General features: G+C 46.1%; 60 protein-coding genes and 1 other RNA gene. 21 read left to right on the plus strand and 40 right to left on the minus strand.

Annotation, left to right across the window (positions count from 1 at the left end):
* The 20 genes from F453_RS15850 to F453_RS0107130 form a co-directional block, all read right to left on the minus strand.
* Nucleotides 1-439, minus strand: a 439-nt coding sequence (locus F453_RS15850) for a DUF7666 domain-containing protein (RefSeq protein WP_018967382.1), incomplete at its 3' end; no start/stop codon positions are given.
* A 29-nt stretch (nucleotides 440-468) separates the two neighbouring features.
* Nucleotides 469-789 (minus strand): hypothetical protein, encoded by a 321-nt coding sequence (locus F453_RS0107040; protein WP_018967383.1) that lies wholly within the window; start codon nucleotides 787-789, stop codon nucleotides 469-471.
* A 36-nt stretch (nucleotides 790-825) separates the two neighbouring features.
* Nucleotides 826-1,029 (minus strand): hypothetical protein, encoded by a 204-nt coding sequence (locus tag F453_RS0107045; protein ID WP_018967384.1) that lies wholly within the window; start codon nucleotides 1,027-1,029, stop codon nucleotides 826-828.
* Entirely contained in the window at nucleotides 1,022-1,492 is a 471-nt protein-coding gene (locus F453_RS0107050) for a DUF4494 domain-containing protein (RefSeq protein WP_018967385.1), read from the minus strand. Before F453_RS0107050 ends, F453_RS0107045 begins: the two co-directional genes overlap by 8 nt.
* A gap of 45 nt (nucleotides 1,493-1,537) precedes the next feature.
* A complete protein-coding gene (locus tag F453_RS14695) occupies nucleotides 1,538-1,945 on the minus strand; it encodes a YopX family protein (RefSeq protein WP_018967386.1) in 408 nt (135 codons plus the stop codon).
* The gene (locus F453_RS0107060) at nucleotides 1,929-2,198 is read right to left on the minus strand and encodes a hypothetical protein (RefSeq protein WP_018967387.1); all 270 of its coding nucleotides are present in this window, start codon (nucleotides 2,196-2,198) and stop codon (nucleotides 1,929-1,931) included. The genes F453_RS14695 and F453_RS0107060 overlap by 17 nt, the downstream gene beginning before the upstream one ends.
* Nucleotides 2,195-2,731, minus strand: coding sequence for a hypothetical protein (locus F453_RS0107065; protein ID WP_018967388.1), 537 nt, complete (start codon nucleotides 2,729-2,731; stop codon nucleotides 2,195-2,197). Before F453_RS0107065 ends, F453_RS0107060 begins: the two co-directional genes overlap by 4 nt.
* Before the next feature lie 93 nt (nucleotides 2,732-2,824).
* Nucleotides 2,825-3,160, minus strand: coding sequence for a hypothetical protein (locus F453_RS0107070; RefSeq protein WP_018967389.1), 336 nt, complete (start codon nucleotides 3,158-3,160; stop codon nucleotides 2,825-2,827).
* On the minus strand, nucleotides 3,157-3,507 hold the full coding sequence (locus F453_RS0107075) for a hypothetical protein (protein WP_018967390.1): 351 nt from the start codon (nucleotides 3,505-3,507) through the stop codon (nucleotides 3,157-3,159). The genes F453_RS0107070 and F453_RS0107075 overlap by 4 nt, the downstream gene beginning before the upstream one ends.
* Before the next feature lie 15 nt (nucleotides 3,508-3,522).
* Nucleotides 3,523-4,134 carry a DUF6633 family protein gene (locus tag F453_RS0107080; protein WP_018967391.1) on the minus strand — a complete coding sequence of 204 codons (612 nt, stop codon included), beginning with the start codon at nucleotides 4,132-4,134 and terminating at the stop codon, nucleotides 3,523-3,525.
* Complete coding sequence (locus tag F453_RS0107085; RefSeq protein ID WP_018967392.1) at nucleotides 4,112-4,981, minus strand: hypothetical protein; 870 nt, start codon at nucleotides 4,979-4,981, stop codon at nucleotides 4,112-4,114. The genes F453_RS0107080 and F453_RS0107085 overlap by 23 nt, the downstream gene beginning before the upstream one ends.
* A gap of 12 nt (nucleotides 4,982-4,993) precedes the next feature.
* A complete protein-coding gene (locus F453_RS0107090) occupies nucleotides 4,994-5,581 on the minus strand; it encodes a hypothetical protein (protein ID WP_018967393.1) in 588 nt (195 codons plus the stop codon).
* Between the two features lie 14 nt (nucleotides 5,582-5,595).
* Complete coding sequence (locus F453_RS0107095; RefSeq protein WP_018967394.1) at nucleotides 5,596-6,336, minus strand: MBL fold metallo-hydrolase; 741 nt, start codon at nucleotides 6,334-6,336, stop codon at nucleotides 5,596-5,598.
* A 23-nt stretch (nucleotides 6,337-6,359) separates the two neighbouring features.
* Nucleotides 6,360-7,283 (minus strand): recombinase RecT, encoded by a 924-nt coding sequence (locus F453_RS0107100; protein WP_018967395.1) that lies wholly within the window; start codon nucleotides 7,281-7,283, stop codon nucleotides 6,360-6,362.
* Between the two features lie 29 nt (nucleotides 7,284-7,312).
* Nucleotides 7,313-9,289 carry an AAA family ATPase gene (locus F453_RS0107105; RefSeq protein WP_018967396.1) on the minus strand — a complete coding sequence of 659 codons (1,977 nt, stop codon included), beginning with the start codon at nucleotides 9,287-9,289 and terminating at the stop codon, nucleotides 7,313-7,315.
* Between the two features lie 19 nt (nucleotides 9,290-9,308).
* Complete coding sequence (locus F453_RS0107110) at nucleotides 9,309-9,584, minus strand: helix-turn-helix domain-containing protein (RefSeq protein WP_018967397.1); 276 nt, start codon at nucleotides 9,582-9,584, stop codon at nucleotides 9,309-9,311.
* A 3-nt stretch (nucleotides 9,585-9,587) separates the two neighbouring features.
* Nucleotides 9,588-9,818, minus strand: coding sequence for a hypothetical protein (locus tag F453_RS0107115; RefSeq protein ID WP_018967398.1), 231 nt, complete (start codon nucleotides 9,816-9,818; stop codon nucleotides 9,588-9,590).
* The gene (locus F453_RS0107120; RefSeq protein ID WP_026292500.1) at nucleotides 9,815-10,630 is read right to left on the minus strand and encodes a phage antirepressor; all 816 of its coding nucleotides are present in this window, start codon (nucleotides 10,628-10,630) and stop codon (nucleotides 9,815-9,817) included. The genes F453_RS0107115 and F453_RS0107120 overlap by 4 nt, the downstream gene beginning before the upstream one ends.
* A gap of 4 nt (nucleotides 10,631-10,634) precedes the next feature.
* Entirely contained in the window at nucleotides 10,635-10,856 is a 222-nt protein-coding gene (locus tag F453_RS0107125; protein ID WP_018967400.1) for a hypothetical protein, read from the minus strand.
* A gap of 22 nt (nucleotides 10,857-10,878) precedes the next feature.
* Nucleotides 10,879-11,094 carry a hypothetical protein gene (locus F453_RS0107130; protein ID WP_018967401.1) on the minus strand — a complete coding sequence of 72 codons (216 nt, stop codon included), beginning with the start codon at nucleotides 11,092-11,094 and terminating at the stop codon, nucleotides 10,879-10,881.
* A gap of 184 nt (nucleotides 11,095-11,278) precedes the next feature.
* Between F453_RS0107130 and F453_RS0107135 the strand changes: the two genes are divergently transcribed.
* From F453_RS0107135 to F453_RS0107155, 5 genes are all read left to right on the plus strand, one after another.
* A complete protein-coding gene (locus F453_RS0107135; RefSeq protein ID WP_018967402.1) occupies nucleotides 11,279-11,920 on the plus strand; it encodes an XRE family transcriptional regulator in 642 nt (213 codons plus the stop codon).
* A gap of 52 nt (nucleotides 11,921-11,972) precedes the next feature.
* The gene (locus F453_RS0107140; protein ID WP_018967403.1) at nucleotides 11,973-12,410 is read left to right on the plus strand and encodes a hypothetical protein; all 438 of its coding nucleotides are present in this window, start codon (nucleotides 11,973-11,975) and stop codon (nucleotides 12,408-12,410) included.
* Between the two features lie 96 nt (nucleotides 12,411-12,506).
* On the plus strand, nucleotides 12,507-12,974 hold the full coding sequence (locus tag F453_RS0107145; protein WP_148295861.1) for a hypothetical protein: 468 nt from the start codon (nucleotides 12,507-12,509) through the stop codon (nucleotides 12,972-12,974).
* Nucleotides 12,975-12,981: 7 nt separating this feature from the next.
* Nucleotides 12,982-13,251 carry a helix-turn-helix domain-containing protein gene (locus F453_RS0107150; RefSeq protein WP_018967405.1) on the plus strand — a complete coding sequence of 90 codons (270 nt, stop codon included), beginning with the start codon at nucleotides 12,982-12,984 and terminating at the stop codon, nucleotides 13,249-13,251.
* A 16-nt stretch (nucleotides 13,252-13,267) separates the two neighbouring features.
* The gene (locus F453_RS0107155) at nucleotides 13,268-13,666 is read left to right on the plus strand and encodes a hypothetical protein (RefSeq protein ID WP_018967406.1); all 399 of its coding nucleotides are present in this window, start codon (nucleotides 13,268-13,270) and stop codon (nucleotides 13,664-13,666) included.
* Nucleotides 13,667-13,720: 54 nt separating this feature from the next.
* On the opposite strand, the gene F453_RS0107160 is transcribed toward F453_RS0107155, so the two are convergent.
* The 12 genes from F453_RS0107160 to serS form a co-directional block, all read right to left on the minus strand.
* Nucleotides 13,721-13,927 (minus strand): helix-turn-helix domain-containing protein, encoded by a 207-nt coding sequence (locus tag F453_RS0107160; protein WP_018967407.1) that lies wholly within the window; start codon nucleotides 13,925-13,927, stop codon nucleotides 13,721-13,723.
* An 11-nt stretch (nucleotides 13,928-13,938) separates the two neighbouring features.
* Entirely contained in the window at nucleotides 13,939-14,439 is a 501-nt protein-coding gene (locus F453_RS0107165; protein ID WP_018967408.1) for an IbrB-like domain-containing protein, read from the minus strand.
* A 2-nt stretch (nucleotides 14,440-14,441) separates the two neighbouring features.
* Nucleotides 14,442-15,698, minus strand: a complete 1,257-nt coding sequence (locus tag F453_RS0107170; protein ID WP_018967409.1) for a DUF3440 domain-containing protein — start codon at nucleotides 15,696-15,698, stop codon at nucleotides 14,442-14,444.
* Nucleotides 15,695-15,901 (minus strand): HP1-YO09 family phage-derived protein, encoded by a 207-nt coding sequence (locus tag F453_RS0107175; protein ID WP_018967410.1) that lies wholly within the window; start codon nucleotides 15,899-15,901, stop codon nucleotides 15,695-15,697. Before F453_RS0107175 ends, F453_RS0107170 begins: the two co-directional genes overlap by 4 nt.
* Complete coding sequence (locus tag F453_RS0107180) at nucleotides 15,898-17,049, minus strand: SNF2-related protein (protein WP_234398612.1); 1,152 nt, start codon at nucleotides 17,047-17,049, stop codon at nucleotides 15,898-15,900. Before F453_RS0107180 ends, F453_RS0107175 begins: the two co-directional genes overlap by 4 nt.
* A gap of 44 nt (nucleotides 17,050-17,093) precedes the next feature.
* Nucleotides 17,094-17,417, minus strand: coding sequence for a hypothetical protein (locus F453_RS0107185; RefSeq protein WP_018967412.1), 324 nt, complete (start codon nucleotides 17,415-17,417; stop codon nucleotides 17,094-17,096).
* Nucleotides 17,418-17,541: 124 nt separating this feature from the next.
* Entirely contained in the window at nucleotides 17,542-18,708 is a 1,167-nt protein-coding gene (locus F453_RS0107190) for a site-specific integrase (protein WP_018967413.1), read from the minus strand.
* Nucleotides 18,709-18,924: 216 nt separating this feature from the next.
* On the minus strand, nucleotides 18,925-20,307 hold the full coding sequence (gene mnmE / locus F453_RS0107195; RefSeq protein WP_018967414.1) for a tRNA uridine-5-carboxymethylaminomethyl(34) synthesis GTPase MnmE: 1,383 nt from the start codon (nucleotides 20,305-20,307) through the stop codon (nucleotides 18,925-18,927).
* A 4-nt stretch (nucleotides 20,308-20,311) separates the two neighbouring features.
* Complete coding sequence (locus F453_RS0107200; RefSeq protein WP_018967415.1) at nucleotides 20,312-21,184, minus strand: nucleoside phosphorylase; 873 nt, start codon at nucleotides 21,182-21,184, stop codon at nucleotides 20,312-20,314.
* 220 nt (nucleotides 21,185-21,404) lie between these two features.
* Nucleotides 21,405-22,544 carry a hypothetical protein gene (locus F453_RS0107205; RefSeq protein ID WP_018967416.1) on the minus strand — a complete coding sequence of 380 codons (1,140 nt, stop codon included), beginning with the start codon at nucleotides 22,542-22,544 and terminating at the stop codon, nucleotides 21,405-21,407.
* A 570-nt stretch (nucleotides 22,545-23,114) separates the two neighbouring features.
* The gene (locus F453_RS0107210) at nucleotides 23,115-25,478 is read right to left on the minus strand and encodes a bifunctional dihydroorotate dehydrogenase B NAD binding subunit/NADPH-dependent glutamate synthase (RefSeq protein ID WP_018967417.1); all 2,364 of its coding nucleotides are present in this window, start codon (nucleotides 25,476-25,478) and stop codon (nucleotides 23,115-23,117) included.
* A 217-nt stretch (nucleotides 25,479-25,695) separates the two neighbouring features.
* On the minus strand, nucleotides 25,696-26,985 hold the full coding sequence (gene serS / locus F453_RS0107220; protein WP_018967419.1) for a serine--tRNA ligase: 1,290 nt from the start codon (nucleotides 26,983-26,985) through the stop codon (nucleotides 25,696-25,698).
* A 480-nt stretch (nucleotides 26,986-27,465) separates the two neighbouring features.
* On the opposite strand from serS, the gene rnpB reads away from it, so the two are divergent.
* From rnpB to F453_RS16170, 5 genes are all read left to right on the plus strand, one after another.
* Nucleotides 27,466-27,866: RNase P RNA component class A (gene rnpB / locus F453_RS14700), an RNA gene on the plus strand.
* 24 nt (nucleotides 27,867-27,890) lie between these two features.
* The gene (locus F453_RS0107225; RefSeq protein ID WP_009235721.1) at nucleotides 27,891-29,213 is read left to right on the plus strand and encodes a YihY/virulence factor BrkB family protein; all 1,323 of its coding nucleotides are present in this window, start codon (nucleotides 27,891-27,893) and stop codon (nucleotides 29,211-29,213) included.
* A 39-nt stretch (nucleotides 29,214-29,252) separates the two neighbouring features.
* Entirely contained in the window at nucleotides 29,253-29,657 is a 405-nt protein-coding gene (locus tag F453_RS0107230; protein ID WP_009235720.1) for a cytochrome C oxidase subunit IV family protein, read from the plus strand.
* Nucleotides 29,658-29,734: 77 nt separating this feature from the next.
* The gene (locus tag F453_RS0107235) at nucleotides 29,735-30,133 is read left to right on the plus strand and encodes a YkvA family protein (protein ID WP_025790062.1); all 399 of its coding nucleotides are present in this window, start codon (nucleotides 29,735-29,737) and stop codon (nucleotides 30,131-30,133) included.
* Between the two features lie 759 nt (nucleotides 30,134-30,892).
* Nucleotides 30,893-31,108: a hypothetical protein gene (locus F453_RS16170; RefSeq protein ID WP_081619138.1), complete on the plus strand. Its 216-nt coding sequence runs from the start codon at nucleotides 30,893-30,895 to the stop codon at nucleotides 31,106-31,108.
* A 107-nt stretch (nucleotides 31,109-31,215) separates the two neighbouring features.
* On the opposite strand, the gene F453_RS0107240 is transcribed toward F453_RS16170, so the two are convergent.
* A complete protein-coding gene (locus F453_RS0107240; protein ID WP_044121759.1) occupies nucleotides 31,216-35,652 on the minus strand; it encodes a translocation/assembly module TamB domain-containing protein in 4,437 nt (1,478 codons plus the stop codon).
* Between the two features lie 271 nt (nucleotides 35,653-35,923).
* Between F453_RS0107240 and F453_RS0107245 the strand changes: the two genes are divergently transcribed.
* From F453_RS0107245 to F453_RS0107285, 9 genes are all read left to right on the plus strand, one after another.
* Nucleotides 35,924-37,273, plus strand: a complete 1,350-nt coding sequence (locus F453_RS0107245) for a Na(+)-translocating NADH-quinone reductase subunit A (RefSeq protein WP_018967423.1) — start codon at nucleotides 35,924-35,926, stop codon at nucleotides 37,271-37,273.
* Nucleotides 37,274-37,279: 6 nt separating this feature from the next.
* Complete coding sequence (locus F453_RS0107250; protein ID WP_018967424.1) at nucleotides 37,280-38,446, plus strand: NADH:ubiquinone reductase (Na(+)-transporting) subunit B; 1,167 nt, start codon at nucleotides 37,280-37,282, stop codon at nucleotides 38,444-38,446.
* Nucleotides 38,447-38,450: 4 nt separating this feature from the next.
* A complete protein-coding gene (gene nqrC, locus F453_RS0107255) occupies nucleotides 38,451-39,173 on the plus strand; it encodes an NADH:ubiquinone reductase (Na(+)-transporting) subunit C (protein ID WP_018967425.1) in 723 nt (240 codons plus the stop codon).
* A 15-nt stretch (nucleotides 39,174-39,188) separates the two neighbouring features.
* Entirely contained in the window at nucleotides 39,189-39,818 is a 630-nt protein-coding gene (locus F453_RS0107260; RefSeq protein ID WP_018967426.1) for an NADH:ubiquinone reductase (Na(+)-transporting) subunit D, read from the plus strand.
* A gap of 9 nt (nucleotides 39,819-39,827) precedes the next feature.
* Nucleotides 39,828-40,454: an NADH:ubiquinone reductase (Na(+)-transporting) subunit E gene (gene nqrE / locus F453_RS0107265; RefSeq protein ID WP_009235713.1), complete on the plus strand. Its 627-nt coding sequence runs from the start codon at nucleotides 39,828-39,830 to the stop codon at nucleotides 40,452-40,454.
* A gap of 11 nt (nucleotides 40,455-40,465) precedes the next feature.
* On the plus strand, nucleotides 40,466-41,734 hold the full coding sequence (gene nqrF, locus F453_RS0107270) for an NADH:ubiquinone reductase (Na(+)-transporting) subunit F (protein WP_018967428.1): 1,269 nt from the start codon (nucleotides 40,466-40,468) through the stop codon (nucleotides 41,732-41,734).
* A gap of 402 nt (nucleotides 41,735-42,136) precedes the next feature.
* Complete coding sequence (locus F453_RS0107275) at nucleotides 42,137-42,919, plus strand: Cof-type HAD-IIB family hydrolase (RefSeq protein WP_018967429.1); 783 nt, start codon at nucleotides 42,137-42,139, stop codon at nucleotides 42,917-42,919.
* Between the two features lie 191 nt (nucleotides 42,920-43,110).
* On the plus strand, nucleotides 43,111-43,551 hold the full coding sequence (locus F453_RS0107280) for a LexA family protein (protein ID WP_018967430.1): 441 nt from the start codon (nucleotides 43,111-43,113) through the stop codon (nucleotides 43,549-43,551).
* A gap of 4 nt (nucleotides 43,552-43,555) precedes the next feature.
* A complete protein-coding gene (locus F453_RS0107285; RefSeq protein WP_018967431.1) occupies nucleotides 43,556-44,851 on the plus strand; it encodes a Y-family DNA polymerase in 1,296 nt (431 codons plus the stop codon).
* Between the two features lie 104 nt (nucleotides 44,852-44,955).
* Here the strand turns inward: F453_RS0107285 and F453_RS0107290 are convergent, their stop codons facing one another.
* From F453_RS0107290 to F453_RS0107325, 7 genes are all read right to left on the minus strand, one after another.
* Complete coding sequence (locus F453_RS0107290; RefSeq protein WP_018967432.1) at nucleotides 44,956-45,753, minus strand: hypothetical protein; 798 nt, start codon at nucleotides 45,751-45,753, stop codon at nucleotides 44,956-44,958.
* A gap of 46 nt (nucleotides 45,754-45,799) precedes the next feature.
* A complete protein-coding gene (locus F453_RS0107295) occupies nucleotides 45,800-46,240 on the minus strand; it encodes a hypothetical protein (RefSeq protein ID WP_018967433.1) in 441 nt (146 codons plus the stop codon).
* Nucleotides 46,241-46,274: 34 nt separating this feature from the next.
* Nucleotides 46,275-46,826 carry a hypothetical protein gene (locus tag F453_RS0107300; RefSeq protein WP_234398528.1) on the minus strand — a complete coding sequence of 184 codons (552 nt, stop codon included), beginning with the start codon at nucleotides 46,824-46,826 and terminating at the stop codon, nucleotides 46,275-46,277.
* Between the two features lie 1,434 nt (nucleotides 46,827-48,260).
* The gene (locus F453_RS0107310) at nucleotides 48,261-49,961 is read right to left on the minus strand and encodes an ATP-dependent DNA helicase (RefSeq protein WP_018967435.1); all 1,701 of its coding nucleotides are present in this window, start codon (nucleotides 49,959-49,961) and stop codon (nucleotides 48,261-48,263) included.
* A 257-nt stretch (nucleotides 49,962-50,218) separates the two neighbouring features.
* Nucleotides 50,219-52,708 carry a transglycosylase domain-containing protein gene (locus tag F453_RS0107315; protein WP_018967436.1) on the minus strand — a complete coding sequence of 830 codons (2,490 nt, stop codon included), beginning with the start codon at nucleotides 52,706-52,708 and terminating at the stop codon, nucleotides 50,219-50,221.
* Between the two features lie 159 nt (nucleotides 52,709-52,867).
* Nucleotides 52,868-53,776, minus strand: coding sequence for a tRNA (adenosine(37)-N6)-dimethylallyltransferase MiaA (gene miaA / locus F453_RS0107320; RefSeq protein WP_018967437.1), 909 nt, complete (start codon nucleotides 53,774-53,776; stop codon nucleotides 52,868-52,870).
* A 51-nt stretch (nucleotides 53,777-53,827) separates the two neighbouring features.
* On the minus strand, nucleotides 53,828-54,631 hold the full coding sequence (locus F453_RS0107325; protein ID WP_018967438.1) for a DUF5715 family protein: 804 nt from the start codon (nucleotides 54,629-54,631) through the stop codon (nucleotides 53,828-53,830).
* A 100-nt stretch (nucleotides 54,632-54,731) separates the two neighbouring features.
* On the opposite strand from F453_RS0107325, the gene F453_RS0107330 reads away from it, so the two are divergent.
* Nucleotides 54,732-55,691: a PhoH family protein gene (locus tag F453_RS0107330; RefSeq protein ID WP_018967439.1), complete on the plus strand. Its 960-nt coding sequence runs from the start codon at nucleotides 54,732-54,734 to the stop codon at nucleotides 55,689-55,691.
* Between the two features lie 26 nt (nucleotides 55,692-55,717).
* Nucleotides 55,718-56,668: a phosphoribosylaminoimidazolesuccinocarboxamide synthase gene (locus F453_RS0107335; RefSeq protein ID WP_018967440.1), complete on the plus strand. Its 951-nt coding sequence runs from the start codon at nucleotides 55,718-55,720 to the stop codon at nucleotides 56,666-56,668.
* The last annotated feature ends 28 nt before the right edge of the window (nucleotides 56,669-56,696 follow it).

A 56,696-nucleotide genomic window follows, 5' to 3' on the forward strand; every position in this document is an offset into this window, starting at 1 on the left:
CTCCTGATGATGCGAGTTGGGCGGAGCCTCCTGATGATGCGAGTTTGGCAGAGTAGCCTGATGATGCGAGTTGGGCGTAGTCTCCTGAATTACCCTTTCCCACCTTACATTTTTCCAAGACGAAGTCTACTGCCAATTTCACGAAATCAGCGAATTTAAACTCTGCCTTGATGGAAATTTTGGATGAGGCGACTTTATCATCTTCTCTATCAATCGCTCCACTCTGTTCTACTTCGCAAAAGCGTGCGATATGCCCGTCTTTTTCAATAAGGTAATGTTCGAACACATCCATAGGGTTTTCCCAAGCATGAAAGCCATTGTTGCACGCTTTTGTCTTACCTTTTTGTTCATACTCCTTACCTACCTCAAACTGGAAACCGCGGCAAGTCATGTCGTTGTTAAAACCTTTGTAGGCCTTTATTTTGTTCTCTGTTTCCATAATTTTATTTGTTAATTCTTTCCATTTTTTTAAAGATTGGAATGTTTCTGTTTTCTTACTTTCAATTGCCTTTTAACACCACACCCTGTGCATACAACTCGCATTGAGCCTTTACGCGTTTGTTTGAACTCTCCGCCACATTCGTTACAAGGGTTGCATTTACACCATTCGGCGATTGCCTTATCGCGTTCTGTGGTGTTCCTCTTAGGGAACATTTCTGGGAACAATACTCTTGATATTCTCTTGTATTCACGAGCAATCCAACGCCCGTCCTTTTCAAGGTGCAGACCATCTCCCATCATGTCGCCAAGTCTTATTAATTGCTGATGAAGTATATCTCTATCGTTCATATTCTTCTTTTGTTCTAAATGACAATCTTTTGTGGTTCATTTTATTTGGAATTTTCCAAACATGTTAGGTTCATCCGTTTGGCGGATGCCAAGGATAGCATTAACTCGTGCTATCTCGGCGTCCACCTCTTTTTCAACGGTTTTACACTTGTTTAGCACCGACATGTTTCGGCTCTTTGCATACGACCTTTGTAAGTCGCGCATTCGCGAAACTTTGTCGAAAAACTCACGACTATTCATTGGCGGTCTTTTTCTGCTCGTCCTTATGGAGATAAACGTCAAAGATTTTCGTTTCCTCAACTTTCACCACCTCGTAATTGAACATAGTTGGCGACATGACATCGTGAATGTATTTCTCGGCTTGTGCGGTCGATGCGGCTTGAACCAAGTAGATTACGTTCTGACGCTTCTCCTTTCCCGATTTTTCGTCAAGCATGATTAACGAAAGTTTGGTCTTGTAATATTTGTCGTCAGCCTCTTTGTCTGAAAACAAGACCTCCTTGTATTGCGCCTTGCGGATGTCCTTTATCTCGGCCTCACCTTGCGCGTATGCAGCCATCTCTTCGACGATGCGTTTCTCTGCCTCGCTCCACGTCATTGCGTCTATGGCGTACGCCTCCGTAACCTTCTTGACAGGGCCGTCTTCTTGCGTTTTCTCGTACTTGAATTTCACTTCGAAAAATTGTGCTATATGACTTTTCATTTTTTTTGTTTAAAATATTGTTGTTAAATAATTATATGTTTATTATTACCCAATCATTTCGGGATTGTTCTGTATGTCTCCTACTACCAAGACCTTACCTCCGTAGTCAACCACGACGATACCGTACAGCGACCACGACTTCTCGCCCTTAATCGGTCTTGGGTAAACCACATCGTAGCAATATCCGCGCACACCGCCCGTCACCACCCCGATTACCCTGCCGTCCAATCCCGCGAGGATGTCTCCATTGTAGATTTCCTTTCCTTTTAAATCCACAAGACCCGTATATTGGCCTACCGTGTCCCCGTCGACCATGAAGTCGGCAGGCTCTGTGAACGGGTTTACAAACTCGTCCCCCACGATGAAGTGCTGCCCGCGGTTAACGAAGTAGTAGCCGTGCAGCCACTTTTTGTTCTTGGTATTCCAGCCCCTGAACTTAATCTGACCTTTCATTTTCTTTTTCAATTTCCCTTTTGATTATTTCGTTGATTTTGGCCGCACTCTTGTAGTCCTCATTCTTTACGAGTTCACTACGTAAGAATAGCAATTGGTTAATGAGAACCATACTATAACGGCTATTTGTATAGTTAAGGTACTTCTCAACACGGTTAGCCAATTTCTTGAACTCCCGACAGATGTAGAGGATGCAGCAGACATTGGTGATTACCAGCAGCGCATAAGCGATTATTTTAACGTCTTCCATCATGCGAACAGTTCTAGTTGTTGGGGGTTGTACAATGATTTAAATTGGTTAATCCTAACCATCGCCTCGTTGAGTTTTGGTAAGACGGATACTCCCCTTGCGCGACTTTTGTCTTCTTCTTCGTCGTCATCGGGGATTCCCCCTCGAAAAGCAATGTCATCAAGCACTTGTTGGCAGCATTTCTTTGCCATATCAAGTCCAGCTACGATGGCCTTTTTCTCGTTGTCAAACCCCTTGTCTGCATCTTCGACAAAACGCGTAGGGGAACTTGAATACCTATCCCAAAAGCATGTCGACACTCCGAAATTCCATCGCCCATTGTCAGATTTCGCAGTCGTAATTTTAATCTGACATACGCTGTTCTTCCAATCTACGCAGACGCGCGGCGTCATGCATACTCCGTGGATATTGAACCCGAACTCCCCATGCTGGTGCACCACCTCCGAGCTGGGATGCGTACGCACCCACTCCGACCACTCGTCAGAGGTGAATGTCCGCCCGTCACACGGACACCTCATAAAATATTTTTCTTCCATTTTATTTGTTGTTATAATTTGTCAAAAGGCCTTGTTTGCGACACGTCCGTATCGCGTTCTCGATATAACATTCCGCGTTCGGCTAAAAAATGGCTATTCCCAATCATATTTCGACCAAGCGAAACGTTTGCGATGCTGGATATACTGCATGTCGTGTTGGCGGTCGTACGCCTCTCGCTCGAATGTCACATTGCGATACGCTTTGCGCCAATTCCAGAAGTAGAGCATCGCCAATACAAAGTCAATAATGTAGAGTAGGTAAAATCCGATGAACCAAAGTTCTTTTTCTTGCTCGTAGTGGATACACTCGTGGTTGTAGTCCGCGCTTGTGAAGCGCGCCCTTTGGTCGTTCCTCACGACTATCCAGCGAAGCAATGTTATCGCCTTGTATCCCTTGAAAGGAAACCAACTGCAATAAACGATTTTCATTTCACCGACCCTCTCTTCATCAACTCTTCCACCAGCGCATCGGCTAATTCAATGGATATTTTGGCAACACTATTCTTGTAATTGTTGATTAGGCCTTCTAGTTTCAGATTGGCACGGCTAGCAATCGATATGGCCGCATTAATCCTCACCTGCTGCCAATCGATAGGCTTAGCAGTCCTAACCCCCATTCTGCGATACTCGATGTCCCCGTCGGATATACGATGTTCGCACCACGTCACGTCTTTCAGGTCGTTGAAATTTGCGTTCAAAGCCTCAACTTCCGAAAGCCCTGTTGTGAGGTATATTCTTTGGGGCGCGTCTTTGATTTTTGATTTCTTGTTGTACATGTCTCCTAAATAATATTATATTTGCTGCTTCTTTTTCGTTTTAACGTATTCAATTCCAGCTAACGATAAGTTATGAAGCCGACAGGATTTTAACGCGATAGACGCGCAATTTAACATTCTTAATTGTTTCAGCTTAATGTATACCTCGTAACTTATCGCCTCCGAGGCCTGCATTTCCCGTTCTTTTTTCATCTCTTCGTGGTCGTGACGCGCAATGGTCTCGGAGCGTTCGCCTCGGAACACCGCCAGCGCGGAGGTTATCACCATCGGGTCGACATTGCCGTAGAAGCGTCCGTACCGTCCTGCTTTGAAGCGTGAGAAGAAAAGCATCAGTTCGGTTGTCTTGAGGTAGGAATACTCACTTGCGATTACCCTCGCGCACTCTTCCAGCTGCGCATCGGTTAGTTTGTTTTTACAGCCGCAGTACTCGGATAGGTTCAGCAGCTGCGGAACTAGCCACGATGTCGGCATGTTCTTTCCATAGGCCGCCCGTAATGTTCCCAGCGTGGGGGCAGAGCCGAAATGGCATCTGTCGGGATGTTCGCCGAACTCCACTTGGCGGTCGGGGTTGAAGAGGCACATAAAGTTCTCGCGGTCGCCGTACCTAGCGAGGCATGCCTTGGCCATCGGCTGCTCGGGCGTCGTCTTCGGCAAAGAGCCTGCGGACGATGTTGGCTGCCGCTTCAACTCGTTGAGCCGCTGATTGATTGTCTGTCTGATTTCCATTTGATGTCGTTGTTTGTCGGTTGTCGAAATTCCCGTCCAAAACCTTTGGGAAGTTGTTGGGGCGGAATATCCACTCGAAGCTTGCGATGAAGCCACGCCCGCCGCCTCCGTTGAGGAAGTCGCTCCGTGCGGCTTTCGCTATGGCCTCCCGCACGGCGTCGATGCCGTACTCGCGAAACCTCGCGGTTAGGAATGCCAGCCTTTGTCCTTTCAGTTTGCCGCGGACTTTTGGTATCGGCTTGTCGAACATTTCGCGGTTGAATATTTCCCGTATTTCTTCCGCATCAAACTTGGCCTCGGCCTTTTGCATGTTGTCGGTAGACAACATCTTTTCTTTCTTATCTTTCTTTTCCTTTCTTCTGTTTGTGTCCCCTATGGTGTCCCCTATGGTGTCCCCTATGGTGTCCCCTATGGTGTCCCCTTGCTCTTGGTAACGTCCATAATTACAGATGGTTAAGACTGATGTTTGCCTGTCCCTTACAGTGCGCGTTATCATCCCGTCTTTCTCTAATAGTTGTAAAAAGCGAATTATCCTTTTCCTATTCCGTCCCCAGCGTTCTGATAGGTATGAGATTGAGGCGATAGTCTGTCCGCGTTTCAGTGTAAACAGATGCGCGTCGTACATCACCTTGTGGTCATTCCATGCGGCCATTGTAAGCAAATCAAACCACCATTTGAAAAACTCCGCATCTTGGAATATCCAATGCTTGGTGATGTCGCGGCTTAGTTTTATCCAACCATCTACCATTATAAGCCTCCTTTATCCTAGAATATACTTCGCCCAATATTGCATGAACTGCTCGGCAGCATACCTTGCCAAACTCTCGTTCTTCAACATGAGGCACGCAGGTGCATAGGCGGATAGGGACATATTGTCGATATTGTGCTTCCACGCCATGCCTCCGATATTTGGAAAGCGACGTGAGAATACGGGCTGTATGTCTTCTGCCTCATCGTCTGTCATGTCTTCCAATACATCCTTTGGGTATAGTTCGAACATCGGCAAATAGCAGAAACTATGTCCACCCCATTTCCACCCCTCGTTGAGTGCGGCTACGATGATGCGCAGCTCGAAGAATGCCAACGCACACTCGTCACCCCCAATCTTGGCCAAGGCCTCTTCAGCTTCCATGTAACCAATCACATACGGGTGGCCGTATCCTAACGCCTCAATGGCATCATTGAGCGACTGGATGCGCTCTTTTACGCTGGTTGGGTGCAGATTTCGCTTCCCAAACACGCTTGCCAACTCCTGCTCCACATACTCTCGTGTTATATTCGGGCGAGTGGTGAGCGATTTGTATAGTTTGTGCAACTCGGTCTTTTTAATCGTTATTCTTGTTTTCATTGTTTTTACTTTCGCTAATATGGTTCTTTTGATAAATCCATTACAAAACCGCGTTCGGCAACATAAACGGGTTTGCCCGTGGCCTTGCCTATCTCGCTTTTAAATAGTTCCGCATTGGAGTTATTGCCGCTAAGGTGTATCAGCACAATTTCTTTCACCTGCGTAATGTCGTTTTCGGTCAACACGCCCTTGGCGGTCTGCAACTCCATGTGTGAGCGCATAAGGCGTTCGCGCATTACGGCAGGTACAAGTCCGCTGTCGATATTCCGTTGGAGTGTGGCATCAGAATAGTTGCATTCAAGCATGATGTGGTCAAGGGGCGGCAATTGCCATTCGAGCATCATCGTGTCGGTGACGAATAGAAGCTTGCCCATCTCGACATGCTCAATGATGAACCCTACACAAGGCACGTCATGCGCCACTTCAAGGACTAATATGCGAAATCCGCCAATGACATATCCGCGCATTGATTGGATTGTTTTGCATAATGTGCGATATTTAACGTCTAGCGCGACGAATACGTCCTCGATGGCTAGCACCCTTATCCCTGCCTTGATAACGTCATGTAGGGCTTTGGAATGGTCTGAATGCCTATGACTAACTAGGCAGCCGACAACGCCACGCAAGTCGTAGTCAAGTCCTCGCTTTATCTCGCGGAATGGCAAACCGCATTCGAGGATAAGCTTTTCGCCACTATCGCTCTGCAATATGTAGCAGTTCCCGCTACTGCCCGAGCCTAGGCATTTCAGTACCATTCCAAATTCCCCCTACACATTTGTTAGTAATTGGGCGCGGCATCAGTATTTTGTTCGGCTGGTGCTTGCCCTTGCGTTATTTCCCCCGTCTCCGTGTCGATATGTTCGTATTCCACGGCTTCTGCAATTATTGTTTTGCTGTTGCCATGTTCGGCGATGGTTTCATCGCGTGAATTACCAGCATCCTCAACATCCTTGTCCATTGCGGATTGCATTTCAACGGAAAGGTAGCCATACTTCGACAACAGTCGGCGTATCACGGTCTTCAATCCCATGTCGTTGAAATTTCCCTGCCACCCCACTTGTGAGGACACCGCGCCAGACTGGGCGGCAGCAATCAGAGCCTCGGCCGTGGGCTTATTCCTGCCCTTGAAAGAGGGCGAATAGCGTAAGGCGTAAGCGGCCATTTCCTCAATAGACACGTAGAGTGTCTTAGAGAAACCGTTTAACAGCTCGAAGTAGCAGAAGTAACCGACAATCTTGTCGGATTTTTTTTCTCCATCGAACGCGACCTCGCCTTTGAGCTTGTCGACCTTACGGAGTTCACCCTCATATACGAAGTCCGCGTTGATAGTGCGGTATTGCCCCGTGCGCATCGCCAGCTGGATGTAACCTTTATAACCAGGCACAAATGTTGGCGTTGGCACTTTCGACCAAGAACCATCGGGGTTTTTGACTGAATTGTTAAAGACTATGATGTATGCAAATCCCAAAGCCCTATTCAGCGGCAGGCGTAGTGTGGCTGCGCGTAGTGCTTCCAACACAACCGACTTGGCATCGCATGTCTGTAATTGTTTTTCATTTACGTATAGGTCGATTAGTGATGCCACGAAGGTATCCTTATGTTCCCCAAGGGCATTCTTAAACTGCGCTTCTATTGACGGCGCAGCGATAATCGATTTAAGTACATCGACTGGTTTTTCTTTTTTTGCGATTTCGTTTGACATAATTCTTTCTTGTTATTTAAGTGAATAATTTAGTTTATCTTTAACTGCTCGTCATCGGTGACAACCAAGCGAATGAGCTGCGATGTGGTAGGGAGTATTGAGTTGATGCTCTCTGAATTGTCGACGAATATGGGTGCAGAGATGTTTTCGGAGCGACATATAGCGTTGATGATGTCGATGCCGATATTGATAACCATCGCATTGTTTTGGGTCGAATACGGTACACCATCAACAACGGCCTCGCAGGTCTCGACCACACCTCCGTTAATCTGCGTGTCGAACATCTTGAATTTCACCATCGTGAACATGGAGTTAATCTTGCCTTCAACAAGTTTAACGCGCTCCTTGGCGAACTCCATCATTGTGTCTTCTGTCGCCTCCAACTGGGCTAATTCCTCGGACTGTATGCGGAGCTTCTTCTCTAATTCGGCAAGACGGTCTTTGGCACTTTTGACGTATTCTTCTTTCGCAAGTTCGGCCTTAATGCCGTCTATGTCGACAAGCATTCCGCGCTTAACAGATGCAAGTGCGCCCGTGTCGGGCATGTCGTCCTTGGCCTCCGCATCGATTTCAGATTGTAGTGCCTTGGCCTTGTCTTTTAGTTCAGCCAGCTCCTTGTCTGACGCCATTAATGGTGTCGCGTCGGGGGCTGCCAATTCCTTATTGAATAATGGGTTCGCTGCGTATTCCTTGATAGCCACATCATTATTGGCGATGCAGCTTTGTAAGGTCTTGATTTCAGCCTCAACGGCTTTCATCCTTTCGGAATTGCCCTTTCCGCGTGTGGTGTTGTCTTCTAGCTTTTGCTTTTTCTCTTCATTGAAATGCTCGGTCATTTCGCGCTGCTTAGCCTCGATGTCGTCAATGTCGAAGTGTCGGTGGCAAGTTGGGCAAACAAAATCCTTGTCATCAAAGGTGAGCTGTGACTTGTTGATTTCTTGCCATTCGGCAATCATTTCCTCGCGTACTTTGGCGTACTTGTCCAGCTCTTGCTGTTTGTTGGCAATTTCCTTTTCTGCTCGCGCGATTTCGCTTTTCAAAGTGTCGACCTGATAGTGCAGCTCCTGCTGCTTATTCAGCTCCTCGCGATAACCCTTATAAGCCTCATCCTTGATTTCGGCTTCACGCTTGATGATTTGGCTGTTGATGTCGCCCAACTCGCGCGACTTTTCCAAGCGTGCCCCCATCTTGTCGTTATACGCCTTGGTGATGTCGGCAATCTGCTCTTCGACCTTGGCGAGTTCGACCTTTTTTTGTTCTAGTTCTGCCCTTAGCCCGTTAAAATTTATAGGCTTGCCGTCTCTGTCGCATTCCATTGCGGTGATTTGTCGCTGACACTCATCCATGCGCTCGGGAAGAGCATCAACCTCCGCCTTGATGCACTTTTTCTTGGCGGCCACCTCGCGCTTATATTCCTCCTTCGTCTTGCCCGTCATTTGGGCAAGCAACTGCTGGAATGCCTTGTAGCCCTTGGCCACTTCCTCGTCCGATACCTCACCCGCCATGCGGAATAGCATCGCGCGCTGTACGTCCGCTGTTTGCGATGAAAAGTATAAGGGATTGGTGATGAACTTGAACACCTGCTCGGGGCATATACTCTCTATCTTCTCTGCCCAATCTTTCGTGGACATGGGGACGTCGTTATAAAGTCGTTCCTCTTTGTGCCCCGTCATTTCTTCGGTGGTCGTCCCATGTTTTTTCTGCCATTTCTCCGTAAAGCGACGCGTCAAGGTGATTTTCTCGCCGTCTACATCCAGCACCCCCGATACTTCGTGGGGCAAGCGTGGGATGGTCTGCCCGTCTTTTCCGTAGGTTTTGATGCCGAACTGCTTGCGTTCTTTACTGTCCTTGCCAAACAAAAGCCAAGTGAACGCATCAAAAATGGTAGTTTTCCCGAGACCGTTTCGCCCCGAAATGGTAGTTATACACTCGTTGAAATCAATCGTTAGATTTCTGATGCCCTTGAAGTTTATAAGGGACAACTTTTTTATTACAATTCTCTTCATTTTGTTTTAGATTTTATCTTTACATTCTGTTTAATGCTACGTGCGTTGTAGCCTTGTTGTTTATCTCTTCATTGGTCGGCACACGTTGGCTAAGCTGCCAATCCTCGATTTCCGACTTTTTGAAGTAGACTTTATTGCCCCTGCGATAGTGCGGTATCTCGCGGTCGCAAACCATGTGGCGTACACGGCTTGTCGATATGCCCAGCAATAAGGCCACTTCGTCTGTTGTAAACACGTTCTTCGAGCCGATGGTGATAAGCCGCTCGATGCGCGCCAGCCTTTCGTTCACTTCCATACGTCAGTCCTCCTTGGCTAGCTTAATCAGTTCGGGGAGCTTACCTTTTTGACCCCAATACCGCACTCCGCGGTAAAAGGCGTAACCTAGTGCAAGTCCAGTAGTCTTCGAAATCGTCATGGACGAAACCCAAAGCAACATACCCTCGCCCGCGGGCTCTGAAAATATTGCCGTCATCGCGGCGACTGCCAGCATCGCCAGCACGTAGTATCGCCAATTTGTTATAACCTTCATTGCGTCAATTGCTTATAATCCGTTCTTTCTATTAGCGGCAGTATGCCCGCCTCTTTCAGGGCGTTGTACAGAAACATCCGTCCTCGCTGCGTCCATTCTGTCGACAATCGTGTGTCGGGGCGCCCGTCCGAATGTTGAAACGCGATGGTCTTGCTGTGTACATAGCCTTTGCCCATGAACTCAGTGTACAATATCCATTGTCCGTTTACCTTGCGCTGGATGCGCATTTCTTTCAGTCGCTTGTTGAAACTTACGGCAGACATCCCGTAGTCGGCTGCAACTTGCGTTGTGGCAAGAGTACCCTTGCTTTGGAGAATGATGTTAAGGTAGTCGTTGCCTTTTTGCATTTGGGCGATAAGCTGCTTTTGGCTTGCGTTTTCGTTTTCGAGCTGCTTAATGCGCGTTTCCCTGTTGGCGATGGTCGTCTGTGCAACAAGCACAGCCTTTGCCAATATTTCGGCATCGCTCATTTCGGGGGCGGTGGCAATGTAACCGCCTGTCTTGCGGATGGATGGTAAGACTTCCGATGTCACCCATTTACGGAAGACCTTAGCTTCGGGTTTTCGGCTGTCCAATATCACATCATACAATCCGTCTTCGTTGACGAAGTTGGCATACTGCGTACGTCCTAGTGCGTCCATTATGGGTTCGGTTGAAACGACCCCATCTGAAATCCGCTCTCTTACATGTCCTTGTGTCAGTCCTAGTGCTTTACACACATCCGCAAGGCAGAACAAAGGATTGTCGGATGTGCCCGCTGTTCTAATATCGCCGAACTGGGGATTGCTGAAAATTGTTATCTGATTGTTCATGTCACTAATTATTTGTAGGAAATAATTGTTCGGCATCGCACCCAAAGTGCTGTGCCATGATGGTTCTAGCCAGTTCATCGGGGACTTGTCGCCCCGACAGCCACATCTTAACCGTGTTAGTTGAGCGATGGGTCATATTGGCCACCATTGTGATGAAGTGTTGTGCGGCCGTTGGTTTGTCCCTTTCGGCCTCGTACAGTTCTTTAAATGTTTTCTTGTTGTTCATATTTGTTTTCGTTATAACTCTGTTACACGAGGCTCGCCAAGAACCCCCAATCCTCACTTTCGTATGTTACCCCCAAGTCGTCTACGATGTTCCAACCATTCTCAGGCTTTCGCCCGTGGTTGGTCGCGTTCTTGCAGGCCTCCATCAGGCTTTTAAACCTAAACTCACTCCCGTTCTCGTTGAAGAGAACACATTCGCCAGCTTTCAAGCCAGCCGTCAATTCGTCAATATTTCTCATTTTTCTTATTGTTATTTGTTATTGTCAAAAAATATTCTTACATTTGTGCGATAGTTTTAAATCGCGGTGCAATTTGATTTTGTATTGTGATGCAAAGATAATAAGAATAAAAGTAAAGTGCAAGTAATTTGAAAAGAATTATTTGCAAAATACTTTAATTTAACGTTTGTAAACAAAATAACCTATGAGTACATACAATGAGAGATTACAACAATTGTTTGATAATAAAGGTGTTACACCTTATTATCTAAGCCAAGCCACGGGTGTATCACAAGCGACAATCAGCCGTTTGAAAGGTGATAAAACGGCTAAACCAAATATTGCTACAAATAAGAAATTTGCAAATTACTTCAATGTAAGTGCTGAATGGCTTTTGACGGGCGAGGGTGACATGCTTGCATCCTCAGATACCAATGTGATGAATGATAATACCACGTATTCTGTACCCCTGCTTCCAATTTCAGCGCAAGGCGGCTCGTTGAACGACTTCGTGGTGTCGGTCAAGAACAACGAGTGTGAGAAGATTATATCCCCAATTAAGGGCGTGGACTACGCCATAACTGTTTCGGGGGAGAGCATGTCACCCGAATATCCATCAGGTTCGCAGGTGCTTATAAAGAAAATAAATGAACGTGCGTTCATCGATTGGGGGCGTGTCTACGTATTGGACACATGCAACGGCACGGTGATAAAGCGATTGTTCCCATCAGATGCGACAGGTTGCGTAGTGTGTAAGTCCATCAATCCCGAATATCCGTCTTTCGAGGTGTCGTTGGAGGACGTGTACGGAGTGTATAGGGTATTGATGTGCATGAGTATGAAGTAATGAGGTGCAAAATGTAGCATTTTGAGTTATTCACAATATAATTGAAAGAAACATGAAAGTTATTTCTCTTACTCTGGCGTTTGCCCTTATTGGACTCGGTGTCGGAGGCCTTATAATGGCTTATAGCGGAATGTACGATATGATTGTGGTGATTTTATGTGTTTTGTTCTTCTCGTTTATCGGAGCACTTATAGGGAGTATTCCGCCCGCATCATCGCCAAAACCTGCACCCGTGTCCACAAGAAATCTAACGCCAGCATCCTCTTCGCTTATATTCCAAAGTTTTCTAAGGATTGGAGATGTCAGGGGAAAAACAATTGATGAAATCGTATCGCTGGTAGGTTTTGATTATGCGATTATTGAGAAATGTACCATATCAGATAGAAATAATGAAGCAGGGCTATATTATCGATGGAAAGAGAACGACAACGTCGTTATAACGTTGCTGTTTGGTGCGGACGGCAAGTGTATAGGAATTATAACGAAGTAGCTAGTATCGGCATTTGAACCATGCAAGCACATATGGCTAAGTTCCGTAAATTCAATTGAAAACCCAATATAAATGACTGGTAAACAGATTAATGAAATGAAAAAATTACTATTTCTAGCAATAATGTCTCTTGCATTGTTCTCTTGCAGCAAGAGTAATGATGATGAAGATAAGGACGCTTACCGCCCCGAAGTGGTGGAGATGCTGAAAGTGTTGGAGGGCAAATGGCAAGGTGAGGGCGGAGCGTCCGATGAAGTCTTGACGTTCACCCCGTTCGGTAAGCAGAAATGGATAGACGGTGCGGCAGGTGGCGTTATGTGGTTTCATGGAAACGCCACACGTGAATTTGTGTACATTGATAATACTCCACAAAAGTGGAACATGTATTTCAATGTCGACCCGAAAGAAAAGAAAATAGGGATGAACGAAACCACCCCTGATGGAAAGTACAGTATCGTGACGACAAAAGAATATTCGTACAAGATAATAGACAATAACACCATCGAGTTGCATGATAAGTCATTGTCATGGATGCATGTATATAAGTATCATCGGATAAGATAACAAGACCATGAGCAGCCCACGCGCGTACAGCCAAGACACTTTGGCGATTATGGAGCGGTTTTTCGCCGCCTTTTCTGCCTGCGTCGAGCAGGGGCTTATAAGGACGGCCAAGGACTTTTGCGAAACGAACAACATTGCCCGCCCCCATTTCTATGCCCAACGCAAGCACCGTGGGCGCGGTTTCTTCGAAGCTGGATGGTTAAGCCTACTTGTGCGCGACTACGGGGTTTCGGCCAATTGGCTGCTGACGGGCAAGGGTACGATGTTTGTACAATAATTCAAACGCATTTAGTATGAAAGGGATATTTACAATCTTGTTTTTGATGTGCTTTTTTATCAGTACTGCGGCAAAGGGCGGCAAACAGGTAGAAGAAACGGCAAGTCCGACATTCGGCGTGACTGTCGAGAGGGAGTGCGGTGTTGTTGTCATAGAAAAAGAAGTCTACCACAACGCTACCATAGAATTAAAGGCTGCCGAACTCGGAGACTTGTTTGTGGAGGGCATTAAGGTGACGGTATGGGATGAAAACGGGAATAAAATCTATAAGAAGCGATTTTCAAAATCATTCTTATACGCTTATTCTGACGGAAGCATATACATTGCGCGAGGAAATGCACTGACGCAGGTTCAGGTGCGCAAGGGCAGCAGTGGAGAATGGGAGGCGAAGATAAGGGCAAAAGGTATTTACTGACAAAAAAAAGAGGGTGTAACTACCATTTTATTTTGGTTACACCCTCAATTTAAATCAAACAAAATCTAATGTTTTACCCATCGCCTCCGCAATCGTTGCAAGAGTGTCGAGCCCTACACTATATTTACCTTGTTCTATACGGCTGATGTGACACCTTTCAATACCGCACTTGTTGCCTAGTTGAGTCTGAGACAACCCGACTTCCTTTCGTATTTCGGCTATTCTTTGCCCAATACGAATCCTTTCTTTCACCTTGTCCATATATCTATTTATTATACCTTGTTGGCTTTTGAATAATCTCTATCCTTAAACATCTCGGCTAGTCCCGAAAGTTGCTTATATCGCAGAAGTTCATCGGCGTCCATACCGATTTCTTTCATTATCCACGCGTCACTCATGCCAGCCTTTTTCAATTCTCCGACAATGTTCATCATTAACTCAACGGAATGCTGCCCACGTGCACGGTTGTGTCGGATAGTGGATGCCATACGATTGCTCACGTCCTTGTCAATCACAACGACTGGCAACTTTCCGCCCTCTCGTTCGTAGATGTCCTTGTGCCTAAGCATCACCGTATAGCGATGATACCCGTCCACAATTTCATATTTCCCATTAGGGAGTTTATAACAAACTATAGGCATCGTGTAGCCGTCCTCTTTGATGCTTTCATACAAAAGCCTCATCTCAGGAGGGGCTACCGCATTGGGGTTATAACTATTGGCCTGTATCAATTCAATAGGTACGGCCTGTACATTGTACACTGGCGAGTTCATATTTATAGGTCTTTATATTTTTCTTGTATGGCTTTTCTTCTTTCCATCTCATCCTTTGTAAGCGAAAAGCCCATGTACTTACAAAGGTGGTCGTTCTTTATGATGCAGATGCACATCCTCTTATACGTTGGAATATCCTTGAAGTTTTTACCCTCGTAGTCCTCTTGGTACTCCATGCGGACAGGCTTCTTTGTTGTCTTGTAGTTCGTCGTGTCGCCTACATCAACCTTAACACCAGCAGCGCGAAGTTTTGCAATGGTATTTTCATCAAGACAGCCTCCACGCTCCCTCCAAAACCTTACGCTTGTTGCAAGCTTGTCGAGATAATTCTGCCTTGTCTTTGGCGGCAAGGTGCCAAGTAGGAAATACATGTACTCCTCCCACGTGAAATGGGACGGCTTGGTTATCTTCTTCCAACCCATAGCCGTCGTGCCTCCATACAGTCCTGCAAAGTTAACGCCATTGACACGCCCGACGAGCTTGCCCCATGTATCAGGTTCAATAACCTGATACAAACGTAACGCCTCAACGCCCTCACTAATGAAAGGGGAGGCAACACGTTGTTTATGCAGTGGTACGCCCGCATAGTAGAATAAGTCATATAGGCGGTTGTAGTCCCACATGTTCTTAGCGTTGGCCGTCCATACGTCCTCGGTCGTCCAGTCGTGTATGGGATATGCCGTAATGCAATTGTTGGCCGTATTCGACCATTCATGCCCGTTCCATGTCTTATAATTCCTGTCGCTATGTACAGCACGCCATCTGTTAAGGCTTTCGTCCGTGCGAATGCCTAAAAGGCAGCAGACACTTTCATGCTGTTCTGCCAACCAATCGCCAAAGGCGTCTTGAAAGGCATAATCCCACATTCGCTTTTGGAAAAAAGGGAAATCCGCGGCCGTCATTGCCTTTGGCGGCATATCCTTTACCCACAAATCGCGCTTCTCGGGGTCGTAGGGGCGCCAAAACGATTGAAACATACTCGTGCAGGTTGTAACTTTGAAAGGCACGCAGACGTGATAAATGTCTGCAATATCAGCAAAGCGTCCAAGAGTGCGCGTAACATAATCCGTCGTCATAGTGTACTGCGCCTCATAATCCATGTGGAAAATGCCGAAACGCATACCGCGTTCCTTTGCAACCTTAGCGCACAGTTCCAGCAATACGCCACTATCCTTACCGCCACTAAACGACACATAGACATACTTGAAATTATCAAATATGATGTTTATTCTTTTCTGTGCTGCTTCAAATACATTCATACCATCATAATGTCATAATCCGATGTCTTGTCCACATAGTACTTCCCCTCGGCAGTATAACAACACACGCGCTTGTTATCGATAAGTGCCACAATAGGAAAGACGCGGCTATCCCTGTCAAAAGCCAATATTCTTATTGGCTTGCCGTCTTTGGTGCAGGTCTCTGCACCCATTTTCGCCTCTTTTAGATTGAATTTTTTCATAGGTCTTCCTTTATTTCTTCCTTTGTTTTCCTTTTGAAATACTCTGTCATCGAAATTTTCTTTTCAATGTTTCGGTCTATTAGCATTTCCAATCCGACATTTCCTGTTAAGTCGTAATACAGACAGTCGAAAGTCTGCCCCGTACGATATGTACGCCTCGACGACTGCACCCGTAAGGCGTAGTCCCATATCTTGTCGAAATATACCGTATAGCGGTATTTTTGTAAGTTGAGGCCAAACGCCTCCTTTTGATATGAAAGTACCTTGGACTTGCGGTATCTGTTTTCACATTCATGCCTGCTGTCAACATACTTACAGAAGATAATTGTCTCCTCTTGTGGTATCGTGCTAAAAAGCACATCCAGCTTGTTGAACTTATCTTGTGTACAGCAATACGCATGTTGCATTTTCTGCGTCATTTCAAGGAATATATTGTTGTTACGAAATTCAAGTGTTTCATCGTCAAGAAACTTTTCTTTTATTTCATCATACAGCTCTTTCTCCCTTTCGCCAACCGTGTATCTAATAACTTGATATTGCTGGGCAACATTAAGCTTCAAGTCGCATCGGTAGACGTAATGACCAATTAACGAGTATAGGTAGTCGATATTTTCATACCCATTAATAAACTCACGAGTTATCCGTTTCCTACCTTGTGTCTTCGTTATTGTGGTATAATCACAAAACGTATTCTTGAATGTACAGAAGTCCATATTTAAGATGCGCGGATGAAGGAACTCCATTTGCGCCCACAGGTCTAGCAAATTCCTGCTCAATGGTGTCCCATTCAATATCAACTTGAACTCGACCATTTTTGACAACACGAGCAACCTCTTGGTTCTCTTTGCCTCCATATTCTTAATTTTCAGGCTCTCATCCACCACCACAAAGACACTTCTGTTATTTTCAAGCAAGTTGACAACCTGCATGTATATCCTGTCCGATTGTCCGATACTCTCTATCCCGAAATAGTGCTCTGAACACCCCAATCCGCCCCACCTGCCTATTTCATCCTTTAAGTTTGGGATAGTCCGCAGTGGCGCAATCCACACTACCATATCGCATGACGAGCATTTAATAATCTCCATGGCGACACGGGTCTTGCCCGTGCCTGCATCCATGAAGATTGCTCCGACTTTCCAATCCATCAGGTGTTTTAAGCATTCCGATTGGTTGGACATTAGGCCGTCTTTCATTTAGCCAAGTCGGTTATGGTATTGTTTTCCAATGGTTTAATTTCCTTTGGTTTGTGATGTTCAACCTTATATGTCGGTAACATCTTTCCATCTTCACCAAACCAGCGCTGTTTTTTATCGCTATATTGTATCTTCTTCTTAGGCAGTATCCATGCAGAAATCCAAAAAGCCTCACTTTTTTCGACATCGAAATCTTGTCCAAAGACGCACGATTTCGGAATAATGTCTTCTCTTCCGTCGAAAGACCGAGCGCGGTATGCTTTTTCGGAAATCGTTGTCAGGCTTTCAAGCCTAACCGAGTAACAAAGTGTCTTTCCCATTCTCTTATGCCGCTTATAGGTTGCCGCCCTGTTCTAAATGGTTATTGTTTTAAATGACACTGCAAAGATACAAATAAAACCAGATAGTACCAAATATTACACCGTTATTTTTCTTAAGAGATGGTTATTTTAACGTTTGTTTGTCTTGCCTGATAATATTCGGGATGTTTGAGACCGCCTTTTGCTTGTTTTTGTCCAGCACCTTAGCGTATATCTGTGTCGTGGACAATTCCCGATGGCCAAGTAGTTTTGACACCGTGTATATATCCGTGCCGAGGTCTAACATCATCACGGCGAACGTATGGCGCGCGCAATGGAACGTTATCTTTTTATTGATGCCAGCACGCAGCACCCACTCGCGGATAGCTGTATTCGTACAAGTAGGAGAGTGTATTTCGTCAAAAACATGTTCTTCGGGTCGCCCACGCCTCCCCATCAGTTCGGCTGCCTGTCCTGTAATGTCCAAGTACTCTTGTCCGTTCGTCTTCTTCTGCTTGAAAATAATGCGCGTATATTCACCCTGTTGAAATACCTCGCTCCACGTCATACGTATAATGTCGCTTCTGCGTAGGCCTGTCAAGCATGAGAATAGAAATGCACGCTTGATGTTAGGATATTCGCAATCAGTCTGAGCAAGCTTCCGTACCTCTTCAAGCGTCAGATACATGCGCATTCCGTCTTCTGGCTTGAAGCTTTCAACGCCCCGCATCGGATTGTAGGGAATAACTCGCTCTTCAAAGGCTTGGTTAAGGCATGCGCGCAACTTATTGAAATAGGACAGCTTTGAATTTCGTGCCAATGGCTTGTCCTTTATCCGCTTGCGGTAATCGTTACCCCATGCTACCGCGTCATGTTCAAGGTAGTCTTTAAATCCCTGCACCCATTCGGGCGTTATTTGGGCAAACGTTATTCTCTCGTTCGGCTCATATTTCAGCATGTGTCGTAGGCATGAATACCAGTTGCCCCAATTTCCCCTGCTTTCTTCGTTGCCACGCCGCTTCGCACACATGGCGCGGTAATAGTCATAGAACAGGACTTCGGCGTTGTAGTGGTCGTTAAAGTCGTATTCTCCATTTTGTAGGGCAACAATGCGCTTTGACTTGATGGAATTAGCCAATTGCAGCGTCTGTCTATTCGTCTCCTTGTCTGCCTTGCTCCTTTCAGGAATTAGGTACATTTTCAAGAATTCATATTCGCGCTTACCATTTCTGTAAATGTCTAGATACAGGCTGATGCTGCCGTTAGCCAATTTCTTCTGCCGCAGCCTTATCGGTTCTTTTATTCCTTTCATAACTTGGTTTATTTGCGTTTAATATGTGACTTTGTTACCGACTTTTAAAGGAAGTAACAAACTGGCAACACAAATATAGCATATTGATGGCATACATATAGCATGATGGCGATATATTTTATTTTTCTTAACCATCATAAAATCCCCTCATAATAGGCTACTGGCGTGCGCTAGGCAGCTAATGACGTGCGTTTTGTTTTTAAATAAAAAGTAGCTTTACTTTCCGATGCAAAAGTGCTTAAATATGTTTCCAAGTACCTCATTAGAGGTGATGCCGCCCCCTGTGATTTCAGCTAAGAAGTGCAGGCATTGGCGTAGGTCTTCAGAAAGAAGGTCGCCACTGAGGTCGAGAGCGATGCCGTCGAGAACGCGTTGGATGCTTGCGAGGGCGTGGGTTAGGGCCTCGTAGTGGCGCACGTTGGTAACAACAACGTCGTTTTCGTGTATTTCGGGGATATTGGCCGCGTTGTAAATGCTGGTTTCTAAGGTTTCGATGTTGGTGTTGAACTTGGCCGAAACAGATACGAATGTGGGCTGTTCGGTCCACGAGAAAGTGGGGAAGACGAACGATTGCTCATCGGTTTTGTTTGAAACCACGATGAGGCGTTTGCCACGCGTGTGCGCATCCATCTCTTCTATCTCGCTTAGCGAGGGTGCTTTGTCTATCACCCATAACACGACAGCAGCTTCTGTGAGCTTTTGGTAAGTGCGTTCTATGCCCAGCGACTCAATCTCGTCGCTTGTCTTTCTTATTCCAGCCGTGTCGATGAAGCGGAAGTTGATGCCATTAATCTGTATCGTATCTTCAATCACGTCGCGCGTAGTGCCATGAATGTCGCTAACGATGGCGCGCTCTTCTTTTAGCAATCGGTTAAGCAAAGTGCTTTTCCCAACATTGGTTTTACCCACGATGGCCACCGATATGCCTGCCTTTATTGCCCTCCCGGTTTCGAACGAGGTGGCGAGTGATGCTATTTTCGTACGAATTTCTTCGGCTAAGGCTTGCAATTCTTGACGGTCGGCAAAGGTCACATCTTGGTCGCTGAAGTCTAGTTCCAGTTCTATTAGCGACGTGATATGCAGCAACTTATCCCTTAGAGTAGACAGTTCGCCCGAGAAATGACCACGAAGCTGTCCCAAAGCCAATTGCGCACTGGCCCTATTGGTGGCTGCGATGAGGTCGGCCACTGCTTCGGCTTGGCTCAAATCCATCTTTCCGTTAAGGAAAGCACGCAGTGTAAACTCTCCTGGTTGCGCTTGTCGGCATCCCAACCTCACCAAAAGCTTCAGAACTTCGTTTAGTATATAAGTAGAGCCATGGCACGAAATCTCCACCGAGTTTTCGCCCGTGTACGAGTGCGGAGCGTGAAAACACGTAACCAGCACTTCGTCAATGGGGTGCGCCCTTTCGTCAACGATATGTCCGTATTGCACCGTCTGCGCAGGGAGAGTATGCAAACTTTTACCTTTGGGAGCTTTAAAGGCATGGTCTACGATGTCAATGGCATCGCTGCCCGATACGCGAATCACTCCTAAAGCCCCTCCAGCAGAAGTGGCCAAGGCACAAATGGTTTGACGGTCGTTTAATAGGGCTTGCATCTCTTTAAATCCTTTCGAGCACCAGTTTTATTAGTTCGTCTATCGAGTTCTTGTAATTGGCATTCACGTTTTTGGCTCGTCTGTTGGCAATCACCATGCAACAGGTTACGGCTTTATGACCCATCAGACGGGCAAGACCTGCCAATGCGCTGCTTTCCATCTCAAAATTGGTGATACGATGGCCGTTATATTCAAAACTTTCAACCTTTTCGTTTTGCTTAGGATCAGCCAATGGTATGCGCAATTCTCGGCCTTGTGGACCGAAAAAGCCACCGCAGGCGATAGTTACGCCCCGCACCATCTCGTCTCCAGCTATGCGCTCGAGTGTCTCTTTGTCAGCATCGATAACGTAGGGAGCGCATAATTGCGGATTCCATTGCATGTGTTGCTTGAAGGCTTCTTCGAAAGGTAGGTCGCAAACATCGTTACGCCCGCTGTAGAAGTTCAGCAAACCATCAAAACCAATGCTCTTTTCGCTAGCGATGAACGTTCCCACGGGTGTGTATTCTTGCAGTCCACCACAGGTGCCAATCCTCACTAAGGTGAGTTTTCTCAACTGTTCTTTTTCCGTTCGGGTTGTAAAGTCGATGTTGGCGAGTGCATCTAGTTCGTTAAGAACAATGTCAATGTTATCGCATCCAATACCCGTGCTCACCACAGAGATACGCTTCCCGCGATAGGTTCCTGTGATGGTATGGAATTCGCGACTCTCAATGTCGCACTCTTGGTTATCAAAATGCGAGGCAACAAGCGACACCCTTCCAGGGTCGCCCACTAATATAACCTTGTCGGCTAGTTGTTCCGGCTTTACGTGAAGATGGAAAATGCTTCCGTCTCTGTTGATAATGAGTTCAGACTCGGCAAAGAATTTAGGCATAATATTGAATTAATTAAAGGTGTGAATGCGGTTGTAAGTTCATGAGCTTATGAGTTCGTGAGTTTATGAGTTCATAAGTTTGTGAGTTTATGAGTACGTAAGTTCATGAGTTTATGAGTACGTAAGTTCGTGAACTTATGAGTACGTAAGTTTTTGAGCTCATGAATTTGTAGGCTCATAATTTTCTAAGTTCATGCAAAACCTCGCTATATGCGTGGTTCTACTTGTTCTCGCTGTTTCTGATAGCCTTCTCCGTAGCGTGTACTTTGGCGTTTAGTTGCTCCACGGTTTTCTCTAAAGCCCTGATGGCTTCGGCCTCTTTGTAGCGTCCCTTGTGGTATGAGGCGCGTTTTTCTTCAAGCGTTTCTATGGCTTTGGCCTGTCTTTTATACAGCTCGGTGAGTTCCATATACAGTTCCTTACCTTGCTTTGTTTTGAAGTCGGATAGGGAAGTGTACACTTTCGCGTCGTTGATGGGGAAGCGGAAAGCTGATGTTTTTGCTGTTTTCGCACTGCGTGCCTTAAGTGCTTCGATACTTTTCAAGGCACTAGCCCTATTTCCAAATGTCCATGTTTGGGCAATATTGGTCAGTTTGGCGTACGATTCCAATTGCTGTTGGCTCACTTCGCCCTCTTTGAACGACATGCGTTGCGCAGTGGGCACAAATGTGTAGATGCACACTTTGCCTTCGGGTTGAAACCTGTCACTTACTAACCAGCCCAGGTTGTCCATCTCGTCGATAGCCAACAGATAATCGTTGGCGGTAGAGTTAAATGGCATTCCGTAGTTTTCGGGTTGAAAAAACTTACCCGTTTCTCCGTCTTTGCGTGTCATAAAGAGGTCGTAGCCCCCCAAACTGTTAGCTCCTTTGGCTGAGAAAAACAAGGTTATGCCGTCGGCCATGAGGAAAGGGTAGTTTTGTTGTTCAAATTCGTCGCCAATTTCGCTAAGTCTTTGCGGCTCGCTCCACTCCGTACCGATGCGGTCGGATGTGTAAATGCCCGTCCTGCGTGTTGAGTCGCCTTCCGAATAATAGATGGTGTTCTTAAATTCGTTCTCGTAAACGGCTCCGTCTAGGCACTTGTGTACCTTGAAGAACGCAGGGTACGATGTTAATGTTCCTGCCTCTGGGTTCAGCGGAATGCTTGAAAGGAAAAGCGATTTTTCCACAACAACGCTGTCTATGAACATCACCTTGGCCGTTGCTCCCAGCATATTGCGATACAGCAATTCAGCCGCGCTGAGTTGCACAGGCTGTGGTTTGGGCTTAGGTGCAGTCTTCACCTTCTTCCTTTGGGCGTAACTGGCGGTGCACAAACAAGCCATCATGAGCATGAACGCAAAATATCTTTTCTTCATTTTCGTCTAGATTATACCGCAAAGTTAAGCATTTTATACAAGTTAACGTAACGATTGACAGTATTTATCTTGATTTTTGGTTTGCTTTCCATATAAGATGTGGTCATACGAAGATTTTGTTTGTATCAGTACAAACGGTTTGTAGCCCCACTACAAAAGGCTTGTAGTCACGCTACAAAAGGCTTGTAGTGTCAGTACAGAAGGCTTGTAGTCACACTACAAAAGGTTTGTAGTGGCAGTACAAAGGCCTCTGTACGCTTCCATGAACGATAAAACGGGATGCTATAGGTTTTGATGAAAGCGTATTTTGTTGGTAATCAGTATATTTGCGATTATGAAACTAGACGTTGTCGTGCCTTGAATATGAAGCGCGATAACCTAGCTTTAATGAATATGGAGTGGGGTAGAGGCAGGTTGTGTTACGAATAAAACTTCAGTAGAAGAAGGAAATGGGTGAACGCAATGTTGCCTTTTCGGAAACAAATTGTCCGAAAAGGCAACATAAGCAAGGGGGTTATGCAGTCGTTAAAACGCTGCGTTGTATCGAAACTAAGGGGTTGCTGCGCAGGCTTAGTTAGCGGGCTGCAACTCTTCAGACAGTTGTTTGTGCATGCTGGCGGCAGCTTTTCTACCATCGCCCATGGCTAAGATAACCGTTGCACCACCGCGAACGATGTCACCTCCTGCGTATATTTCGGGGCGACTAGATTGCATGCCTTCGTTCACTGCAATGGTATTTTTGCGTCCTAGTTCAAGTCCGCGAATGGAATTGGGCACAAGCGGGTTGGGCGAAACGCCCACAGCAACAATCACTTGGTCAACATCAAGCGTCTTCGTAACGCCTTCGATGGGCTGCGGACTACGTCTTCCGCTAGCGTCGGGTTCGCCTAGCTCCATCACTTGCAGCACTGCGGCTTTCACTGCACCTTGTTCGTCGGCTAGATATTCAAGCGGATTGTGCAGCGTTAGGAAGTCGATGCCCTCTTCTTTGGCGTGTTTCACCTCTTCAAGTCGGGCTGGCATCTCCGCTTCCGAACGCCTATAAACCAGTGTAACCTCTGCTCCAAGGCGCTTGGCTGTGCGACATGAGTCCATGGCAGTGTTACCACCGCCCACAACCATTACGCGTTTGCCTAGATTTATGGGTGTATCGGTGTTGGGATTTGCAGCGTCCATGAGGTTAACACGCGTAAGATATTCGTTAGACGACATGATATTGATGGCGTTTTCGCCAGGTATGCCCATGAAATTAGGTAATCCAGCACCCGAACCAACAAAGATACCCTTGTATCCTTGCTCTTCCAAGTCGTCTACGGAGATGGTCTTTCCAACAATGCAGTCGGTGATAAACTTCACCCCCATCTTTTTAAGGTTGTCTATTTCCACGTCTACAATCTTGTTGGGAAGCCTAAACTCGGGTATGCCATATTTCAAAACGCCACCTATTTCGTGCAAGGCTTCGAACACGGTAACGTCATAACCGTACTTAGCCATATCGCCCGCGAAACTCAAACCAGCAGGTCCTGAACCCACGACAGCTATCTTTATGCCGTTGGCAGGTGCCAATTCGGGTACGGAGATGTTGCCGCTTTCGCGTTCGTAGTCGGCTGCAAAGCGTTCCAAATAGCCTATAGCCACTGCTGGTTCGTTCATCTTGAGGTGTACACAACGGCTTTCGCACTGCTTTTCTTGCGGACAGACACGACCGCAAACGGCAGGTAAGGCCGACGTATCTTTAAGTACCTTGGCTGCTGCAAGGAACTGGCCACGCTCAATGTTTTTGATAAACGAGGGTATATTGATGCTAACGGGACAGCCTTCCATGCATGTGGGCTTGGCGCAGTCTAAACAACGCTTGGCTTCCACTAAGGCCAGCTCTTTCGTTAGTCCCTTATTCACCTCCTCAATACGCGAAGTAGCACGATAAACGGGGTCTAGTTCGGGCATTTCCACGCGGTGAATGCCCGTTCGTTCTTTGGGTTTCATGCTTGCCCGCAACTCTTTTCGCCATTCGGCATTGCGGTCTGTCAGCACGTCTATTCCCTCTGTGGTAGGCTCTACGTCCATGGTGATGTCCGAAGCGACTTGAGTAGCTCGCTCTTCTACCTGTTCGATGTGTTTGTTATAACGTTGCAACTCATCGCTCTCGGCCTTCTTGAACGTGCCCATACGTTTGAACATCTCGTCCCAATCAACCAAAGCGCCATCAAATTCAGGGCCATCTATACAAACAAACTTGGTCTTTCCGCCAATGGTGAGTCTGCATGCGCCACACATTCCCGTACCGTCTACCATGATGGTGTTAAGCGAAACGTCGGTGGGAATGTTGTATTTCTGGGTGAGTAGGCAGCAAAACTTCATCATGATGGCAGGTCCGATGGCGAAGGCACGGTCTATATGCTCGGCATTAATGAACTTTTCCATGCCCACGGTTACAACGCCTTGCTCGCCATAAGATCCATCATCGGTCATGATAATCACTTCGTCAGAGCTCTGCCTCACTTCGTCTTCTAATATAATAAGGTCTTTCGAACGTCCTGCCAATACGGATAGTACACGGTTTCCAGCTGCTTTTAGCGCACGAATGATGGGCAACATGGGTGCCACACCCACGCCACCGCCTGCGCAGATAACCGTTCCGAAGTTCTCGATATGCGTAGGATTGCCCAACGGACCAACCACATCGGTGACGTATTCTCCCTCGTTGAGGTTGCATAGCTTAATAGACGAGAGGCCAACCTTTTGCACCACGAGTGTGATTGTGCCTTTCGTCGTGTCGGCATCGGCAATGGTGAGCGGCATACGCTCGCCTTTGTCGCCTACTCTTACGATAACAAAGTTTCCGGCCTTTCTACTTTTGGCAATCAGTGGAGCCTCAATATCGAAGCGATATACCTTTTCGGAGAACTGTTCTTTTCTAATAATCTTATTCATGGCCTTGCAAATGATGTTGATTGTTTATGTTAAATATACAAGTCGCAGGTTGTGTTTTGGTTTGAAACCCCGATGCGGTGCCCTCCTTATTAATAAGGCGAGCACCGCCCAGAGTGTTTCTAATGTTTTTGTTTTTGCGCTTTGGGGCGCCTTTGTGATAGTGTCTTGTTGCGTTCAAACCCATCGTTGGCCATGCTAATGGCCATGGGCAAGGCAACTAGAAGTTCTTGTCGTCGAGCATTTCGAACCCACAATAGGGTACTAACACCTTCGGAACGCGGATACCTTCGGGTGTTTGGTTGTTCTCGATGATGGCTGCCACGATACGCGGAAGGGCAAGTGCCGATCCGTTGAGCGTGTGGCAAAGTTCAATCTTCTTGTCTTCGGTGTGTCTATACCTACATTTCAGGCGGTTGGCTTGATAGCTTTCGAAGTTAGATACCGACGAAACCTCCAACCAACGCTTCTGTGCTGCGCTCCAAACTTCGAAGTCGTAGCAGATAGAAGCGGTGAAACTCATGTCACCACCACACAATAGCAGGATGTGATAGGGTAGTTCTAGCTTTTGAAGCAGTCCCTCAACATGTTCCAACATCTTCTTGTGCGACTCGTGCGAGTGCTCAGGTTTGTCGATGCGTACAATCTCCACCTTGTCGAATTGGTGCAGTCTGTTCAATCCGCGCACATCTTTTCCATACGAACCAGCCTCTCTGCGGAAGCATGCCGAATAGGCACAACGCATCACGGGGAGGTCTTTCTCGTCGAGAATAACATCGCGGAAGATGTTGGTAACAGGCACTTCGGCCGTGGGGATGAGGTAAAGGTCGTCTTGTTCGGCGTGATACATCTGCCCCTCTTTATCGGGAAGCTGTCCCGTTCCGTAACCCGATGCTTGGTTAACCACCAATGGCGGTTGCACTTCGAGGTATCCGCTTTTGCGCGCTTCTTCAAGAAAGAAAGCCTCTAAGGCACGTTGCAAGCGGGCCATCTTACCTATATATATAGGGAAACCTGCGCCAGTGATCTTAACACCAAGGTCGAAGTCGATGAGATTATATTTCTTACAGAGGTCCCAATGGCATAAAGCATCTTCGGGAAGTTGCGGAATAACGCCGCCTTCTTTCACCACCACGTTGTCGTTAGCGTCTTTTCCTTCGGGCACATTGTCGGCCGGTATGTTGGGAATGTTACACAACAAGGCCGTCAATTCTTGTTCGGCTTCGGCCATGAGCGTTTGCAACTGTTTGTCGTTCTCCTTATATACGGCAACCTTAGCCTTCACTTCTTCGGCTTCTTGTGTCTTGCCGTCTTTCATCAGCATGCCAATTTGTTTCGACATGCTATTTGCTTCTTGTTTGTTTTTGTCCAACTTCTGTTGAGCTTCGCGCCTGCGCTTGTCGGTTTCAAGCACCTTTTCGACAGCTTCTCTTGCTCCCTTAAAGTGTTTTTTCTCTAAACCCTTAATCACACGTTCAGTTTCCTCACTGATGAGTTTAAGTGTAAGCATTCTTTCTTGTTTTGTATTTAACGTTATAAATTGCTCGCAAATATACTAATTTATTTGTTTCCTGCAAAAAAAAGCGGATATTCTGTCGTCGATAAGTTGATGTTTTTGCTTGATTTCGCTGTGTGTGGTAGCTGTTGCTGGATTACATTTTGATGGCTATTGTGCGCATATCGTTGTCATGTTGGTGGGTAGATTATGGTATAGGTTTCAAATGATACGGTGATTTTACAATTTTAATTCGCATCCCTTTTGCAGGTGTTACGCCTTTCATAAGTAGCCACACCATGTCTTATTCACCTTATTTCTTGTTCGTTTATTTGTCTGTTAGCTTGTTAACGCATTGTTACCTATGCATCTACGTTCGTCAACAAATTGCTACAAAAGCGTTCAATAATATGGCTTTTTTATTGAACTGTAACATTTTCTGTCATGCTTTTGCATAAAATCCGCCAAAAAATGGCTATATTTGCAACCTAAAAGGCAGTGGTCCGGCTCTGCCGCTGGCATCTTGATGATGCGAGAGGAAAGTCCGGGCAGCATAGGACATCCCACTTCTGAAAATGGAAGCTGTTGGCGACAACAGGTAAAGGTAGAAGAAAATAACCGCCCCCTCACGCACCTATTTGTAGCGTACGTGTTGGGGTAAGGGTGAGAAGGCGGTGTAAGAGACCACCAACCGATGGGTGATCATCGGGTTGTACCTTCTGGGAGCTGCAAGTTCGCGTATACCATCGTTTGAAGGTTGTCCGCCTGAAACTTGTTTACGATGGAGGGTAGAATGCTTGAGCCATGGGGCGACCTATGGTCTAGATAAATGGCAGGCACTTTTTCGCCTACGAGGCATAGAAGTACAGAACCCGGCTTATAGGGCCACTGCTTTCTTTTTGCTTTTTTCGCTTTTGCTTATGAAGAAGACATTAAACACCATCCGCATGTTTTTCAAGGTAGAGATGTGGCAGATACGGCGCGAAGACGTGTCGCCATTGGTCTATGTATGCCTAATGGTGTTGAAACGTTTAGTAGTTACGGTGAAGTTTTTCACCACCCGAAGCGTCACCGATTTGGCCTCTGCACTCACTTATAGCACAGTTTTGGCCATCGTACCCATCGTGGCCGTGGTGTTCGCCATTGCTCGTGGGTTTGGTTTTTCCAAGTATATCGAGGTGTGGTTTAGGGATGCCTTGTCGAGCCAACCACAAGCGGCAGAAACCATTATCGGGTTTGTCAACTCGTATCTTGTACACACCAAGGGCGGCGTATTTCTTGGAATAGGCCTTATATTCATGCTGTTTACCGTGTTGATGCTTATCAGCAACATCGAGAAAGCCTTCAACAGCATTTGGCAAGTTCAGCATCCGCGTAGTCTTTTCCGTACGATAACCGACTATTTGGCCATGTTCTTCCTTGTTCCCATCGTCATTGTGGTAACGTCGGGTGTTTCAATCGTGATGGCCACCTTTGCACAAGACATTAACGAATACGTGGTATTGGGCCCCATGATGCGACTTGTCATCACCGTTATGCCTTATGTGCTGATGTCGGCAGTATTTGTTTGCCTATTCATCTTTATGCCCAACACCAAGGTGAAATTTTCGGCCGCCTTCTTTCCAGGTATCCTTTCGGGTATCGCCATGCAGATATTGCAGGTGTTTTACATCCATTCGCAAATCTTCCTCTCGTCGTATAATGCCATCTATGGTTCGTTTGCAGCCCTTCCGCTGTTTATGCTGTGGGTTCAGATATCGTGGACTATATGCTTGTTTGGTGCCGAATTGAGCTATACGAGCCAAAATTTGGAAAGCTTCGACTTACTTGGCCAGATGGACGACCTAAGTTATCGTTACCGAATGATGCTTAGTGCGTTGATATTGGGTAAGATATGCAAGCGCTTCGATGAAGGGAAGCCCGCCTACACAGCCGTGGAATTGAAGTTGGAAACCAATATCCCCGTGCGCATTGTGCAACATTTGCTCTTCGATATGCAAAACGCCAACCTCGTTACATACGTGGCTAGTGATGAGAAGGATGCACAGGCTAGGTACCAACCGGCCGTTTCTTTGAAACATCTCACTCTAGGTTATATGATGAGTCGCTTAGAGTCGGCAGGCAAATGGAATCTCGATTTAGATGTGCGTAAGCACCTTAAGACCGAGGAATGGGTTGAATTTTATAAACTTAGGCGCAAATATCTTCGTGAGTTAGACGAAATATCGTTGAGCAAACTTTAAGAGATGTATTGCCGTTTAATCATTAATAGTCAATAGATTATGCATGTAGAACTGATGGATTTCGAACAACGCGTGTCGAGTAAGATGCGTGTGGAGAGTGGCTTTCCGGGTTTTCCCCAACCCGAGCAATATAATCTCACGAAAACCGAAATAGAAGATTACCTGTTAGATAAGCAAGCCATATTAGACAGTGCAGGGTCGCAGCGCACGCAATATACCATCATGGGTATAATGATTGTTTTGCCCGTCGTTGTCTTTTCGGCCTTTCCACAAAAGGATATGCCTGGTGGAAATTGGGCCATCTTTGTGGCCTTAGCCATTGGCCTTTGCTTGGCTGGACTGGTGAAGCTGCTTGTAAAGGCACGCATAAACCATCGGTTGAAGCGTATGGCTGATGAACGCATTGACCGTTATATTGAAGACGTACTGAATTATAAAAGCTGACCGAAAGCAATAATGTGTTTGCCGAGGTGGCTAATATGATAACCAAAACAATTTTTAAATCAAAAGCAATCTCCAACATGGAAAAACAGAAAACAGAATTACCCGACTTTATGGCGTACAAAGATAAGTTTACGCAAAGCGGGTTTATAGAGAAAATATCGAAAATTGCTAAGCGCGCTGGTGCAAAACTGGTGTATGCCGCCCTCATTTTGTATTATACGTTGCAAAGCGACACGGTTTCGCTGAAAGACAAGACAATGATAGTGGCTGCCCTTGGCTATCTTATCAGTCCGCTAGACGTTATCCCCGATGCCATTCCCATCGCTGGTTTGGGCGACGACCTCGGCGTTTTGCTCTACGTTTTGCGTAAAGTGTGGACCGATATACCCGAAGATGTGAAGGCAAAGGCCCACGAAAAACTCTCCAAATGGTTTGATGAGGAAGAGGTAAAAGAGGCCGATACAATTAACATGTAAGTTTTTGAGGGATTAAGGAGTTAGGATGTTTAGAGGTTAAGACTGTTGGTCTTACGTGCCGTTTGGCATGCTTGCCAACTTGTTAACAGGTAAACGCGTCAATAACGATGTTGGGGTAGTATGCTTATTGCTACCCAACGACTTTGTCGAAATAGCTTTTTAAACCAGCGTGTTTTGAACTTACTCGCACACTTTCTCCTTAAAATAGAATGCAGTTAAATACGTTTTGGTAACCAATTGGTATTTAATGGCTTATCAATAGATTAAATAGTGGTTTTTTACCGCTAAGATGTAGCCCTGTTGCATGTAATGTGTAATAGGGTTACATCTTATATGTAACAGGGCTATATTTTATGTGTAATAGCCTTACATCGTAGCTGTAACGGAACGGTATGCTAAAAAAGCTTGTTTTTATGGCTAATCTCTTGGAATGAAATTACATACGTTGTATGTTGAAATAGGTATGAAGAGCAACTTGAGAAGATGAGAAACTATGCCAATTGAGGATAACAAACAATTGTTAATACGTTGAGAGTAGGGAAGGGCGCGTTATGCTAACAGTGGCATAAAGGCTTACCCGAGTTGGGATAAAACACAATCGTAATGCCTTCTGTCGCGTAGAACTAGTTGGCGAGATAGTTATTTCTTTACTAGTCCAATTTTGTTCAGAAGGTATATGGTTTCTTATCCCAAACTCGCCAATTAGCCATTCCGTCGTTCGCATTTTCATAGCTCCGCAAATACGCTTTCATAGCTCTGATGATGCATGATTACATTAACCGCCGTGTTATACATGTTTTGGACGCCTGTTCCATGTTATCTGGAACGCTGTTCCAGTTGAATTGGAACACTGTTCCAACTTATCTGGAACAGGGGTCCAGCTTAGCTGTACCAAAGCGGGAGCTTAAAAAGCCCACTACAAGCGCTTATCAAGTGAGGCGTGAAAGATGGCGTTCTTTTATCCCACGCACATAGAAATGAACTTGCAATAATGCTGCTTAAAGCACGAAAGGCGGTATTTGAGGTGTTCGCTTTATGGTTTGTAGCGTGTCTTTCGCTTACAAATGCAGACGTAAGTAAGCCTACTTTTTCTTTTCAGGCTTAGCTTTTTTCTTCTTTCTACTTGTTATTCCAAACAAGTCTTTCCATCCATTAAAGTCTTTTTTCAGTATCAAACCGATGCCTTGTGTGTTCAAGCTGTTGCGCGTAAAGTAGCGGTCATTGGTTTGGTTGTACATCTTGATGGCCATGCTGCCACTAGGGAAGAGCAGATAGCGGATGTCAAAGTCACCGATAAAGCTCTTGGTGGTATTTACGTTGTCGCGATAACCAAACTGGCCGTTTATCAGCAATCGGTTATTAAGCAATCGTCCGCTAAGCAGTCCCTCATATTCGGCGTTACCCCAGCCGTCGTCGCCCGTGGCAATATTTGCCCCGAAGTTCCAGTTGGTATTATTTACAACTGTTCCAAGTACGTTGTTAAGCTGTTGGCTAAGTGTGCTGCTAAGCAAGCTCTGCATAGCTAACGAAGTCCTACTTTGTGCGTTGGCATTGCCCAAGTCGGCATTGTTACGGCCCTGCGTATAGAAACGCCCAACGGCCAGGAGGTAAAGCACCTGCTGGTTCATCTCCTCTTCGCCATTGATGAGGCTATATATCATTTGTTTGGCATTCGAATTGACAGTGGGTAAGTCGAGATCGAACGACACTTTAGGTGCTGCGGGCGTGCCTGTGATGTTCATCAGGCAGTTTACACGAATGGTATTGTTAGAGAAACTCTTACCGATGTTGAGGTCGGAAAGGCTCACACCGTTGGCCGTATATATGGCTTTCATGTTCAGGCGGGCTGCGTATGGGTCGCCATTGAAGGCAATGGTGCTGCCCTGTTCGAAGGTGAACTCTTTCTTGATGACGTTTTGTATGGTGAGTTTGTACACTCCCCGTTCGATGGCATAGTTGCCAAACATGTCGAAAGAACCTTTATTATAATAGGTGGCCCTTAATACGCCATATCCATTAAGCGAGATATAGTCGCCACTTTGCTTGTCCATGATGAGACGTATGGATGCATCGGGTGTGCAGTTCACCAAGAAATTAAGGTGAATGTCGGTGGGTATGTCTGCCCCATGGTTGCCATTGTGCTGGTGCTCTTCGTCGTTGTCGCTCTGCGCTTGTTGTTCTTCGGCAGTGAGCAAAGCGTTGGAACCCCAATGGATAAATGAATTGTTGTTTACGGATTGTGGACTGGCCACGTTGTAAACGAGCGTAGAATTGCGATAGGGCGTGGCGTCGATGTCGATGTTTACCTCACCGCTTCGGCCTCTGATATTGCAATCTCCCGTTGCAAAGATAGTTCCGTAGAAAGTGTTCTCGCCAAAGCTCTTAGTGTCGTACACCAGCAACTTATTAGCCTTTACGTTCAGGTTGAAGCTCAGGTTGGTAAGGTGGTCGTGCCTTATCTCACCACTCAGCCTACCAACGTTCCCATGTCGGTCGGTAAATCGACAGCTGTTCAGGTCGATTCTATTAGGAACGAAGCGCACGGTGTCGTTCGTCAGTGTGTAAGTGGTGTTCAATGGCGTCATAATCAGGTTGCCATTGGCCACCAATTGCCCCGTAAGATTAATATGGCTCAACGGTCCCGATAGGCGCACTTCACCATTGGCGTAGGCCTTAACGCCATGTAGGAAACTCTTGCAGAATGTCTCCATGAAGGCGATATTGGTGTTGTTGGCCTTGATGGCGAGGTCGATGTTGTTGCGTTTGGGCGAAACATAACCGTTGATAAAGGTGTTGGTGGTTAGTCCATCGTTGGCAATGGCGTCTATTTCTACGTTTCCCTTTTCGTAGTTATACCTTACTCCGGCAACGAGCGTACCCATATCGCCCTGCTCGAAGGTGAAATCGTTCACCCGCAGGTTAGCGTAGGCATCGGGATTGCTGAAAGGCGTTTTCACAATAGCTGTGCCAGTGGCGCGCCCACCAAACTCTACGGCATGGAAGTTAACAAGGTTGAGAATGTAATTAACGTCTACATCCTTGAGGTCTACCATGAGCGAGTCTTGCGCATTGGCCGTAGCCGTACCGTCGATGCCGATAAGCTGCTTGCCGCGTGTAACGGCAAACTTGTCGAATTGCACACGGTTTTTACTGTATGTAACTTGCGACGGCTTTACTTCCCAAATGGCATCGCCCACCGTTATGCCCGAATGAAGGAACGAGGCTTGTGCGGTGGCCTCCCCTTTATCGTTTTTAAAGAATGTGGTATGCCACTTCAGCTCGCCCCTTAATAAAGGCTTGCGTAGGTTATCGAAAGAAACGGTAGACGAAATCTTATTGTCGGCTGCCGTTGCGTGTACGTTACACCAAATCTTCTTGCCGTTTTCGGCCACGTTTGTAGCCTGTGCGGCAAGCTTCAAAGTATCGTTTAGCGTGCTAATGCTTACTACACTGCCTTCGATATGATGACCGTTGTAGGTAAAACTAGGTGCTTTAAGACTGACGCTGAGCGTTTTTTGCGCATCGTTCATGCTTGCGGCGAAGTTTACGGGTTGTTCGATGTTCAGCGGAACATTGAAGATGTGTTGCAACCAGTCGGTGTTGTCGACATTGGCGCTGATGGTAAAGTTGTTGGTTTGTGCGTCGGTAACCTTCGGAAGACCCGGCATAGTGGGCACTTTGCTGCCAATGAGGTTGGTTAGGCTCTGTGTCAGCGTGTTGTAATCGTACTTGCCTGTGAGCAAGATGTTGCCAAAATCGCTATTTACAGCTAGCGAATGTTCTTGGTTGTTGTTGCTTACGTCTATGGATATGGCATCGAGCTTATAGCTTTTCGTGTCGGAAACCATGGCAAAGCGGTCTAACTGCACCCTTCCGTTGGCCGTATTGAGCGAATTACCTTTAATGTCGGCCATCACAGCGAAGCTAAATTGCGTGTTTGGCCATCGGTTAGTGAGGCTCAAAGCCGAGGGATTGAAGTTGGTTACTTCAGCTTTTAGCTTGGCAAAGGGTTGCTTTGAGGAAAGGTTGAACTGTCCTTGTAGGTCGAAATTCACGTTGGGGTCTTTGACATTAAGCTTTCCGTCGAAGGTTCCATTGTTCCATTCGCCGTCAACGACAATGTTCTTATAGCTGTAAGCGTTGTAGAAAAACTCCTTAACGTCGCCTTTCGCCTTAACGTAGACCGAACCTCGGGTGGGCAATTTCCCGTCTACGTTTATTTGTGTAGAAATGTTTCCGAAGCGTTTGTCGGCCAAAATCTTGCCAAGGTCTAAGGCGTTGGTCTCCACTCTGCCAGAGAAGTTGTTGTTATGTTTGCCAAAAGCCACGGTGGCAGTTCCTGCATCGGTGCGTATGATGCCTTTGGTGGCCACATCTTGTCCATATCCGCCAGCCTCACCAATATAGTCGATGTTGCCCAAACGACCGATTATGGGTGGCACTTGGAAATGGTTGGCGAAGTTGTCGGAGAGAAATTGCACGCCTTCGGCACTCACGCGAAGTCGCTTAATGGTGGTGACCCAGCGCAATTTTGAGGTCCAATTGCTGATAGAGCCATTGGCTTGGAGCGAGAATTTATTTTCGCGCGACGAGATTTCAAGGGTTTTCACTCGTACAGAAGTGCTTGTTCCCGATACGTCGGCTTGGAGAAAGAAAGGTTTCGTAGACTTTTTTAGCTCGGGTAAGAAGCATGCAAGGTCGGCCAAGGTTAGTTTAGACCTTTGCAAAGTGCCGTTAAATTGAAGTGAAGGCGATTGAAATTCGGATCCATTGAAGGCGTACGTGGCCTTGATAGGTCCGAAACTGATGCTTGTTGCAGGCAAAATACAGGCTAAATTAAGGAGTTTTGCCTGTCGTCTGTTGGCCGTAAGTTCGCCCGTTAGTGATTTAACGTATAGTCCCGATTGTTCCTTGAACGACAAATCCTTAATGTCGAGGTTCACGCTGTCGTTTGTAAGTGCGTCAAGAGCAATGTGCGCGCTGATATCGGTTGCCAAAATGTGTTTGGCAGAGAATGTGTTCGACTTGGGAACATCGAGCTGATTGTAGCTTACATTTCCCCTTCGGATGATGAGCGTGTTGATTCGTAGGTCGAGTGGAGTGTTAGACGTGTCGTCTTTCGATGCCAGCGAGTCGATTGCGAATTGAAAATTGGTTTGGCTTTGGGCCGTTTTCTTATAGAGATTCGCCTTTAGACCGAATAGTTGAACAGAGGATATATGGATTTTTCCCGCTGCAAGTGCCGCATAATCTAGCTTTGCCGAGAGGCGTGTGGCCTCTAGCATACGCTTGTTTTGCTGGTCGTTGATAACGAGATCGTCGATGATTATTCGGTTGAGAAAGCCCAAATCCACCTTACCCACCGACACTTCGGTGCCCAACTTCTCCGAAAGGGTGTTGCCGATGGTGTTCCCAACAAAAGCCTGAATAAAGGGAACATGCAGCAAAACCACAAAAACGAAGTATAAGCCGACAACGGCCCATAGAATAGTATTTATTATGTGTCGTAACTTTCTCAATTGCTCTGTTTGGTTGGCAAAATTACATCAAAAAAATCTTAATGAGAAATATACCCGCTGTTTTTCTCTTTATTATGTTTTATTTTGATTATATTTGCAACGATATAGCGGAGGGTGGTCCACTTTTCCCCTGTTTCCGAGGTTTGTTCTTGTAACGAACGCCAGTTTGGCAAGCATTCGTCGTTCTTCGTGGGGCGACGCAATGAAACTTTGTCAATGCGAAAAGTCGAACGAGATATTCATCATATAAAAATAGATTTATAGATTTGTCATGGCAAATGTCATTAAGTTAGGTAAAGGCTTAAACATTCACCTGAAAGGAACAGCTGCCGAAACGAAACGTGTTGTGAGTGCATGCACAGAGTATGTTGTGCGTCCCGACACCTTCGAAGGCGTTGTTCCTAAACTTGTTACACACGAAGGAGACCGTGTTGAGGTGGGTGACGCCTTATTTGTAGATAAAAATCGCCCGGAGGTGAGGTTTGCATCGCCAGTGAGTGGAACGGTAAAGGCCGTTGAACGAGGCGAAAGACGTAAGATACTAGGTATTAAGTTGCAGGCCGATGAGGTGCAGGCATTTCACGATTTTGGCAAACGCGATGTGACGTTGCTTTCTGCCGATGAGGTGAGAAACGCTTTGTTGGAAGCAGGTTTGTTTGGTTATGTGTACCAATTGCCCTACGCCGTGTCGGCCGATCCACAAACAACGCCGAAGGCCATCTTTGTTTCCGCGTTGCGCGACATGCCTCTTGCTGGTAATTTCGAATATGAATTGCAGGGTAACGAACGTGATTTTCAAACCGGATTGACGGCCCTTTCGAAGATGGCCAGCACCTATTTGGGAATTGGAAAGAAACAAACGGCAGATGCGTTGGTGAACGCTAAAGACGTGGAAGTGACAGTTTTTGATGGCCCATGTCCAGCAGGAAACGTCGGTGTACAGGTAAACCATATCTCGCCAGTGAATAAGGGCGAAGTGGTTTGGACGGTAGACCCAACGTTTGTGATCTTCTTCGGTAGGCTGTTCAATACAGGTAAGGTGAACCTTCTACGTACCATCGCTCTCGGAGGCAGTGCCATGGCATCGCCCATATACGTTGATGCGCTGATAGGAACACCTTTCTCGGTGGTATTGAAAGACGCTTTGGTGCGCCAAGAAGATGTGCGCCTTATCAACGGCAACCCCCTAACGGGTACGAAATCGTGCTTGGAAGACAGCGTAGGCGTAAGAACATCCGAGATAACTGCTATCCCCGAAGGTGCTGACGCTAATGAAATGTTTGGCTGGATAATGCCACGCACCAACCAATTTTCCACTTCGCGCAGCTATTTCTCGTGGCTCATGGGCAAGAAAGAATACGACTTGGACGCCCGCGTGAAGGGTGGCGAACGCCATATTATTATGAGTGGCGAATACGACAGTGTGTTGCCAATGGACATTTACGGTGAGTTCCTAATCAAAGCCATCATCGCTGGCGACATCGACAAGATGGAGCAGCTGGGCATTTATGAGGTTTCGCCTGAAGATTTCGCACTGGCAGAATTTGTAGACAGCTCTAAACTGGAGCTGCAACGCATCGTTCGCCAAGGGCTGAACATGTTACGTAAAGAAAATGCATAAAGCAGTATGAAAGCATTAAGACAATATTTAGACAAGATAAAGCCGAAATTCGAGCCTGGGGGCAAGCTTCACGCCTTCCAAAGCATCTTCGACGGTTTGGAAACGTTTCTCTATGTGCCGAACACCACCTCGAAAGTGGGAGCGCACATTCACGATTCCATCGACTCGAAACGCATCATGAGTATGGTGGTTATTGCCGCTTTGCCAGCTCTGCTCTTCGGTATGTACAACGTAGGCTACCAAAACTACGCGGCGGCAGGTCATTTGGCAGACGCCAGTTTCTTCGACCTGTTCTTCTACGGTTTCCTCGCCGTGTTGCCAAAGGTGGTTGTTAGCTATGCCGTAGGTTTGGGAATAGAGTTTGCTTGGGCGCAATGGAAGCACGAAGAGATACAAGAAGGCTTCTTGGTGACGGGTATTCTTATCCCGTTGGTTATCCCCGTTAACTGCCCACTTTGGATATTGGTGCTCGCCGTGGCTTTCTCGGTGGTCATTTGCAAAGAGATTTTCGGTGGAACAGGTATGAATATCTTCAACGTAGCCCTTTGTGCGCGTGCGTTCCTCTTCTTCTCTTATCCCTCAAAGATGACTGGCGACACCGTTTGGGTGGCTTCCAGCTCCATCTTGGGCTTTGGCTACGACCTGCCAGATGGTTTTACGGCTGCCACGCCTTTGGGTGAGATAGGTGTCGGAGCAAATGTTCCGTATAGCCTTAGCGACATGATAACGGGCTTTATCCCTGGTAGTATCGGCGAAACAAGCGTGATTGCCATCGGTATAGGTGCCATCATCTTGCTTTGGACAGGCATTGCCAGTTGGCGTACCATGGGAAGCGTGTTTGGTGGAGGCATCTTAATGGCCTTGTTGTTTAAGCATTTGGGCATGACTAGCATCGATTGGTACGAGCATATCGTGTTGGGCGGTTTCTGTTTCGGTGCCGTATTCATGGCCACCGACCCCGTTACGTCGGCCCGAACTCACACCGGACAATGGATTTACGGATTCCTTATCGGAGCAATGGCCCTTATCATCCGTGTGATGAACCCTGGTTATCCCGAAGGAATGATGCTGGCCATATTGTTTGCCAATATGTTTGCGCCCCTCATCGACTATTATGTGGTGCAGGCTAACATAAACAAGCGCATGAAACGTTTAACCAAAAACAATAAATGACATCATGGCAGAAGTGAAGAAAAAAGGACTAAACACTAACTCCAACGGCTATACGCTGATATATTCTACCATCATCGTCGTTGTTGTTGCTTTCTTGCTGGCTTTCGTCTTTAAGGCGTTGAAGCCCTTGCAAGATATCAACGTGGCCTTGGATAAGAAGAAACAATTGCTTTATGCGCTTAATATCCGCGACATAAGCGATGAAGAGGCAGCACGAAAATATAAGGAAGTGGTGCTGGCCGACGAGATAATAGACACCAAAGGAAACGTTACCACCAAAGGCGAACAAGGTGGCGAAAAGGCAGGATTCTTGCTTAACAGCGCCGATTACAAGGCTGGCCGATTGGCTTTGTTCGTTTGCAAAGTAGACGGACAGATAAAATATATCGTACCTGTTTATGGTATGGGACTTTGGGGACCTATTAATGGCTTTATCGCACTAGATGCAGATAAGAACACCGTTTACGGAGCGTATTTCAATCACGAAGGAGAAACGGCCGGATTGGGTGCCGAGATTAAAGACAACGTGAAGTGGCAAAATCTGTTTAAGGGTAAGAAGGTGTTCGCTAAGGGCACACAGAAGGTGGCACTTTCGGTTGTTAAGAAGGTGGACGACCCCTCTACGCAAGTGGATGTGGTAACAGGCGCCACGCTGACAAGTGATGGCGTGAGCGACATGCTTATCGAGGGCTTGTCGAAGTATCTTGTGTTTTTAACCAGTAAATAATTGAACGCAGCAGTTATGAGTAAGTTATTTTCAAAGGAAAACAAAGAAGTCTTTGTCAATCCGCTAAATCTCGACCATCCCATTATGGTTCAGGTGCTTGGCATCTGTTCGGCATTGGCCGTTACTTCGCAGTTAAAGCCAGCCATCGTAATGGGACTTGCCGTTACCATTATTACGGCTTTTTCTAACGTAATCATATCTCTGATACGCAATACCATACCTTCGCGCATCCGTATCATCGTTCAATTGGTGGTGGTTGCTGCGTTGGTTACCGTCGTTAGTCAGATTCTCAAGGCCTTTGTCTATGATGTCAGCGTAGAACTTTCGGTTTATGTAGGTCTCATTATCACCAACTGTATCCTTATGGGGCGCCTCGAAGCCTTCGCTATGATGAATAAGCCATGGCCAAGTTTCCTCGATGGTGTTGGCAATGGCTTGGGTTACGCCTTCATTTTGGTGCTGGTGGGTGGTATTCGCGAGTTTTTCGGCCGTGGTTCGCTACTTGGCTTCCAGCTGATACCCGAGAGCGCATACAACGCCGGTTATCTAAACAACGGTATGATGACCATGCCTGCCATGGCATTGATACTGTTAGGTTGCGTGATTTGGCTGCATAGGGCATATTTCTACAAGGAGAAAAATTAAGAAAACACTATGGAACATTTAATCAGTTTATTCTTTAGGTCCATCTTTGTGGACAACATGATATTCGCTTTCTTCTTGGGAATGTGCTCTTACTTGGCTGTTTCCAAGAACGTAAAGACGTCTTTGGGACTAGGCTTGGCCGTAACCTTCGTGTTGCTTGTTACTGTCCCTGTCGACTATTTGCTGCAAACCAAGGTGCTAGGTCCCGATTGTTTGATACCAGGCGTCGACCTTTCTTACCTTAGCTTCATCCTTTTCATCGCCGTTATTGCAGGTATTGTGCAGTTGGTAGAGATGGTTGTCGAGAAATATAGCCCCTCGCTCTATTCGGCTTTGGGTATATTCCTACCCCTTATCGCCGTTAACTGCGCCATCATGGGTGCTTCGCTCTTTATGCAACAGCGTATAAACATGGACCCATCTAGCACGCAATACATCGGTTCGGTATGGGATTCCATCTCTTACGCAATCGGTAGCGGCATCGGATGGACGTTAGCCATCGTGTCGATGGGTGCCATTAGGGAGAAGATGCAATATAGCGATGTGCCCAAGCCCTTGCAAGGACTGGGCATAACATTCATTACCGTGGGACTGATGGCTATGGCCATGATGTGTTTCTCGGGCTTAAATCTATAAGATAAGGATATATGGGACAGTTTATATTTATAAGCATAGTCGTTTTTCTGCTCATCATCTTGCTGCTAGTGGTAATTCTGCTGGTGGCCAAGAAATACCTTTCGCCCAGCGGTAAGGTTCTAATCACCGTCAATGGCGATAGAGAACTTACCGTAGATCAGGGCAACAACGTGATGGCCACCCTCAACGAGAACGGCATCTTCTTACCGTCGGCTTGTGGCGGAAAAGCTAGCTGCGGACAATGCAAGCTGCAAGTGGTAGAAGGGGGCGGTGAAATACTCGACTCCGAACGCTCTCACTTCTCGCGAAAAGAGGTGAAAGACCACTGGCGACTTGGTTGCCAATGCAAGGTTAAAGGTGATTTGCAAGTCAAAGTGCCTGAAAGCGTGCTGGGTGTGAAAGAATGGGAATGCACAGTTGTTAGCAATAAGAATGTGTCTAGCTTCATTAAGGAGTTCATTGTAGAGTTGCCGCCAGGCGAGCACATGGATTTCGTACCGGGAAGCTACGCTCAAATAAAGATACCCGCATACGAAACCATCGACTATAACAAGGATTTCGACAAGAACGACATTGGCGAAGAGTACGTGGCAGTATGGGAAAAGTTCGGCATTTTCGACCTCAAGGCCCACAATCCCGAAGAAACTATCCGCGCTTACTCCATGGCCAACTACCCCGCAGAGGGCGACCGCATCACCTTAACGGTGCGTATTGCCACCACGCCGTTTAAGCCGCGTCCCGAAGTTGGCTTCCAAAACGTGCCTACGGGTATTGCTTCTAGTTACATTTTCTCGCGCAAGCCAGGAGATAAGGTCGTGATGAGCGGTCCGTTTGGCGATTTCCACCCGATATTCGACTCAAAGAAAGAGATGATTTGGGTTGGTGGCGGTGCTGGTATGGCACCTCTTCGCAGTCAGATTATGCACTTGCTCAAGACGCTGCACGTACGAGATCGCGAGATGCACTACTTCTATGGTGCGCGTAGCCTTAGCGAGGCATTCTTCTTGGAAGACTTCCACGAGTTGGAAAAGGAATATCCCAACTTCCATTTCCACCTCGCACTCGACCGCCCCGACCCCAAAGCCGACGAGGCAGGAGTGCCATACGTGGCGGGATTTGTGCACGAAGTGATGTACAATACTTATCTTAAAGACCACGAGGCACCCGAAGACATTGAGTTCTATATGTGCGGTCCTGGTCCGATGAGCAATGCCGTGCAGCGCATGCTCGATAGTATTGGCGTTGACCGAGAGAACATAATGTTCGATGACTTTGGGTAAACGAGCTACTCGCAAAGGTTCTTTGTAGTCAAAAACATTTGGTTTTGAAATCCATTGTTTCTAAGCAATGAAGCGTTCATTTACCATCATGTTCGGCTACTAGCAGTTGGTAGTCCCACTACAAATTGCTGGTAGTCATGCTACCGATGGTTAGTAGTCCCACTACCGACGGTTTGTAGTCACACTACAAACGATCTGTAGCCACAGTACAAACGGCTTCGTACCGACTTATTGGTGGTAAAGCTTGGTTGAAAGGCTAAATTCTAGAATCAAATCTGTTGACTATGAGAGGCCTTTCTTCGATGAATTGTATAACACCGCATAACGAATATGCCAACATTCGCTATGCGGTGTTTTCGTATTCAAATATAAAAGGCTACCTTTGTAGCAAATTTTCAGGACATGATTAAGGCTTTGTTTTTCGATATCGATGGCACACTTGTCAGCATGGGCACGCATACCATCCCCGCTTCGGCCGTTGAGGCCATAACACAGGCTAAGCGAAGGGGTGTGAAAGTGTTTATCGCCACGGGTAGGCCATACTCCATCATCAATAATATAGATGCCATTCTCCCTTTTATAGAGGGCTATCTCACTGCCAATGGCGCACATTGTATAGTAGGAAACGAAGTGGTTTATCATTGTCCTATCCCCAAGTGCGATGTAGAACTGATACTTAACGATGCCACCGAGCAAGACTATTCGTGTGTGGTGGTGGGTGAAACAGCTATAGGTACCTTTAATTATAAAGACAATATCGACCGTATTTACAGGCGCACGCTTGATATTCATGGCGTCGACTATCACCTTTCCATAGACGAATTAATGCAAAACGATATCTTGGAGTTAACTCCTTTCGCCACCATTGAGCAAGAACAGCAGTTAATGCCTCGCATACCCAACTGCGTTTCTGCACGTTGGCATCCCGAGTTTATGGACATTACCTCGCGTATGGCTGACAAGGGTAGGGGACTTGCCGCCATTGCGCAACACCTTGGCATATCTCTTGAAAATTGTGCAGCCTTTGGCGATGGTGGAAACGACATCAGTATGATACGTGCAGCAGGCGTAGGCGTGGCCATGGGCAACGCAGGCGACGATGTAAAACAAGCTGCCGACTTCGTTACAACACATATCGACGAAGATGGCATTATGCACGCCATGCAGCATTTGGGTATTGTATGATAGGCTAACTTAGGTTAAGAACAACCCATAGAAAGCGAAAATGCTTCTTGATATCAGGTTACTTTTTGCGCTTTACATCTTTTGTAACGAAGTGAGGATTTATTAGATGGTGTTTTATCGCTTATTTTGGCAAGACCAACCACATTGCTGCAACCATTTAAAAGACCACAACATAATATAGTAATAGAGACATGTCGAACATTCAAATCCTACAAGGCAACTTCAATGAGAAACTGAAGCTGCCTATTGCAGAAGGATTAAAGGCGGGTTTCCCATCACCTGCCGAAGACTACTTACACGAGACGCTAGATTTCAATCGCGACCTCATACGAAATCCCGAAGCCACTTTTTATGGTAGAGTGGAGGGAGATTCAATGATTGAAGCTGGCATCTGTGATGGTGATATTGCTGTTATCGACCGCTCTCTTGAACCTAGAGACGGTGATGTTGTGGTGGGTTACATCAACGAAGAGTTCACGATCAAGTACCTAGACCTGTGTCATCGCGAGGAGGGATATATAGAATTACGCCCAGCTAACCCAAATTTCTGCCCCATAAGAATTGATGAAGACGATTCTTTCAAGGTGTGGGGCGTTGTCGTATGGACGATTAAGAATTGGAGAAAGGTCTAATACGATGTACGGAATAGTAGACTGCGACAATTGCTATGTCTCGTGTGAGCGCGTGTTTAGACCAGATTTGAATGGTAAACCTGTGGTAGTGCTCAGCAATAATGATGGCTGTGTGGTGGCTAGGTCTAGCGAAGCCAAAAGCATGGGCATCAAGGCAGGCATACCTTATTTTCAACTTGCAGAGCAATTTCCTAATCAAGATATTGCAGTTTTTTCGTCCAACTACGAACTATACGGCGAGTTGACGGGTCGTGTAGTGGAAATTATCAGGAAGGAGGCACCTGTCTACTTCCGTTATAGCATAGACGAGTGCTTCGTTTATTTTAATAGCTTGGAACAGGTAGACTTGAAAGATTGGGGCGAGAAACTGTATATGAGGGTTAAACGCAGTGTTGGAATGCCTATCAGCATCGGTATGGCGCCCAACAAGACGTTGGCTAAGGTGGCTAGTCATTTTGCAAAAAAATATCGGGGATATCGCCATTGTTGCCTGATAGACACTGATGAAAAGCGCATCAAGGCTCTTAAACTCTATCCCATTGACGAAGTATGGGGTATAGGCAGACGTTATGCAGCTCGCTTGCAATCTATGGATGTGAAGACGGCTTACGACTTTGCCACACGTAACATCTCGTGGGTAAGGGCTACGTTTAACAGCATCACACTTGAACGTACTTGGCGTGAACTGAATGGTGAGGACTGTATTCCTGACGAAGTGATAGCCCAAAAGAAATCCATCTGCATCAGTCGCTCGTTTAATGGAGCGATAACAAACCTCAACGACATACGCACCCACGTATCAAACTACGCTGCACGGTGTGCCGAAAAGTTACGACAGCAAGGCACGGTGGCAGCTATTGTTGGCGTGTATCTTCACACGGGCGCTTTTAGTGTAGGTCCTTCAAAGTGTTGGAACTTTATGGAAACTCGGCTCATCACACCCACCAACAGTACTATCGCCATTGTAGAGTCGGCTAACAGTGTGTTACAAAAGCTCTATCGGCAAGGTTACCGCTATAAGAAAGCAGGTGTCGTTGTTATGGGAATTATGCCAAACACTCCTATTCAACAAGACCTCTTCGGTATGAGTGCCGAACAAATAGGGAAAATGCACCGATTGGATACCGTTATAGACCAATTGAACAAGGTTAACGGAACGGAAACAATCGTTCTTGGCTGTCAACAATATACGCGTAAAGAGGGTAAAGGGAAGGCTGACGTATTTGCTAATGCCATTAAACACGAGCATAGAAGTAAGAACCCAACAACCCGTTGGAGCGACATCATTACATTGAAATGAGTTTGGGATGAGGTACGGATAGGGGTAAAGTTAGCTTTTAAATTGCCCATCCATTTCTCATATTCAAATCATATTGAGCCATTACTTCATTTTTGTTTAGATAGTCATTTGTGTTGTATTATCATCCCATCGTTATCAAATATAATGGCTTTTCCATTTGGCGTGTTATGTTTATAATGGCTTAAAGCTATTAAGTAACGACTGTGTGGGTCAAAAAAATAACCTTCTCCTTCTCTGAACAACTTATTGTTGCATTTATAACAGTGCGTGAAGATTGCTTCCAGAGTTCCCTCTTTCTTAACGACAAAACATAATGAGCCTATAAACAAGATGCGTTTATCCCGAGTCTTGTAATACTCCATAGAACTACTCTTGTATATATCTCCATGCCTTGGTTGTAGGAATAGCGTGTGGAAGAGGCTGTCTGAAAATACTTCTTGGTGGACTTTATCAATAGAATTAGCATTAGTCAATTGTGGATGCCCACTTTCTCCTTCATTAAAGTACTCGTATCTTTCAACCTTTCTCGCATCATTATAGAATACGGCAAAGCCATGAAGGTGATTATTCTTTATCGAATAGAAATGTGATAGCTTGTGTGTATCGTTGTTGAAGTGATAATCTTTTCCAATAATGGCTCCTTCTTCATCTATATATCTAATATGAATGGTAATCAGTTCAGACGCCATTTTATTAAATGTGATGTAGTTTTTACCAATGGTTATAAAGTCCATCACATAGTATTCGCCTTGCGCATGGTATCGCAATTTAAGTGCACTGTCAATTACGATGGTGCTCTTTCTCTTCTGCTCATCCTTTTTTATGTCTTTTTGTGGAGTGCTTGGCGATAAAGAGCATGCCGACAGACACACAGCAAGCAATAAGTTGAAGGTAAGTTTCATTTGATGTTCTTATTGTGGAGATAACTTCTGATAGGTTCAGATATAATCAATTTGGTATGACAATCTCAGGTGCTGGATATTTACCATAGATCCATTGCTTAACTCTATTTATACTTCGCTTATGCACATTGTGGTCTGTGTACTGTGCAAGAAAGAAGGTGTCTTTCTTATTTTCCCTCTCAACTATAAGCATTTTGGGGGTTACTTCTTTTATCTTAAAGACTTCTGCACAAGACACTGATGTGACAGTTAAGATGCTATCGTTTATCAATTCATTTTCAGTCTTTATCCTATAGAGGGTGTCATTACTCACATATAGTACAAAGAAGGCTTTATGATACAAATCGGTATCATCTTCAAATCCACCTTTCAAGGTGTCCCATTGTATTTGTTTGGGAACGATAAGTCTACTATGCTTAATTTTCTGGTTGCAGCTAACCAAAGCAGAGCCTATTATAGCTACAATTATCGCTGTAAGATACTTCATTTATTTTTTATATAAGAGAGGAGGGATTGTTATGTTATCTTTTCATTGTTGGCTGTGAAAAGTGGCCATCTTTTAGTTGATACTCAACCAAGAAAGGCTCGTATATCGTTTCGAAACTCTTCCATCCTTTTGTTTCAGCATCGTAGTACAATTGGTTGTCTGTGGATAGAAAGTCAAAATCCTTAATTTTGTCTGTGGGTTCCATCAGCGGTTCAAGGGTTTCTTGCAATTTCGTGATAATGTGGATATTGGTTAGCACAATCAAATCACGATTGTTTTGGCTGATATATCCTACTATGCGCCTGCCTTTATACGCAATGTATTTTTCTCGTAAGCGGTGCTTATTTTGAAATGAAAAAACAAATTTAGTGGTCGAGTCCTCTTGTACAATGTCAAGTACAGCAACCTTATCTTTGGTGTTTTCCGTGAAAACCTGTTGCATCATGGTATTAACAATGGCCTTTAACTGTCTGTTTGTTACTTCAAAGCATTCAAGTCTTCTGCCATTATGAGAAGAACAGGCTGTCATAAGGGCAAAGCTAATCGCTAGTACGAATAATGATTTACTACATACTTTTGCTATCATGTACACTTCGTATTAAAATATTATTGGTTATATTGCAGTCTATAATGGTGCGTAATAGTGGTAGGCATTCAACCATTTTCATTCACGGTATAAAACATATAACGAGTGACCCTTCTCCAATAACTGTCTATTCGATGCGGATAATGGCGTTAGGTCATACTTTTATTTCTAGGTTACAAAGTTAGTTATTTATTATGTATAGTGAGTTCGGAATAAGAGAAATTACACGAGTTTGGGATAAGAGCCACTCATTATGCCAACTACCGCGTAGCGGTTGGTCCGTTGGTAGGGCAGCGTTGAGAGCAATAGCGACCTACGCGGCCTAAGCCGTACGTGGGAAAAGCTAGGCCGAAGGCCTTGGTCTTTTTACATTTGGACTATCTGCTTGTGGGACACGAATGGCTAAAAACAATGTTCTTCATCAATAGCATTTGCCCTCGTATCCGTCTATCGACTAGACAACAAATGTGGTAAACGTAAAAAGACCAAGACCTACGGCCTTGTTTTATTATTCCATCTGCAAGGCAGGGTAGCTCACTTTGTTCGCAACCTTGCCCTACCAACGGACCAACCGCTATGCGGTAGTTGGTGAGATAGCCATTCGTTTTTTATCTAATCTTGCTTAAAAAGCATGGTATCTTATTCCGAACTCGCGTAGAAATTCGTTATGTAAACTACCGCGTAGCTCTAGATGATGAGATTACCATTCGTTTTTTATCTAATCTTGTTCAGAAAAGCATCGTATCTTGTGCCGAATTCCCGCATCGTTTAATGCTAGTTTGGCAGTATCTAGGCGGCTCTTTCCATAGCCTATCGCCGCCAACAACTCCCCCTTCCTATCTTCAAACGCCATCTTTAATTCCCCGCCCGATAAGCTATTGTAGTGAGCTTTTTAAACTCACGCCTTGTTGTAGCTTAGTTGGAACCCTGTTCCAGCTAAGTTGGAATAGTGTTCCAATTCAACTGGAACATTATTCCGGATGATATGGAACAGGTGTCCAAAACATATATAACACGGCGGTTAATGTAATAATGCATCATCAGGGCTTAGAATGCGCATTCTCGGAACGATGAAAATGCGAATGACGGAAGGGTTAATTGGCGAGTTCGGGAAGAGGTCTTGACTTTTGAACAAGATTTGGCGGGTAAAGAATTTATGGCTAGAGCGGTTGTTACATGTAAGATGTAACAAAACAGCTAAATGTTAGTATCATGATGAAATCCTATAAATTGGTAACTTGTTTATTATCAATTGCCTATCAATGTCTATGCAAGTTTAGGATAAAATGTCGTCAACAGTGGGGAAGACAATGGTTCAAAGCGAGTTATAATTTAAATCGCGGAGTTGTGGATAGGACGTTGGTGAAGTGGGCGCACTATCTGCAAAACTGCGTTTGCATGATAAATATCTACTTCAATAATGCCGGGTGGAAGTTAATTTCTCGCCTTTTTTAATTTCTTCAATTTGCGTTTGGCTTCGGGTAACTCGGGCCATAGCTCCAATGCTTTCTCGTAATTCCTGATGGCCGCTTGTGGCATGCCCTCCTTTTCCGACTCCTTGCCCAGCAAGGTGTATTCGGTGGCTAGGCGTTTCAGTTGTTCAGAGCGTTGTGCTTCTAAGGCATGGGCTTCCGCAAGTTGTTGTTTTAGCATGTTAACGCTGTTCAGCTTTTTGCGGATAAGCCTTTTGGCAGCAGGCTTCTCAATATCGTAACGGCTGTGGATTGCTAGAAAAAAGTTGTCGATGGTGGCTTGCATGTCGCCCTTGTCGAAGGCGACCATGGCGTCGGCATATTGCTTATCCGCCTTACTTTCTTGTAAGGCAGAGTTGATGATATTGAGATTGTTGTAGTTTCGGGCGAAGTTGGTGACCTCTGTTCGCACGAAAATGTTTTCTCGGCGGATAGGTTCTTGCAGACTGATGCCCTGCAACGAGGTGCAACGTGATAGGGCTACGTAAGTTTGTCCACCTGCGAATACCCCGCCAGTGAAGTCTATCTTGACGTTGTTAAAGGTGAGTCCTTGACTTTTGTGCACAGTAATGGCCCACGCTAAACGAAGCGGAAATTGTTGATAGCTGCCTATCTCCTCCTCTTCAATTTTTTGTTCATTCTCGTTGAAGGTGTATCGCACGTTCGACCAGATCTCCCTTTCCACGTCGAAATCCCGTCCGTCTTCGGTTCGCACGTATATGATGCCGTCTTCTTCATCACCAAATCCGATGATTGTTCCTAGTGTACCGTTCACCCATCTACGTTCCTTATCGTTCTTGATGAATAGTACCTGCGCACCTGTTTTTACCTCCAATTCGATAGGTGTGGGTAAACTGCTCTCAGGAAACTCGCCCTCGATGTGACCATAGAATATTGTAGGTTGGTTGGGTAGGGTGTTAAGCTGCTTTTCGTTGATGTAGTCTACGGTGTCTCTACGCCCCGACAACGTGATAGACAAGCGCCCTTCTTCTGTGCCAATTTCGGCGTTTACCCGCGCATTTAGTAGTCGCAGGTCGGTATCCGATACCTGCGAAGTGCGTATATGGTCGAGTAGGGAGATGAATTGAGCATCTCTTTGCCTGTAAACCTTCTTCAATTCCACGGCAATAAGTTGCATTTCTCTGAATACGTGGGCATCGAAGAAGAAGCAAGAGGGGTAAAATGGACGCAGCAGTTGTCGTTCGTCTTCTTTAATAACAGGTTCAAGCTGGTAGATATCGCCAACCAATAGCAGTTGTTTTCCACCGAAAGGCTCGCGCATGTTGCGGTTATAGATACGCAGCACCTTGTCGATAAAGTCGATGATGTCTGCCCTAACCATTGAGATTTCATCGATAATGATTAGCTCAACCTCGCGTAGCAATTTCGTTTTTTCACCATTATATTTCAGCGTATCGCGAATGTTGCGTGCAGAATAGCGTTTGTCGGTGGGTAGTAAAGGGTGGAAAGGCAGTTTGAAAAAGCTGTGCAGGGTGCTTCCACCAGCATTGATGGCAGCGATACCCGTTGGTGCCAAGATGATGTGCTTTTTCTTGATGGTGGCCGCGATGTGGCGCATAAACGTGGATTTACCCGTGCCCGCCTTTCCCGTAAGGAAGAGCGAGCGACGGGTAAACTGTATAATTTGGAGTGCCTTTTGCATCTCCTCGTTCTCTAAATCTATTTGGCTGGGCGTATCAGTATTCACGTTGTTTTGTCAAATCTGTCTTAGGATGGTTTAATCAAAGTCTATCTGTGTTGACTTGTCTTTCACCGTATAATCTAGTCCTGTTGGTATGAAACGCATTTGACACGGCAATCAGAATAGAAAATCATAAGGTGACGGATGCTTGTGGGCGAAATCCGTCGGGCATTAGTTGCAAGATGAAGCGTGCAATGGCGTGATGGGGTCATGCCATGTTATAGCTCATCGAGGTTTAGGGGCTGTTCGGTGGGTCGCGTTCGTTTTTTCTCCGTTCCCTGTTCGGAGGGAACGAGATCACCTGGCGTGATGTCTCGGATTGGATTTCCATTGCCATCAAGAATGAGGATGCCCTCGCCTCCTGTGCTGTCGGTTTCTGTTGTGTCGTTTTTAGCCCGCGGATAGTAACTGTCGCATAGGTACATGTCGCCCGTTATGTCTGCATCTCGTGGCTTTCCGAACCTGCCATGATATTGTTTAAAGGCAGGATCGCGGAACACCGACTGTAAGAAATACCCACAGATGGGTAGTGCCGTTCGGCTGCCTTGTCCCAAAGCACCCGTACGGAAGTGAATACTTCGGTATTCGCCACCAACCCAAGCGCCCACCACGAGCTTAGGACTAACGGCCATGAACCATGCATCGGAGTGGTTGTTAGACGTACCAGTCTTACCACCAAAGTCGGTATCTTTGAAATCGCCAACATATCCCCATAGGCTTTGAGACGTTCCACCGGGTTCGCGCATACCGCCCATCAGTAGTCGTTGCACAAGGAAGGCAGTCTTATAAGGTACCGCCTGTTCTGAAGTAGCAGGACCAAGGAACACCTCTCGGCCGTCTTTATCTTCTATTCGGGTAACAAGTACGGGGGCGTGGTGCATACCATCGTTCGCGATTGTGCAATAGGCGTTGGTCAGTTCGAGCAGGTTGACGTCGCTCGAACCAAGTGCCAGTGATGGCGCATCTTCCAATGGGCTTTTAATTCCCATCTTCTCGGCCGTTTCGATGATACGTTTGATACCCATTTCTTGTCCTAAACGCACGGCAACCGAGTTGATACTTTTGGCGAAAGCCGCCTTTAATGGCATTGAGTCGCCCGAGAATGAGCCATTGGCATTAGAGGGAGTCCATGTAACTACCTCTTGTTTCTTCTTGTCGTACACCTGCATCGAGATATATTCGTCGCGGCGTTTGTCGCATGGTGTAAGACCTTGGTTCATGGCCTCGGTATATACAAAAAGCTTAAAGGTTGAGCCTGGTTGGCGCATCGCCTTAACTTTATCATACTTCCACGAATTGAAATTGATGTCGCCAACCCATGCCTTCACTGCTCCTGTTTGTGGTTCCATCGCCACGAAGGCGCAGTGCATGAACCGAACCATATAGCGAATGGAGTCCATTGTTGAGATATTCATCTCGATTGTGCCTTTAGCGTAGTCGAAAAGCTTTACGTTATGTGGCTTATTGAGATAATAAGTGATGGAGTCTGGTTGGTTAGGGAACTTCTCCAATAGCCAATTATACACGGGCTGTTTGCGTGCAATGCCTTCAATGAAATCGGGTATCACCCTTCCGCGCTCGTCAATCCATGGGTCATTTTTTCCCCAATGGTTCTTGAAGTTTTGCTGAACCTGCCGCATCTGCTTGGTTGCAGCGTCTTCGGCGTATTTTTGCATGCGGGTATCAAGGGTGGTATATATCTTCAAACCACTGGTGTAGAGGTCGTAACCATTAGCTTCGCACCAGTCTTTGAGGTAATCGGCTACCGCCTCCCTAAAATAATTGGCCTGTCCGTCGTAGTTGGTTTCAACGTTATACTTTAGTCTAAGGGGCGTTTGCGACAGCGAATCGTAGACGGCTTGACTGAGATGGCCACGCCTAACCATGTTGGCTAACACGGTATTGCGCCTCTTTAAACTGTTTTCGGGATGTGTTATGGGGTTATATGTGGTTGTTGCCTTGAGCATACCGACAAGAGTAGCCGACTGTGCTGCTGTCAACTCTTTGGGCGTTATGTTGAAATAGGTTTTGCAAGCAGTCTTAATACCGTATGCCGAGGATCCAAAATCCACGGTGTTGGCATACATGCTGAGAATGGTGTTCTTATCGTAGCTCATTTCCAACTTTGTGGCAATGATCCATTCTTTGGTTTTCATGATGAGCATACGTATGCCAGGGATTTTTCCGAGCAGGCCAGTGGAATATTCTGTACGTACCCTAAAAAGGTTTTTAGCCAGCTGTTGGGTGATGGTAGACGCACCACGGCCATCACCTTTGGCAATGGCATCCTTAGCGGCAGCAAACATTCCGATGGGGTCTACACCCCAGTGGCTGTAAAAGCGCTCGTCTTCGGTGTCGATAAGTGTATTCCAAAATACAGGGTTAACGTCGCCGTAGTTAACTGGCGTACGGTTCTCATTGAAATACTTGCCAATGAGTTTTCCGTCGGCACTATATATTTCGGATGCCTGCGCAGATATGGGGTTGTTGATAGTGGACCATCCTGGCGACTTGCCGAAGAGCCAAAGGAAGTTGATATCTACCATACCGAGGTAGACAAAGAAAGCTACAAACATCGAAACAATGGCCACGCCAGTTTTGAAATACCACTTGCGGCCAATGTATAAGCCTTTGTACCATTTCCAAAATGCCTTTAACTTGGTGGCGCACCATTGCGCGCCTTGCATGATTTTCTTTCGCATAATCATTTGTTGGTTGGTGGAGAATACAATGCCTTTGTCCTGTCGATTGCTCTCGGAGGCGCATAGGGCCTGTGTTCTTCTTATTGTTTGGCATAAGCTGCAACGCTATTCATACCCTCGTGAGGCAGATACAATGTGTGGCTAGCCTTTTGCAAAATTACGTATTTAATCTGTTATCCCGACAAAAGTGTCGATATAATTTGTAATTTCTTCTATGTTGTCGGGATGAAACCACGTTATTTCTGGGTCTTTCTTAAACCACGTAAGTTGTTTGCGCATGTACCTGCGCGTGTTTGATTGTATTTGTCGGATGGCCTCCTCTAAAGGGATCGTACCATCGAAAAAGGAGAACAGCTCCTTATATCCTACGGTGTTGAGCGAGTTAAGCCCTCGTAGCTGATAGACACGACGTGCCTCTTGCTCTAATCCGTTGGCCATCATCTGTAAAACACGTTGGTTAATGCGGTCGTACATCTCTTCGCGTGGGCGGTTTAGGCCAATCTTAATGATCTTGAAGGGACGTGTTTTGCGCTCTTTTTTTCGGTACGAAGTGTATGTGTTGCCTGTCATCAGGCATATTTCGAGCGCATGGCACACCCTTCTAGGGTTTTGCTTGTCAACTAAATCATAGTGCTCGGGGTCCAACTGTTTAAGCATGTCTACAAGAGCAGGCAGTCCCTGCTGTTCGAGAAGTTGCTTTACATGCTGGCGCGTTACATCGTCGACGGTTGGAATGTCGTCTATGCCATAACAAAGTGCATCAATATACATCATGCTTCCACCCGTCATCAAGGCCACGTCGTCGTTCGTGAAAAGCTGATTGAGTAAGGAAAGGGTGTCTGACTCGAAGCACGACGCGCTATAATAGTCGTCGAGTTTGAGGTTGCCAACAAAGTGGTGGACTGCCTGCTGTTGCTCTTCGGGTGTAGCGGCGGCAGTACCAATGGGCAGTTCGGCGAACATTTGGCGTGAGTCGGCACTGATAATGTGCGCGGCATAACGCTTGGCAAGATGCAGGCAGAGTGCAGTTTTACCCACACCTGTAGGTCCAAGAACGACGATGAGTGTTTTCATTTCATACCTTATTATATATAGGAGGATGGCGAGATAGCCGTATGGCAGAAATTATCGCACCGTGACGTGGAAGCATCCTTGCTTCACTTCGTATTTGATATAGCAGCGATTGTTTTGCCGTAGGTCGTTCAGCACTTCGCTCATTACCCATTTTAGCGTGTCGTTTCTCACCTGTCGGCGTGCAGGACCATCGGGCGCTTCCACCGTTTTATATCTGTTATAGGCGATATCGAATGTCGTTCCGAACCTGTGACAGCTGTTTTCGGAGGCATTTCCGTTGTGTCCGCGTAGCTTTTTCACGTCGGCCTCGCTTCGAAGTACACTCGTAACGATGAACTTATGCAGTGGAATACCTTTAATTTGCAGACTATCGAAGAAGTTTCGGCCAATGTCGTTGAGCAGCACAGCAGCCCTCGGCACAAGGTAAGGAACACTATTATTAAGCTTGTCTACATGATAATAGGGACTACTGGCCATATACACAAGTTCCGTTTTTCGATTTTCAGCTTCCTCGCGGTCGGCCACAGGCTTAACGCCATATTTGTTGGCCACCTCCAACTGCATGTCGTTAAGGTCGGGAAAAGCTTTCGAATAATTGGGAACACTTTGTATACGATTCTTTACGGGTGTGCCGTCAGCCTTGAAAAACTTCAGTTTGGCCAGCTTTCCGTCCACAGGTTGTGCTGCGGCATGTGCGTGTCTTTCGGCATCTTCATTGATGTCTTGCTCCTTATTTTCGGTTCCCTTCTTCGCATCGGCAGGTTTGGCGATGGAAGGGAAAACCGCGCGCACCACAGCTAATAAAACAACCGTCGCAGCGAAAGCCTTTAAAAACTGGTTCTTTGTCAATCTCATTGAAAAACGTTTAATTGCGCCACAAAGATAGAAAAAAGTGTTGGGTTATGGAAAGCTTTTTGTAATTTTGCACTAATATTATATTTTAGGAATTACGACATTGGTAGAGAAGCATATTGTACTTGAAGACATCGACCCTGTAATGTTTTATGGGGTGAACAACGGTCATCTGCAAATGATTAAGTCGCTGTTCCCCAAATTGCGCATCGTGGCTCGTGATAATGTGATCCGCGTGTTGGGAGATGAGGAAGAGATGGCTGCCTTCGAAGAGAAAACCGAAGATATAAGGAAGCATATCCTTAAATACAACGCCATCAACGAGGAAGACATTCTCGACATTATCAAGGGCAAACGCACCAAGGCCGATGCCACAAAAGATGTTATTGTGTATAACATCACGGGCAAGCCCATCAAAAGTCGGAGTGAGAACCAACAACGGTTGGTGGACGCATACGAACGTCACGACTTGGTGTTTGCCGTTGGACCGGCAGGAACGGGTAAAACTTATCTTAGCATAGCTTTGGCAGTGAAGGCCTTAAAAGAAAAAACGGCCAAGAAGATCATCCTTAGTAGGCCAGCAGTAGAGGCGGGAGAGAAGCTGGGATTTTTGCCTGGCGATATGAAAGATAAGATTGACCCTTATCTGCAACCGCTGTATGATGCGCTAGAAGACATGATTCCAGCCGTGAAGTTGCAAGATATGATGGAGAAACACGTCATACAGATAGCGCCATTGGCCTTTATGCGCGGTAGAACGCTTACCGATGCCATCGTGATTTTAGATGAGGCGCAGAACACCACCATGGCTCAGATAAAGATGTTTCTAACGCGTATGGGTACCAACACCAAGATGATTGTGACGGGTGACTTAACCCAAATAGACCTGCCTAGAGAACAAAAGAGCGGTTTAAGGGTGGCTTTGGATATCCTGAACAATGTGAAAGGCATCGCAACGGTGCGGTTCGATCAAAAGGATATTGTGCGCCATAAGCTTGTTACGCGTATCGTAAACGCCTACGAGGCATATTACGAGGCAGAAAGAAATAAGGAGAAAGAATAGGATACATCATAAAAACATTGATAGAGATGAAAGCATTGACACAAACCGATTTCCACTTCGCTGGACAAAAGAGCGTATATCATGGTAAAGTTCGCGATGTGTATGACATCGATGGTGACAAAATCGTGATGGTTGCAACCGACAGAATATCGGCTTTCGACGTAATCTTGCCCAAGGGCATCCCTTTTAAAGGTCAGGTATTGAACCAAATTGCGGCCAAGTTTCTTGACCTAACGGCCGACATCTGCCCTAATTGGAAGTTGGCCACACCCGATCCCATGGTGACCGTAGGTCTGAAATGCGAAGGCTTCCGCGTAGAGATGATCATTCGTTCAATCCTTACCGGCTCGGCTTGGCGTGAATATAAGAAAGGGTGTAGGGAGTTGTGCGGCGTGAAATTGCCTGATGGTATGAAAGAGAATGAACGTTTTCCCGAGCCCATTGTTACGCCAACGACTAAGGCCGACGAAGGGCACGACCTCAATATCTCGAAAGAGGAGATCATTGCACAGGGGCTTGTTAGCGCAGAAGACTATGCAGTGATGGAAGACTATACCAAGAAACTCTTCCGTCGTGGTCAGGAAATTGCAGCCAAGCAAGGCCTTATTTTGGTAGATACGAAGTACGAATTTGGTAAACGTGACGGTAAAGTATATCTCATCGACGAAATACACACGCCCGATTCAAGTCGTTATTTCTATGCCGAAGGTTACGAAGAGAAGTTGGCAAAGGGCGAACCGCAGCGTCAATTGTCGAAGGAATTTTTGCGCCAGTGGCTTATTGAGCACAATTTCATGAACGAACCTGGTCAAACTATGCCCGAGATAACCGACGAATACGCTGAAGAGGTGAGCAATCGGTATATTGAACTATACGAACATATCACCGGCGAGACGTTTAATAAGGCTGCCGATGAAGCCGACTTAGCAGCTCGTATCGAGAAGAATGTAACGGAATTTTTGGCGAAAGGCAAATAGAAAAGTAAGCGGCAACAGACTTTCATGG

The sequence above is a fragment of the Hoylesella loescheii DSM 19665 = JCM 12249 = ATCC 15930 genome (assembly GCF_000378085.1).
GTDB lineage: Bacteria > Bacteroidota > Bacteroidia > Bacteroidales > Bacteroidaceae > Prevotella > Prevotella loescheii.

Coding starts and splice junctions, on each gene's coding strand:
- F453_RS0107040 (WP_018967383.1), bottom strand. CDS start 789: ATGAACGATAGAGATATACTTCATCAGCAATTAATAAGACTTGGCGAC.
- F453_RS0107045 (WP_018967384.1), bottom strand. CDS start 1,029: ATGAATAGTCGTGAGTTTTTCGACAAAGTTTCGCGAATGCGCGACTTA.
- F453_RS0107050 (WP_018967385.1), bottom strand. CDS start 1,492: ATGAAAAGTCATATAGCACAATTTTTCGAAGTGAAATTCAAGTACGAG.
- F453_RS14695 (WP_018967386.1), bottom strand. CDS start 1,945: ATGAAAGGTCAGATTAAGTTCAGGGGCTGGAATACCAAGAACAAAAAG.
- F453_RS0107060 (WP_018967387.1), bottom strand. CDS start 2,198: ATGATGGAAGACGTTAAAATAATCGCTTATGCGCTGCTGGTAATCACC.
- F453_RS0107065 (WP_018967388.1), bottom strand. CDS start 2,731: ATGGAAGAAAAATATTTTATGAGGTGTCCGTGTGACGGGCGGACATTC.
- F453_RS0107070 (WP_018967389.1), bottom strand. CDS start 3,160: ATGAAAATCGTTTATTGCAGTTGGTTTCCTTTCAAGGGATACAAGGCG.
- F453_RS0107075 (WP_018967390.1), bottom strand. CDS start 3,507: ATGTACAACAAGAAATCAAAAATCAAAGACGCGCCCCAAAGAATATAC.
- F453_RS0107080 (WP_018967391.1), bottom strand. CDS start 4,134: ATGGCCAAGGCATGCCTCGCTAGGTACGGCGACCGCGAGAACTTTATG.
- F453_RS0107085 (WP_018967392.1), bottom strand. CDS start 4,981: ATGGTAGATGGTTGGATAAAACTAAGCCGCGACATCACCAAGCATTGG.
- F453_RS0107090 (WP_018967393.1), bottom strand. CDS start 5,581: ATGAAAACAAGAATAACGATTAAAAAGACCGAGTTGCACAAACTATAC.
- F453_RS0107095 (WP_018967394.1), bottom strand. CDS start 6,336: ATGGTACTGAAATGCCTAGGCTCGGGCAGTAGCGGGAACTGCTACATA.
- F453_RS0107100 (WP_018967395.1), bottom strand. CDS start 7,283: ATGTCAAACGAAATCGCAAAAAAAGAAAAACCAGTCGATGTACTTAAA.
- F453_RS0107105 (WP_018967396.1), bottom strand. CDS start 9,289: ATGAAGAGAATTGTAATAAAAAAGTTGTCCCTTATAAACTTCAAGGGC.
- F453_RS0107110 (WP_018967397.1), bottom strand. CDS start 9,584: ATGGAAGTGAACGAAAGGCTGGCGCGCATCGAGCGGCTTATCACCATC.
- F453_RS0107115 (WP_018967398.1), bottom strand. CDS start 9,818: ATGAAGGTTATAACAAATTGGCGATACTACGTGCTGGCGATGCTGGCA.
- F453_RS0107120 (WP_026292500.1), bottom strand. CDS start 10,630: ATGAACAATCAGATAACAATTTTCAGCAATCCCCAGTTCGGCGATATT.
- F453_RS0107125 (WP_018967400.1), bottom strand. CDS start 10,856: ATGAACAACAAGAAAACATTTAAAGAACTGTACGAGGCCGAAAGGGAC.
- F453_RS0107130 (WP_018967401.1), bottom strand. CDS start 11,094: ATGAGAAATATTGACGAATTGACGGCTGGCTTGAAAGCTGGCGAATGT.
- F453_RS0107135 (WP_018967402.1), top strand. CDS start 11,279: ATGAGTACATACAATGAGAGATTACAACAATTGTTTGATAATAAAGGT.
- F453_RS0107140 (WP_018967403.1), top strand. CDS start 11,973: ATGAAAGTTATTTCTCTTACTCTGGCGTTTGCCCTTATTGGACTCGGT.
- F453_RS0107145 (WP_148295861.1), top strand. CDS start 12,507: ATGAAAAAATTACTATTTCTAGCAATAATGTCTCTTGCATTGTTCTCT.
- F453_RS0107150 (WP_018967405.1), top strand. CDS start 12,982: ATGAGCAGCCCACGCGCGTACAGCCAAGACACTTTGGCGATTATGGAG.
- F453_RS0107155 (WP_018967406.1), top strand. CDS start 13,268: ATGAAAGGGATATTTACAATCTTGTTTTTGATGTGCTTTTTTATCAGT.
- F453_RS0107160 (WP_018967407.1), bottom strand. CDS start 13,927: ATGGACAAGGTGAAAGAAAGGATTCGTATTGGGCAAAGAATAGCCGAA.
- F453_RS0107165 (WP_018967408.1), bottom strand. CDS start 14,439: ATGAACTCGCCAGTGTACAATGTACAGGCCGTACCTATTGAATTGATA.
- F453_RS0107170 (WP_018967409.1), bottom strand. CDS start 15,698: ATGAATGTATTTGAAGCAGCACAGAAAAGAATAAACATCATATTTGAT.
- F453_RS0107175 (WP_018967410.1), bottom strand. CDS start 15,901: ATGAAAAAATTCAATCTAAAAGAGGCGAAAATGGGTGCAGAGACCTGC.
- F453_RS0107180 (WP_234398612.1), bottom strand. CDS start 17,049: ATGGATTGGAAAGTCGGAGCAATCTTCATGGATGCAGGCACGGGCAAG.
- F453_RS0107185 (WP_018967412.1), bottom strand. CDS start 17,417: ATGGGAAAGACACTTTGTTACTCGGTTAGGCTTGAAAGCCTGACAACG.
- F453_RS0107190 (WP_018967413.1), bottom strand. CDS start 18,708: ATGAAAGGAATAAAAGAACCGATAAGGCTGCGGCAGAAGAAATTGGCT.
- mnmE (WP_018967414.1), bottom strand. CDS start 20,307: ATGCAAGCCCTATTAAACGACCGTCAAACCATTTGTGCCTTGGCCACT.
- F453_RS0107200 (WP_018967415.1), bottom strand. CDS start 21,184: ATGCCTAAATTCTTTGCCGAGTCTGAACTCATTATCAACAGAGACGGA.
- F453_RS0107205 (WP_018967416.1), bottom strand. CDS start 22,544: ATGAAGAAAAGATATTTTGCGTTCATGCTCATGATGGCTTGTTTGTGC.
- F453_RS0107210 (WP_018967417.1), bottom strand. CDS start 25,478: ATGAATAAGATTATTAGAAAAGAACAGTTCTCCGAAAAGGTATATCGC.
- serS (WP_018967419.1), bottom strand. CDS start 26,985: ATGCTTACACTTAAACTCATCAGTGAGGAAACTGAACGTGTGATTAAG.
- F453_RS0107225 (WP_009235721.1), top strand. CDS start 27,891: ATGAAGAAGACATTAAACACCATCCGCATGTTTTTCAAGGTAGAGATG.
- F453_RS0107230 (WP_009235720.1), top strand. CDS start 29,253: ATGCATGTAGAACTGATGGATTTCGAACAACGCGTGTCGAGTAAGATG.
- F453_RS0107235 (WP_025790062.1), top strand. CDS start 29,735: ATGGAAAAACAGAAAACAGAATTACCCGACTTTATGGCGTACAAAGAT.
- F453_RS16170 (WP_081619138.1), top strand. CDS start 30,893: ATGATGCATGATTACATTAACCGCCGTGTTATACATGTTTTGGACGCC.
- F453_RS0107245 (WP_018967423.1), top strand. CDS start 35,924: ATGGCAAATGTCATTAAGTTAGGTAAAGGCTTAAACATTCACCTGAAA.
- F453_RS0107250 (WP_018967424.1), top strand. CDS start 37,280: ATGAAAGCATTAAGACAATATTTAGACAAGATAAAGCCGAAATTCGAG.
- nqrC (WP_018967425.1), top strand. CDS start 38,451: ATGGCAGAAGTGAAGAAAAAAGGACTAAACACTAACTCCAACGGCTAT.
- F453_RS0107260 (WP_018967426.1), top strand. CDS start 39,189: ATGAGTAAGTTATTTTCAAAGGAAAACAAAGAAGTCTTTGTCAATCCG.
- nqrE (WP_009235713.1), top strand. CDS start 39,828: ATGGAACATTTAATCAGTTTATTCTTTAGGTCCATCTTTGTGGACAAC.
- nqrF (WP_018967428.1), top strand. CDS start 40,466: ATGGGACAGTTTATATTTATAAGCATAGTCGTTTTTCTGCTCATCATC.
- F453_RS0107275 (WP_018967429.1), top strand. CDS start 42,137: ATGATTAAGGCTTTGTTTTTCGATATCGATGGCACACTTGTCAGCATG.
- F453_RS0107280 (WP_018967430.1), top strand. CDS start 43,111: ATGTCGAACATTCAAATCCTACAAGGCAACTTCAATGAGAAACTGAAG.
- F453_RS0107285 (WP_018967431.1), top strand. CDS start 43,556: ATGTACGGAATAGTAGACTGCGACAATTGCTATGTCTCGTGTGAGCGC.
- F453_RS0107290 (WP_018967432.1), bottom strand. CDS start 45,753: ATGAAACTTACCTTCAACTTATTGCTTGCTGTGTGTCTGTCGGCATGC.
- F453_RS0107295 (WP_018967433.1), bottom strand. CDS start 46,240: ATGAAGTATCTTACAGCGATAATTGTAGCTATAATAGGCTCTGCTTTG.
- F453_RS0107300 (WP_234398528.1), bottom strand. CDS start 46,826: ATGATAGCAAAAGTATGTAGTAAATCATTATTCGTACTAGCGATTAGC.
- F453_RS0107310 (WP_018967435.1), bottom strand. CDS start 49,961: ATGCAAAAGGCACTCCAAATTATACAGTTTACCCGTCGCTCGCTCTTC.
- F453_RS0107315 (WP_018967436.1), bottom strand. CDS start 52,708: ATGATTATGCGAAAGAAAATCATGCAAGGCGCGCAATGGTGCGCCACC.
- miaA (WP_018967437.1), bottom strand. CDS start 53,776: ATGAAAACACTCATCGTCGTTCTTGGACCTACAGGTGTGGGTAAAACT.
- F453_RS0107325 (WP_018967438.1), bottom strand. CDS start 54,631: ATGAGATTGACAAAGAACCAGTTTTTAAAGGCTTTCGCTGCGACGGTT.
- F453_RS0107335 (WP_018967440.1), top strand. CDS start 55,718: ATGAAAGCATTGACACAAACCGATTTCCACTTCGCTGGACAAAAGAGC.